This is a genomic window from Micromonospora sp. BL4 (genome assembly GCF_003667505.1).
GTDB lineage: Bacteria > Actinomycetota > Actinomycetes > Mycobacteriales > Micromonosporaceae > Micromonospora.
This window is the reverse complement of the sequence record NZ_RCVJ01000153.1, coordinates 1-57,671: the sequence shown is the minus strand read 5'-3', so window position 1 is coordinate 57,671 and position 57,671 is coordinate 1. Positions and strand designations below refer to the sequence as shown.

Annotated in this window: 47 protein-coding genes (1 of these 47 running past the window's edge); 28 read left to right on the top strand and 19 right to left on the bottom strand. The window is 72.3% G+C overall.

The window, feature by feature from the left end; genetic code table 11:
* Together EAD89_RS20130 and EAD89_RS20125 are read left to right on the top strand one after the other, a co-directional pair.
* Positions 1–404, top strand: partial view of a PP2C family protein-serine/threonine phosphatase gene (locus EAD89_RS20130; protein WP_233578849.1) — the end only. It extends 805 nt beyond the left edge of the window; 404 of the gene's 1,209 nt are visible here — the last part of the coding sequence; the start codon falls outside the window, past its left edge; the stop codon is at positions 402–404.
* 127 nt (positions 405–531) lie between these two features.
* Positions 532–1,473, top strand: coding sequence for a sensor histidine kinase (locus EAD89_RS20125; RefSeq protein WP_121676813.1), 942 nt, complete (start codon positions 532–534; stop codon positions 1,471–1,473).
* A 20-nt stretch (positions 1,474–1,493) separates the two neighbouring features.
* On the opposite strand, the gene EAD89_RS20120 is transcribed toward EAD89_RS20125, so the two are convergent.
* Positions 1,494–2,456: an AraC family transcriptional regulator gene (locus EAD89_RS20120; protein WP_121676812.1), complete on the bottom strand. Its 963-nt coding sequence runs from the start codon at positions 2,454–2,456 to the stop codon at positions 1,494–1,496.
* A 235-nt stretch (positions 2,457–2,691) separates the two neighbouring features.
* Between EAD89_RS20120 and EAD89_RS20115 the strand changes: the two genes are divergently transcribed.
* From EAD89_RS20115 to EAD89_RS20100, 4 genes are all read left to right on the top strand, one after another.
* Complete coding sequence (locus EAD89_RS20115) at positions 2,692–4,227, top strand: NAD(P)/FAD-dependent oxidoreductase (protein ID WP_121676811.1); 1,536 nt, start codon at positions 2,692–2,694, stop codon at positions 4,225–4,227.
* A 189-nt stretch (positions 4,228–4,416) separates the two neighbouring features.
* A complete protein-coding gene (locus EAD89_RS20110) occupies positions 4,417–5,613 on the top strand; it encodes a low temperature requirement protein A (protein ID WP_158609849.1) in 1,197 nt (398 codons plus the stop codon).
* 208 nt (positions 5,614–5,821) lie between these two features.
* On the top strand, positions 5,822–6,769 hold the full coding sequence (locus EAD89_RS20105; protein WP_233578847.1) for an acetyltransferase: 948 nt from the start codon (positions 5,822–5,824) through the stop codon (positions 6,767–6,769).
* Between the two features lie 56 nt (positions 6,770–6,825).
* Entirely contained in the window at positions 6,826–7,842 is a 1,017-nt protein-coding gene (locus EAD89_RS20100; RefSeq protein WP_121676809.1) for a carboxylesterase, read from the top strand.
* A 79-nt stretch (positions 7,843–7,921) separates the two neighbouring features.
* Here the strand turns inward: EAD89_RS20100 and EAD89_RS20095 are convergent, their stop codons facing one another.
* Complete coding sequence (locus EAD89_RS20095) at positions 7,922–9,025, bottom strand: aldo/keto reductase (RefSeq protein WP_121676808.1); 1,104 nt, start codon at positions 9,023–9,025, stop codon at positions 7,922–7,924.
* Positions 9,026–9,166: 141 nt separating this feature from the next.
* On the opposite strand from EAD89_RS20095, the gene EAD89_RS20090 reads away from it, so the two are divergent.
* From EAD89_RS20090 to EAD89_RS20035, 13 genes are all read left to right on the top strand, one after another.
* Positions 9,167–9,772, top strand: a complete 606-nt coding sequence (locus EAD89_RS20090) for a TetR/AcrR family transcriptional regulator (RefSeq protein WP_121657012.1) — start codon at positions 9,167–9,169, stop codon at positions 9,770–9,772.
* Between the two features lie 60 nt (positions 9,773–9,832).
* Entirely contained in the window at positions 9,833–10,012 is a 180-nt protein-coding gene (locus EAD89_RS30275; RefSeq protein WP_147458840.1) for a hypothetical protein, read from the top strand.
* 208 nt (positions 10,013–10,220) lie between these two features.
* Complete coding sequence (locus EAD89_RS20085; protein ID WP_121676807.1) at positions 10,221–11,834, top strand: ABC-F family ATP-binding cassette domain-containing protein; 1,614 nt, start codon at positions 10,221–10,223, stop codon at positions 11,832–11,834.
* A gap of 208 nt (positions 11,835–12,042) precedes the next feature.
* Positions 12,043–13,149 carry a LacI family DNA-binding transcriptional regulator gene (locus tag EAD89_RS20080; RefSeq protein ID WP_233578846.1) on the top strand — a complete coding sequence of 369 codons (1,107 nt, stop codon included), beginning with the start codon at positions 12,043–12,045 and terminating at the stop codon, positions 13,147–13,149.
* The gene (locus EAD89_RS20075; protein ID WP_121676805.1) at positions 13,146–14,081 is read left to right on the top strand and encodes a carbohydrate ABC transporter permease; all 936 of its coding nucleotides are present in this window, start codon (positions 13,146–13,148) and stop codon (positions 14,079–14,081) included. Before EAD89_RS20080 ends, EAD89_RS20075 begins: the two co-directional genes overlap by 4 nt.
* A gap of 1 nt (position 14,082) precedes the next feature.
* Positions 14,083–14,922: a carbohydrate ABC transporter permease gene (locus EAD89_RS20070; RefSeq protein ID WP_121656541.1), complete on the top strand. Its 840-nt coding sequence runs from the start codon at positions 14,083–14,085 to the stop codon at positions 14,920–14,922.
* Positions 14,923–14,959: 37 nt separating this feature from the next.
* Positions 14,960–16,252, top strand: a complete 1,293-nt coding sequence (locus EAD89_RS20065; RefSeq protein WP_121676804.1) for an ABC transporter substrate-binding protein — start codon at positions 14,960–14,962, stop codon at positions 16,250–16,252.
* A gap of 2 nt (positions 16,253–16,254) precedes the next feature.
* A complete protein-coding gene (locus tag EAD89_RS20060; RefSeq protein ID WP_121676803.1) occupies positions 16,255–17,439 on the top strand; it encodes an ADP-ribosylglycohydrolase family protein in 1,185 nt (394 codons plus the stop codon).
* The gene (locus EAD89_RS20055) at positions 17,436–18,788 is read left to right on the top strand and encodes an ADP-ribosylglycohydrolase family protein (RefSeq protein WP_121676802.1); all 1,353 of its coding nucleotides are present in this window, start codon (positions 17,436–17,438) and stop codon (positions 18,786–18,788) included. The genes EAD89_RS20060 and EAD89_RS20055 overlap by 4 nt, the downstream gene beginning before the upstream one ends.
* Positions 18,789–18,819: 31 nt before the next feature.
* Positions 18,820–19,758: a ribokinase gene (locus EAD89_RS20050; protein ID WP_121676801.1), complete on the top strand. Its 939-nt coding sequence runs from the start codon at positions 18,820–18,822 to the stop codon at positions 19,756–19,758.
* On the top strand, positions 19,755–21,713 hold the full coding sequence (locus tag EAD89_RS31100; protein ID WP_121676800.1) for an SUMF1/EgtB/PvdO family nonheme iron enzyme: 1,959 nt from the start codon (positions 19,755–19,757) through the stop codon (positions 21,711–21,713). Before EAD89_RS20050 ends, EAD89_RS31100 begins: the two co-directional genes overlap by 4 nt.
* A complete protein-coding gene (locus tag EAD89_RS20040) occupies positions 21,710–22,897 on the top strand; it encodes a CaiB/BaiF CoA-transferase family protein (RefSeq protein WP_121676799.1) in 1,188 nt (395 codons plus the stop codon). Before EAD89_RS31100 ends, EAD89_RS20040 begins: the two co-directional genes overlap by 4 nt.
* Positions 22,897–23,718, top strand: a complete 822-nt coding sequence (locus EAD89_RS20035) for a CoA ester lyase (protein ID WP_121676798.1) — start codon at positions 22,897–22,899, stop codon at positions 23,716–23,718. Before EAD89_RS20040 ends, EAD89_RS20035 begins: the two co-directional genes overlap by 1 nt.
* Here EAD89_RS20035 and EAD89_RS20030 read toward each other — a convergent pair.
* From EAD89_RS20030 to EAD89_RS20005, 6 genes are all read right to left on the bottom strand, one after another.
* Complete coding sequence (locus EAD89_RS20030; RefSeq protein ID WP_121676797.1) at positions 23,706–24,344, bottom strand: DUF305 domain-containing protein; 639 nt, start codon at positions 24,342–24,344, stop codon at positions 23,706–23,708. The genes EAD89_RS20035 and EAD89_RS20030 overlap by 13 nt on opposite strands.
* A gap of 71 nt (positions 24,345–24,415) precedes the next feature.
* The gene (locus EAD89_RS20025) at positions 24,416–25,309 is read right to left on the bottom strand and encodes a DUF1996 domain-containing protein (protein ID WP_121656532.1); all 894 of its coding nucleotides are present in this window, start codon (positions 25,307–25,309) and stop codon (positions 24,416–24,418) included.
* Between the two features lie 246 nt (positions 25,310–25,555).
* Positions 25,556–26,215 (bottom strand): C39 family peptidase, encoded by a 660-nt coding sequence (locus EAD89_RS20020; protein ID WP_121676796.1) that lies wholly within the window; start codon positions 26,213–26,215, stop codon positions 25,556–25,558.
* Between the two features lie 741 nt (positions 26,216–26,956).
* The gene (locus EAD89_RS20015) at positions 26,957–28,147 is read right to left on the bottom strand and encodes a hypothetical protein (RefSeq protein WP_147458839.1); all 1,191 of its coding nucleotides are present in this window, start codon (positions 28,145–28,147) and stop codon (positions 26,957–26,959) included.
* Complete coding sequence (locus EAD89_RS20010; protein WP_233578845.1) at positions 28,147–28,641, bottom strand: SigE family RNA polymerase sigma factor; 495 nt, start codon at positions 28,639–28,641, stop codon at positions 28,147–28,149. Before EAD89_RS20010 ends, EAD89_RS20015 begins: the two co-directional genes overlap by 1 nt.
* A gap of 248 nt (positions 28,642–28,889) precedes the next feature.
* Entirely contained in the window at positions 28,890–29,078 is a 189-nt protein-coding gene (locus EAD89_RS20005; RefSeq protein ID WP_121654968.1) for a hypothetical protein, read from the bottom strand.
* A gap of 19 nt (positions 29,079–29,097) precedes the next feature.
* Between EAD89_RS20005 and EAD89_RS20000 the strand changes: the two genes are divergently transcribed.
* The 5 genes from EAD89_RS20000 (at position 29,098) to pulA (ending at position 37,482) form a co-directional block, all read left to right on the top strand.
* Positions 29,098–29,781: a hypothetical protein gene (locus tag EAD89_RS20000; RefSeq protein ID WP_121654969.1), complete on the top strand. Its 684-nt coding sequence runs from the start codon at positions 29,098–29,100 to the stop codon at positions 29,779–29,781.
* A 37-nt stretch (positions 29,782–29,818) separates the two neighbouring features.
* Positions 29,819–30,208, top strand: a complete 390-nt coding sequence (locus EAD89_RS19995; protein ID WP_121654974.1) for a hypothetical protein — start codon at positions 29,819–29,821, stop codon at positions 30,206–30,208.
* A gap of 127 nt (positions 30,209–30,335) precedes the next feature.
* Positions 30,336–31,055 carry a hypothetical protein gene (locus EAD89_RS19990; RefSeq protein ID WP_121676794.1) on the top strand — a complete coding sequence of 240 codons (720 nt, stop codon included), beginning with the start codon at positions 30,336–30,338 and terminating at the stop codon, positions 31,053–31,055.
* A gap of 91 nt (positions 31,056–31,146) precedes the next feature.
* Positions 31,147–31,842: a cellulose binding domain-containing protein gene (locus EAD89_RS19985; RefSeq protein WP_233578844.1), complete on the top strand. Its 696-nt coding sequence runs from the start codon at positions 31,147–31,149 to the stop codon at positions 31,840–31,842.
* A 144-nt stretch (positions 31,843–31,986) separates the two neighbouring features.
* On the top strand, positions 31,987–37,482 hold the full coding sequence (gene pulA, locus EAD89_RS19980) for a pullulanase-type alpha-1,6-glucosidase (RefSeq protein ID WP_121676793.1): 5,496 nt from the start codon (positions 31,987–31,989) through the stop codon (positions 37,480–37,482).
* A 107-nt stretch (positions 37,483–37,589) separates the two neighbouring features.
* Here the strand turns inward: pulA and EAD89_RS19975 are convergent, their stop codons facing one another.
* From EAD89_RS19975 to EAD89_RS19965, 3 genes are all read right to left on the bottom strand, one after another.
* Positions 37,590–39,242: a hypothetical protein gene (locus EAD89_RS19975; protein ID WP_121676792.1), complete on the bottom strand. Its 1,653-nt coding sequence runs from the start codon at positions 39,240–39,242 to the stop codon at positions 37,590–37,592.
* Positions 39,243–39,541: 299 nt separating this feature from the next.
* The gene (locus EAD89_RS19970; protein WP_121676791.1) at positions 39,542–41,446 is read right to left on the bottom strand and encodes a hypothetical protein; all 1,905 of its coding nucleotides are present in this window, start codon (positions 41,444–41,446) and stop codon (positions 39,542–39,544) included.
* A gap of 299 nt (positions 41,447–41,745) precedes the next feature.
* Positions 41,746–43,227, bottom strand: coding sequence for an aminopeptidase P family protein (locus EAD89_RS19965; RefSeq protein WP_121676790.1), 1,482 nt, complete (start codon positions 43,225–43,227; stop codon positions 41,746–41,748).
* Positions 43,228–43,360: 133 nt separating this feature from the next.
* On the opposite strand from EAD89_RS19965, the gene asnB reads away from it, so the two are divergent.
* Positions 43,361–45,322 (top strand): asparagine synthase (glutamine-hydrolyzing), encoded by a 1,962-nt coding sequence (asnB, locus tag EAD89_RS19960; protein WP_121676827.1) that lies wholly within the window; start codon positions 43,361–43,363, stop codon positions 45,320–45,322.
* A gap of 99 nt (positions 45,323–45,421) precedes the next feature.
* Here the strand turns inward: asnB and EAD89_RS19955 are convergent, their stop codons facing one another.
* The 4 genes from EAD89_RS19955 to EAD89_RS19940 form a co-directional block, all read right to left on the bottom strand.
* Positions 45,422–46,540 carry a lytic polysaccharide monooxygenase gene (locus EAD89_RS19955; protein WP_121676789.1) on the bottom strand — a complete coding sequence of 373 codons (1,119 nt, stop codon included), beginning with the start codon at positions 46,538–46,540 and terminating at the stop codon, positions 45,422–45,424.
* A 294-nt stretch (positions 46,541–46,834) separates the two neighbouring features.
* Positions 46,835–49,066 (bottom strand): xanthine dehydrogenase family protein molybdopterin-binding subunit, encoded by a 2,232-nt coding sequence (locus EAD89_RS19950; protein ID WP_121676788.1) that lies wholly within the window; start codon positions 49,064–49,066, stop codon positions 46,835–46,837.
* Complete coding sequence (locus tag EAD89_RS19945; RefSeq protein WP_121656092.1) at positions 49,063–50,058, bottom strand: xanthine dehydrogenase family protein subunit M; 996 nt, start codon at positions 50,056–50,058, stop codon at positions 49,063–49,065. Before EAD89_RS19945 ends, EAD89_RS19950 begins: the two co-directional genes overlap by 4 nt.
* Positions 50,045–50,509: a (2Fe-2S)-binding protein gene (locus EAD89_RS19940; protein WP_199723506.1), complete on the bottom strand. Its 465-nt coding sequence runs from the start codon at positions 50,507–50,509 to the stop codon at positions 50,045–50,047. Before EAD89_RS19940 ends, EAD89_RS19945 begins: the two co-directional genes overlap by 14 nt.
* A 234-nt stretch (positions 50,510–50,743) precedes the next feature.
* Here EAD89_RS19940 and EAD89_RS19935 point away from each other — a divergent pair, with 234 nt between their 5' ends.
* Both EAD89_RS19935 and EAD89_RS19930 read left to right on the top strand, forming a co-directional pair.
* Complete coding sequence (locus EAD89_RS19935; protein ID WP_121676787.1) at positions 50,744–51,895, top strand: XdhC family protein; 1,152 nt, start codon at positions 50,744–50,746, stop codon at positions 51,893–51,895.
* A gap of 138 nt (positions 51,896–52,033) precedes the next feature.
* Positions 52,034–52,969, top strand: coding sequence for a carbohydrate kinase (locus tag EAD89_RS19930; RefSeq protein WP_121676786.1), 936 nt, complete (start codon positions 52,034–52,036; stop codon positions 52,967–52,969).
* On the opposite strand, the gene EAD89_RS19925 is transcribed toward EAD89_RS19930, so the two are convergent.
* Entirely contained in the window at positions 52,966–53,802 is an 837-nt protein-coding gene (locus EAD89_RS19925; RefSeq protein WP_121656088.1) for an MBL fold metallo-hydrolase, read from the bottom strand. The two genes, EAD89_RS19930 and EAD89_RS19925, sit on opposite strands and share 4 nt — an antisense overlap.
* Positions 53,799–54,203, bottom strand: a complete 405-nt coding sequence (locus tag EAD89_RS19920) for a thioesterase family protein (protein WP_121656087.1) — start codon at positions 54,201–54,203, stop codon at positions 53,799–53,801. Before EAD89_RS19920 ends, EAD89_RS19925 begins: the two co-directional genes overlap by 4 nt.
* Before the next feature lie 150 nt (positions 54,204–54,353).
* Between EAD89_RS19920 and EAD89_RS19915 the strand changes: the two genes are divergently transcribed.
* Positions 54,354–55,472 carry a phosphatase PAP2 family protein gene (locus tag EAD89_RS19915; RefSeq protein ID WP_233578843.1) on the top strand — a complete coding sequence of 373 codons (1,119 nt, stop codon included), beginning with the start codon at positions 54,354–54,356 and terminating at the stop codon, positions 55,470–55,472.
* Between the two features lie 24 nt (positions 55,473–55,496).
* Here the strand turns inward: EAD89_RS19915 and EAD89_RS19910 are convergent, their stop codons facing one another.
* Together EAD89_RS19910 and EAD89_RS19905 are read right to left on the bottom strand one after the other, a co-directional pair.
* The gene (locus tag EAD89_RS19910) at positions 55,497–56,993 is read right to left on the bottom strand and encodes a PH domain-containing protein (protein WP_233578842.1); all 1,497 of its coding nucleotides are present in this window, start codon (positions 56,991–56,993) and stop codon (positions 55,497–55,499) included.
* Between the two features lie 43 nt (positions 56,994–57,036).
* Complete coding sequence (locus EAD89_RS19905; protein ID WP_121653642.1) at positions 57,037–57,549, bottom strand: PH domain-containing protein; 513 nt, start codon at positions 57,547–57,549, stop codon at positions 57,037–57,039.
* Positions 57,550–57,671: the final 122 nt, after the last annotated feature.

The window sequence follows — 57,671 nt, the reverse complement described above, 5'->3', positions numbered from 1 at the left end:
GCAACCTCGCCACGGTCCTCTACGCCATGATCTCCCCGGATCGCGCGACCATCCGGGTCTCCCTCGCCGGGCACCTGCAACCCGTCCTGGCCGCGCCAGGACACCCGGCCGACACGCTGAGCATTCCTGTTGATCTTCCACTGGGTATCGGTCCGCGTCAGCCGGTGCGTCGGTGCACCGAGGTCGCGTTCCCTTCCGACGCGGTGCTGATCTGCTACACCGACGGGCTCGTCGAACGCCGCGGCGAGATCATCGACATCGGCATCGATCGACTCCGCGAGGCGATCGAGCCAGGTCCCGCGGAGGAGGTCTGCGCCCGCGTCATGACCATGCTCGCCCGCGAGCAGGCCACCGACGACATCGCCCTGCTGGCCATCCACTCAGCCGGCGGACGTATCCAGTGAACGACTCTGACCGGCTGTTCCCGAGCTGTCGCCCGTACACTGCACCTGACCGGCGCCACGCAGGTCCCCGGCCTGATCCTGTCGGGGCCGACGAGGCGGTCGGATCACGCACCTCGGAGGCCACCGCTTGAGTATCTCCGTCGCCACCAGGATCGACAGCTTCGTGCATCCCGCTCTCTTCTACGCGGACCAGGAGGAATACCTGGCCGGCACGCTGCCGTTCATCCGGGCCGGTCTCGCCGCCGACGAGCCGGTCATGGTCGCCGTCCCGGGGGAGAGCCTCGACCACATCCGGGCCGCGCTCGGCGCCGACGCGGTCCGGGTGCAGCTGCACGACATGAGCGTGGCCGGGCGCAACCCCGGGCGGATCATTCCGGGCGTCCTGCTCGCCTTCGCCGCCGCGCACGCCGGCAAGCGGGTGCGCATCATCGGTGAACCGATCTGGGCCGGGCGTACCGCGACCGAATATCCCGCCTGTGCCCAGCACGAGGCACTGATCAACGCCGCGTTCGCCGGCCGGCAGGCCACCATCCTCTGCCCCTACCACACCGGTCACCTGGACCGACGCTGGCTCGACGACGCCCGCCGCACCCATCCCGTCGTGCAGATGGGTAGCGCGGTGCGGGTGAGCCCGCACTACGCGGACCCGATCGCGGTGGCCGCGGGGTTCAATCTGCCGCTGGAGGACCCGCCCGCCCAGGCGATCACCGTCGCCATCGACCTGCAAGCCCTCTCGGTCATCCGCCGGGTGGTGGCCGCCGAGGCCCTCGCGGCCGGCCTGTCCCCCGACCGGGTCTCCGACCTCACCCTGGCGGTCAGCGAACTGGCCGCGAACACGATCAAGCACACCGCCGCCGGCGGCACCCTCGCGATCTGGACCGACGACACCCGGCTGATCTGCCAACTCACCGATACCGGGCACATCGCCAATCCGCTCGCCGGCCGGCTCCCCGTGCCGCCGCAGCAGCCCGGCAGCCGAGGCCTCCTCCTGGTCAACCAACTCTGCGATCTCGTGCGCATCCACACCGTGCCCGGCGCCACCACGATCCGCCTGCACATGCACCGCTGACGTACGAGGGGCGGAGACCGTCAGCCCCGCAGGGTCGTCGACGGCGACTCGCCGAAGCGCACCCGGTAGTCGTTGGCGAAGCGGCCAAGATGGACGAACCCGTGTTGCACGGCGATGCCCGTCACGGACGTACCGGGACCGGCCGCGCGCAGCGCACGGTGGACCGCCTCGAGGCGGCATCCCCGCAGGTACGCCGTCGGCGTGGTCCGCAACTCGCGGCGGAAGCAGTCCTGCAGCGTTCGTACGCTGACCCGGAGCGCCTCCGCCACATCCCCGACGGTCAGTGCCTCGTCGTGGTGGTCCGCGATCAGGGCGCAGGCCCGGCGCACGAGACGCCCGGGGGACGCGTGGCGCGCCGGCTCGGCGAGCTGGTCGGTGTAGGTGTGCCGGTGGGCCAGCAACAACTTGCCGATGAGTCCCTGCTCGAACCGGGCGGCGACCTGAGGGTGGTCGAGCAGGGAAGCGTCCATCGGCTGCGAGAGTTCGTCGGCGAGGAAGTCCACACCGCGCGTCCACGCCTTCGCGGCGGCCGTGGTCATGGTCATGCCGATGTCGAACCGGACCGGGCCGTCCACCGGACGACCCAGCAGACGGCCGAGCTCCCGGTCGACGGTGCGCCGGTCGGCGTAGAAGATCCGGTGCGGCGAACCGGCGGACCAGTGCATGTCCGACGCCTCGTAGGGGGAGAGGACGGAGGCGACGTCGGGCGTCGAGGTCACGCTGTCGCCGGCGTGCCGGACCATCGTGCTGCCGTCGAGTGGAATCTGCACGAGGTAGAAGGTCTCCAGCGGGCCGGGTTGGATCCGCACCGCCTGGCCGTAGTCGAGGTCGATGACGCCCACGCCGTCCAGGCGGCGTGCCGCCATCCGCAGCCGAACGTCGCGGACTCCCGCCTGTGGTGTGAGCCGGTGCGGGCAGAAGACGCGACCCACCTCGGCACGCGCGTGCTCGACGTCGTCCGTCCGGACCGTCACAGCATCCATCCGACACCTCCCGCGGCGCCCTGTTGCGCTGACCCTAGGACGCGACCCGGCCGGGCCGTACAGGAAAGCCGCCGACCCGACAAGGAACAGCTCGGCTGCCGACTGCGCACAGCGGACACAGCCCGCGCGCAGCGGATAGCGGACCCTCCGCCGCCCCCGTTAGCGTGCTGACACCGTCGGCGCCCCTGCTGCCGTCGTACCTCGCCAGCGGGTCACACACTCACCGGAGGCTGCCATGAGGATTGCCGTCGTCGGCGCTGGATTCGCCGGCCTGAGCGCAGCGAAGGTGCTGCGGCAGAGTGGCTTCGACGTCACCGTGTTCGACAAGGCGCCCGACGTCGGCGGGGTCTGGAGCCGTACCCGTCGGTACCCCGGCCTTCGCACCCAGAACGACAAGGGCACCTACCACCTCTCCGACCTTCCGATGCCCGCGCACTACCCGCAGTGGCCGACGGGGGAGCAGGTCCAGCAGTACCTGGAGAGCTATGTGGAGATGTTCGGGCTCGGCGCCGTCCTGCGTCTCTCCACCGAGGTCGTCTCCGCGGCGCTTCTGGACGACGAGACCGGGTGGCTGCTCACGTCCCGCCCGGCGGGGGCGGACCCGGTGACCGTCGAGCGGTACGACCACCTCATCGTCGCCAACGGCATCTTCTCCGATCCGCTGGTCCCGTCCTTCGACGGCCGCGAGGACTTCACCGCCGCCGGGGGACGCGTCCTGGCGGCGGGCGACTTCCGTGACCTCGCGGAGGCCCGGGGAAAGAACGTCCTGGTCGTCGGCTACGGCAAGTCCTCCTGTGACGTGACGGTCCCGCTGAGCGATGTCGCCGCACAGACCCACCTGGTGGCCCGCGAGCTGCTCTGGAAGATGCCCCGGAAGCTCGGCGGCGCGCTCAACTACAAGTACCTCCTGCTCACCCGGATGGGTGAGGCGCTGTTCCGCTACCTCAGCCTCAAGGGCGTCGAGCGGTTCCTGCACGGTCCGGGAGACGGTCTGCGCCGTACGCTGCTCGACAGCGTCGGGTCGGTAGCGACCAGGCAGCTCAAGCTGCGCGAGTTGGGCCTCGTGCCGAACGGCACCTTCCAGGACATCGCCCGCAGCACCGTCAGCCTCGCGACCGAGGGCTTCTTCGAGCGTGTCGCCGACGGCCGCATCACCGTTCACCGGGACCAGACGATCAGGGAGCTTGTGGTCGACGGCGGTCGACCGGCCGCCCGCCTCGGCGACGGTACGGTGCTCGCCGCGGACCTGGTGATCTGTGGCACCGGCTTCCGGCAGCACGTTCCGTTCTTCGATGACGCGCTGCACGCCCGGCTCCAGGACGCCGCCGGCAACTTCATGCTCTACCGCCAGATCCTGCCGATCGACGTTCCGCACCTGACCTTCGCCGGCTACAACTCGTCGTTCTTCAGCCCGCTGAGCGCGGAGATGGCGGCGGTCTGGACCGCCGCCCACCTGCGCGGCGGGGTCACCCTGCCGCCCCCGGATCGGATGCGCGAGGAGGTTCGCGAGCGGGTGGCATGGATGGCGGCGCGGACCAACGGACGGCACGCCCGGGGTACGAACGTCATCCCGTTCTCGATGCACAACATCGACGAGGTGCTCGATGAGCTCGGGCTCAACCTCGGTCGGCTGACACGGGCCCGGCAGTGGTTGCTGCCCGTCGACCCGCGCTCCTACCGCAGGGTGACGCCCCGCATGATCCGGCGTACCGCCGGTGGCGGCGCGACGGAGCGCGTCGAACCGGCCGGGGCCCGTCCCGTGGCGCGGTGATCCGGCCGCCCGGATTCGGACGTGCGGAACCGGCCAAAGGGATAAAATACCTCATCATGGATGAGTTGGACTGCCGGCGAGGAGGCGCGGGGACGATGGAGCGAATCACCCAGCATCGCTGCCCGGCTTGGCGACCGGACGCCCCGGTGCCCGTGCCGGCGGCCTCGGCCGGTAGCTGAACCCTCCGTGGTGACGGGCGCAGCGGTTCGAGGGCTCGGCGACAGCAGGAGCCCGCCCCGGGCGACAGTCCTGGAGCTGCTCTTCGACATCGTCTATGTCTTCGCGCTCGCCCGCCTCGCCGGACGGGTCGCCGACGACCTGACCATCGTCCGGCACTCGCTGCTGTCGGAGGCGGGTCAGACCCTGCTGTTCTTCGCGGCGATGTGGATGATCTGGTCGCTCAACTCCCTGATGGCGAGCACCTACGACCCGCGTCGCACCGACATTCAGATCGTGCTGCTGGCGACGATGTTCGGCACGCTGGTCCTGGCGGTCACGCTGCCGCAGGCGTTCGGTCAGCGCGGTGTGATCTTCGCCTGCGCGTACGTCCTGATCCAGGTCGGCCGCCCGCTGTACCTGACGTGGGCCCTGCGGGGTCACCCGATGCGGGAGGTCTCGGTCCGGGTGCTGAGCTGGCACGCGGTGTCCGGCGTGCTGTGGATCGGCGGCGGCATCAGCGGAGGGCTGGGCCGCGGCGTCTTCTGGACCATCGCCCTCGTCATCGAGGTCATCGGGGCGGCCGCCAACTGGCCCGCCCTCGGGTTCGCCAGGGCACGCCGCGACGCCCTGTCCGAGGTCTCCTCCATGCACCTCGCCGAGCGGTACAACCAGTTCTTCATGATCGCGCTCGCCGAGGTGGTGCTCGAAGCCGGCCTCACCATCAGTTTCCCGGGCTTCTCGACCCTGCGGACCGTCACCCTTGTCGCCTCGTTCGTGGCGGTGGTGGCGTTCTGGCGGATCTACTTCTACCACGCGGGCCCGGATCGGGACACGACCGCCAGCTCGGCCGGCGAGGGGATGCAACTGTCCCGGTGGGCGAGCTTCAGCCTGCTGCTCATCGTCGGCGGCATCATCTGCCTCGCGGTCGGCTTCGGACAGATCATGGAAAATCCGGACCCGCCGATCGACTGGGCCCTGGTGGTCGTCGTCTTCGGCGGCCCGGTGCTGTTCCTGATCGGGCGGACCTATCTGGAGCAGTTGACCTCCACCGGGTCGCGCTGCCGGATACTGCTGCTCGGCGCGCTGGCGCTGACCGTGACAGCGCCGCCCATGGTGGTCCTTCCCCCGATCGCGGCGGTCGTCACCGCCAGTTCGATCCTGGCCGTGATCGCCATTCTCGACGGGCACGCCCATCGGCGTGAATCGGACACCAATCCGCAGCTGTAGCCGGCGCTCGGGCTGCCAGTGCCCGACTCCGGCTGACACGGCAACCCGAATGCGGCCTTGCGGGGCGGCGAGCACCTCAGCTAGGTTTTCGGGCACGCCGTCGAGCCGGGAGGAGGTCAGAACAATGTCCGATGTTCTGCGCCCCCTCCGCGCTCCGGCGTCCACGCGGATCTGACCCGGGGCGCTCGCTCTCCCGGAGGATCACCCTATGACCGACCTGGTCATCCGTCCGCTCGTCGCGGGCGAGGAACACCTGTTCGACTCCATGCCCGACCCGCTGCCCCAACTGCGCCAGGTCGGCTACGCCGACGGGATCGCCGGCGGCGGCTACCGACCTGAGAACACCTGGATCGCCCTGCGAGCCGGCCGGGTGGTCGGCAGGGCGGCCTGGCTCCTTCCGCCGGGTGCCGTCGGCGCACCCTGGTTGGAGCGGTTCGACCTGGACGCCGAGCCGGAGGTGGGCGCCACGCTGCTGCGCGCCGCCCACGAGGCACTGGGCGGTCCCGGGCTGTACTTCGCCGCCATGCCGGCCCACTGGCGGCGTCGGCCGGAGGTGCTTTCCGTGGTGGAGGCGCCGATGGCGGCGGCCCGGCTCGCCGGCCTGGTCGAGCGCGGGGAGCGGGTGAGGTGCTCCTGGACGGGCACGCCCCTGCCGGCCACGTCCGGACGGTACGCCTTCCGCCCGGCGGCCGACCCGGCGGAGATCAACGCACTGATCGCCCGGATCGTCGAGCCGGACGTGCTGACCGGCGTGGAGATAGCGCGGGCGGTCGGCGGCGTCGACCTGGCCACCGACCCGCTGGCCTGGCTGCGGGGTCCGGCGGGAGACTGGCGGATCGCGCTGGCCGACGGGGAACCGGTCGGTCTGGTCGGACCAGCGGGGGACGCCTGCTACCCGCTCATCGCGTACCTCGGTCTGCTCGACGAGGCCGTCCGGAGTGAGCTGCTGGTCGAGGCCGTCCGGGCGCTGGCAGCCGGCGGGGCCCGGGAGGTGATCGCGGACGTGGACGCCCACCGGGTGGCGGTGCTGGCGGAGTTGGAACGGACCGGGTTCCGACAGCTCCGGTCGCGGGTCGTCTTCGCGCCGGCAGTCGCCCAAGCGGCGCCACCAGGGCGTACGGCGTCCCCGGCGCCGCATCGATCGAATCGCCGGTGAGAGGATCTGGCGGTGCCGAAGATCGTTGCCAGCACCCACCACCAGGGCCGACGTCGATGGACCTGATCGGTGACCAGCAGAGCTTCCTCGACTACTGCCTGGCCCTCGTCGGAGCCGGGCTGACGCTGCTCGTGTCGGCGGTCGTCGGGCTCTACCTCTGGCCGCTACGCCGCCGTCAACCTCATCGGGCAGCCGGGCACCCGCTCGACTTCGCCGCCGCCACCCGCGTCGCCGAGACCATCATGGCGGCCGAGGCCGCGGATCCGCTCCTCCGGCCGGAGTCGCGCAGCCGGTTGCTGAGCCACGGCTCGCGTACCGACCGGGTCGTGCTGCTGCTGCACGGATACACCCACGCGCCGGAGCAGTACGACGAGCTGGCCGAGGAGTTCTTCGCCCGCGGCTACAACGTCTGGCTTCCGCGCGCCCCCCGGCACGGCACCGTCGACCGGCGGGCTCATCACCAGGTCGAGGCCGATGAGCTGACCGCGTACGCCGCCCGGGCGTTGACCGTCGCGGCGGGTCTCGGGGACGAGGTCGGCGTCGTGGGGATCTCCGGCGGGGCGGTCCTGGCCGCCTGGCTGGCCCAGGTCCGTGGCGACGTCGTGCGGCGCCTCCTGCTGCTGTCGCCGTTCTTCGGCCCGGACCCGCGGCAGGCGCCGGCGTTCGCCGTCAAGCCGCTCATCGTGCTGTACGGCCGCCGCATCCTGCCCGACCGCGTCACGTCGCGCGGTTACTCGCTGTCCGCGGTCACGCAGTACCTGGCGATCGCGCGCGGCCTCCCGGGTCCACCGCGCCGGAGCGGTCTGGTGACGGCGGCGGTCGCGATCAGCCCGCTCGACGGCGTGGTGGACCGTCGGGCGGCGGTGGCGGTGCCGGCGAGGATCGCCGAGGCGAACGGGATCACGCTCCGCGTCCACGAGCTGCCGGAGTCGTTGGGTCTCCGCCACGACGTGCTCGACCTCGCCGCGCTCGGCCCGGACGAATCCGACCTGCGCCGGCGGTACGTCGCGCTGTACGAGGGAGAGCCCGAGCCGACGTCCGGGCTCGCCGGCACGACCAGCGGAGGCGGCTAGCCGTCGGAGCACGGGGTGGCGGGGGCGTGCGTCCCCGCCACCACCCTGCTGTCCGAAGGCCCTGCCGCGTCGTGCTCCCTCAGCCGGTGGGCCGGGTGGCGCCGTTGAACACCGGCGGGGCGTATCCGGCCGGCTTGTCGCCGATGCCGAGGCCGGGGCTCACCACCCAGGACTGGTACTGCGGGGTGAACATCCCGTACGGCATCCCGAGCTGTGGTGCGCTGGCCTCGTCGAGCCGGCGACGGGCGTCCGCCGGGATCTCGAAGTCGAGCGCGCCGAGGTTGCTGTCCAACTGCTCGGGGTTGCTCGCCCCGATGACCACGGACGCGACCGCCGGCTGGGTGGCCACCCAGTTGATCGCGACCTGGGCCATGCTGCGGCCCAGGTCCGCGGCCACGCCCTCCAGCACCTCGATGACCCGCCAGTCCCTGGGGTTGATCTCCCGACCCGGGGCGTCGGGACTGGTCAACCGCCCGGTCCCGCTCATGCCCTCGCCGGTCCGCCGGTACTTGCCGCTGAGCAGGCCGCCGCCGATCGGGCTCCACGCGGTGAGGCCCATGCCGAGGGTCTGGGCCATCGACACGTACTCCGCCTCGATGTCGCGTGTGACCAGGGAGTACGGCAGCTGCACGGTGATCATCGGGGCCAGCCCGTGTGCCTCGGCGTAGCTCTGCGCCCGTGCCGCGTACCAGGCTGGTACGTCGGAGAGGCCGGCGTACCGGATCTTGCCGGCGCGTACCAGGTCGTCGAGGGTGTGCACGACCTCCTCGACCGGGGTGATCCGGTCCCAGGTGTGCAGCAGGTGCAGGTCGAGGTAGTCGGTGCCGAGCCGGCGCAGCGACGCCTCCACCGCCCGCACGATGTGCTTGCGCCCGTTGCCGCTGGCGTTCGGGTCGGTCGGGTCGGTGGTGTTGGTGGCCTTGCTGGTCAGCACGAGCCGATCCCGGGCACCGGCCCGGTCGATCAGTCGGCCGAGGATGCGTTCGCTCTCACCGGCGGTGTAGAAGTCCGCCGTGTCGATGAGGTTTCCGCCCGCCTCCAGGTAGCGGCGGAAGATCGGCTCCGCCTCCTCCTCGGTCCTGCCGTACGCGGCGTGGAACCCGTCGACGCCGAAGTTCATCGTGCCCAGCGCCAGTCGGCTCACCCGCAGACCGGACCGCCCGAGCAGGTAGTACTGGTTCATCGTTGCGCCCTCCCGATCGCTCGCCGGCCCGGAGCGGACCGCGTGTCCAGACCTTTGCTCGCCAAAAATGGACCTGCAAGTCCAAAAGCCGAGCTAGGGTCGGACTTCCAGGTCCGTACGAGGAACGGTGACGGAGGCCTCATGACACGCGCGCTGACCCGCAAGGGAGAGGCGACCCGAGCCCGGATCGTCGCCGGCGCCGCCGCCGAGATCCGTGAGCGCGGCGTCGACGAGACACGCCTCGAGGACGTGATGGCGCGCACCGGCACCAGCAAGGGCCAGCTGTTCCACTACTTCCCGGGGGGCAAGGAGGAGTTGCTGCTCGCCGTGGCCCAGCACGAGGCCGACCAGGTGCTCAGCGACCAGGAGCCGATGCTCAGCAACCTGACGTCCTGGCCGGCCTGGCTGGCGTGGCGCGACCGGCTGATCGAGCGCTACCTCGCCCAGGGCGTGACGTGCCCGCTCAACAGCCTGCTCGGCCAGGCGAGCCGGCGTGGTCCTGGCGCCCAGGCGGTGGTGACCGGGCTCATGCGGCGCTGGCAGAACGCGATCGCCGAGGGCATCCGGCACATGCAGTCGACCGGAGACATCGCACCCGAGGTGGACGCCGACCGCGCCGCCGCAGCGCTGCTGGCCGGCATCCAGGGTGGCGTGCTGCTGTTGCTCTCCACCGGACAGATCGATCATCTCGAGGCCGCCCTGGACCTGACCATCGACTCGCTCCGGGTGGGTGCCCGAACGGCCTGATCGTGTCAGGATCGGCCGATCCGGCCGTACCGGTCGCGGGTTGGAAAGGGGCGGTCGAGCATGTCGGTTGGAGTGATCGCGGCGTTGCTGGGCGGGTCGATCCTGCTCTTCGCGGTGCTGCTGCTGTCCATCATCGTCGTGCTCGGGCGTCGTGCGCGGGCCGGGCGGCTGGCCGGTCGATACACGTCGCGGCCGGGAAACTCGTCGGACAACAGCTCGTCGAGCATGGGCGGCGGATGACGCCGGGGCCGCCGACGGTGAGTTAATCTTTGACGCGAGTTGCCGGAGATCGGAGCAGGCGTGGCAGGTGACGACGACATCTCCGGGTGAGAACCCGGACTGGCCGCAGACGGGCGCGTGACCGCGCCGTCGCCGCGGCCCCTGTCGTCATGCCCTGCTCCCGCCGGGCCGCCCGTGTGCGCCCGGGTCTCCGTTTCCCGAGGTCCCCTTGTCTGTTCGACCCGCGCTGATCGCCCATGACCTGCTACGTATCCGAGGCGACCGTCGAGTGCTCGACGGTGTCTCCCTGACCGCCGCGCCCGGCCACCGGATCGGCCTGATCGGCGAGAACGGCACCGGCAAGACAACCCTGTTGCGGGTCCTCGCCGGCGTCGACGAACCCGACTCCGGCACCGTCGTCCGCCCACCGGATCTCGGCTTCCTGCACCAGGAGATGCCGTACGCCCCGTCCGCGACCGTCGCCGCGGTCCTCGACGACGCGCTGCGTGCGGCCAGAGCGGACCTGGCCGAGCTGGACCGGCTCGGCAACGCGCTGGCCGACTCTCCCGAGGACACGGAGCGGCACGCCCAGCTGCTGGCCGCGTACGGCGAGACCCTGGAGCGGGCGCAGGACCGCGACGCCTGGGACGCCGACCGGCGCGCGCTGACGGTGCTCGCCGGCCTCGGCCTCGCCGGGACGCCGCACGAGCGGAGGCTGGCCGAACTGTCCGGCGGGCAACGTGGACGCCTCGCGCTGGCCGCGATGCTGATCCGTCGACCGGCCGCGCTGCTGCTCGACGAACCCACCAACCACCTCGACGACGCCGCGGCGACGTTCGTCGAGGAGCAGCTCCGGGCGATGCCCGGAGTGGTCGTGGTGGCCAGTCACGACCGCGCGTTCCTGGACGCGGTGTGCACCGACGTCGTCGACCTGGACCCGGCGGTGCAGGGGCCGGTGCGCTACGGCGGCGGCTACACCGCGTACCTGGAGGCGAAGCGCGCCGAGGCCGATCGTTGGCGTCGGCGCTACGACGACGAGCAGGTGCAGCTCGCCGAGCTGCGCCGGGCCGCCGCCGTGACCGGGCATCAGGTCGCCCATGGCCGCGGCCCCCGCGACAGCGAGAAGATGGGGTACGGGCACACCGCCGGCCGGGTGCAGAACCAGATCTCCCGCCGGGTACGCGACGCCGCGCGCCGGTTGGAGGCGCTGGAGCGCCTTCAGGTCGCCGCGCCGCCGGAGCCGTTGCGCTTCCACGCACCCGTTCTCGCCATCGGAGCCGGCGACGACGCCATCGTCACGATGCGCCACGTGGAGGTCCCCGGCCGGCTACGGGTGGAGCAGCTCGAGGTCACGGCCAGCGACCGGCTGTTGGTGAGCGGGCCGAACGGTGCGGGCAAGTCCACTCTGCTCGCCGTCCTCGCCGGACACGTCAACGGCACCGGAGCGGTCTGGCGGCGGTCGGACCTGCGCGTCGGACTGCTGACCCAGGACACCGTTCTCGCTGATCCGCACCGGACCGCCCGGGAGACCTTCGCGACGGCCGTCGGTGCGGAGCGGGCCGAGACGGTGCCGCTGTCGTCGCTCGGGCTGCTCGCGCCCGCGGATCTCGACCGACCGGTTGGCGAGTTGTCGGTCGGCCAGCGCCGACGGCTGGCCCTCGCGGTGCTCGTCGCCGATCCGCCGGACCTGCTCCTGCTGGACGAGCCGACCAACCATCTCTCCCCGCGACTCTGCGACGAACTGGAGGACGCCCTGGCCACCGGTCCAGGCGCCATCATCATCGCCAGCCACGACCGCCGCCTCCGCTCAAGCTGGCCCAACCGCGAAATCACCCTCACGTAGCCCGCCCCCGCCCCGCCCCCCAACTCGTTGATCAAGAGGTTTGCGTCAGGAGACGCCGAACGGATGACGCAAACCTCTTGATCACGAGGGCAGGGCTGGATCACCAGGGCAGGGGCGGGGCTTCGGGTGTTGGAAACGTTTTCGTAACGGGCTCTTGACCTCTCCGCCATGCGCGGAGCAGACTCCCGGAAACGTTTACAGCTATCGGGTGGAGGTGCAGAACGTGGGTCGTAAACGTTTACAGGAACCGGCTGACGGCCGGCCCACGGTGCACACGGTCGCCGCCCGCGCCGGTGTCTCCATCGCGTCCGCCTCGCGGGTCCTCAACGGGATCGGCGGCAGTCCGGAGACGATCCGCAAGGTACGCGCCGCGGCCGCCGAGGTGGGCTACGTGCCGAACGCCATCGCCCGGTCGTTGCAGTCCCAGCGCACCGGCCTCGTCGCGCTCGCCGTCGAGGACATCGGCAACCCGGTCTACGTCGAGATGATGCGCGCCATCGAGGCCGTGGTCGCCTCCTCCGGGCGGCAGCTGCTGGTGCACGCCACCGGCGGACGGATCGACAACGAGACCGCCCTGCTGCGCCGGCTGGCCAACCGATACGTGGACGGGATGATCGTCTCGCCGATCCGGGTCACCGACGACCACCTGACCGCGTTGGTGGACAGCCCGGTGCCGGTGGTGGTGGTCGGACAGCTCGGCGCGGACGCGGCCGTCGACAACGTGCGTACCGACTCCCGGCACGGCGTCGCGCTGGCCGTCGACCACCTCGTCGCCACCGGCCGCCGTCGGATCGGCTTCGTCAACGGCCCGCTCGACACCGTTCCGGGAACCGCGCGCGACGCCGGCTTCCGGGCAGCGCTGACACGGCACGACATCCGGTGCGACGAGGACCTGATCGAGGTCGGCGACTTCCAGTACGCCGCCGGCCGGACCGCCACCGAGCGGCTGCTCGCCCGCGCCGACCCGGACGCCCTGGTCTGCGCCAACGACCTGATCGCGGTCGGGGCGCTGCACGCACTGCTCGCCGCCGGGCGTCAGGTGCCGCAGGACGTCGCCGTCGTCGGCATGGACGACACCGAGCTCGCCCGGATGATGTTTCCCCAGCTCTCCAGCGTCTCGCTCGGCTCGACCGAGCGTGGTCGCCGAGCCGCCGAGCTGCTCCTGCAACGGATCGCCGATCCGACCCTGCCGCCGCGCCGCGAGCAGGTGCCACCCAGCCTCGCCATCCGCGCCTCCAGTGGCACGCCGCTGCCGGCGCCCCGGCCGGGCGGCCCGCCGACCACCCACCCGACCAGCGAAGGGGTGACCTCATGACCACGCTGGCCGAGCGGCCGGACGTCGAACGGCCCGGACCGGCCCGCCGGCCGAACCGGTTCCGCTCCGACCGGACCGCCATCTACCTGCTGCTCCTGCCGTCGCTGCTGCCGATCCTGGTGCTGTCGGTGTTTCCGCTGCTGCGGGGCATCTACCTCGGCTTCACCGATGCGCGGGCCGGGCGCAACGTCGAGGTGTCCTTCACCGGCCTGGCGAACTACCGCGAACTCCTCGGCGACGAGCTGTTCTGGAACTCGTTCAAGATCGGGTTGCTCTGGGCGGTCGGGGTGACGGTGCTCCAGTTCCTGCTCGCCCTCGGGCTGGCCCTGCTGCTCAACCAGCAGCTGCGGTTCCGGGGCGTGGCCCGGGTGCTGGCCGTGGTGCCGTGGGCGATGCCGCCGGTCGTGGTCGGCATCCTCTGGAAGCTCGTCTACCACCCGGACGCCGGCCTGCTCAACGAGTTCTTCCACCGGATCGGCGCCGACGGGCTGCGGACCAACTGGCTCGGCGACTTCAGCACGGCCCTGCCCGCCGTGATCCTGGTCGGGGTCTGGGCCGGCATGCCGCAGACCACCGTCGTCCTGCTCGCCGGCCTCCAGGGGGTTGGCCGCGAGCTGCACGAGGCGGCCGCCGTGGACGGGGCCAGCACGTGGCACCGGTTCCGGCACGTCACACTGCCCGCCCTGGCCCCGGTGATCGTGGCGATCACGTCGCTGGACTTCATCTGGAACTTCAACTCGTTCGGCCTGGTCTACGTGCTCACCGCGGGCGGGCCGGGCGGCAAGACCATGCTGCCGATGCTCTTCGCCTACGAGGAGGCGTTCCGCTACGGCAACTACGGCTACGCCGCCGCGCTCGGCAACGTGATGGTCGTGCTCATCGTCGCGCTGCTCGCCGTCTATCTCCGGCGCCGGCTGAGGGAGGCGAACTGACATGTTCGGAAAGCCCAGCCGTACCGGGCGGGTGCTGCAGTATCTGGCGCTCGCCGGCTACCTGATCTTCCTCGGGTTCCCGCTGATCTGGCTGCTCTCGACGGCGTTCAAGCCGCCGCGTGAGCTGGTGCGGCTGCACCCCACGCTGATCCCGAGCGACCCGACCGTGCAGAACTTCGTCCAGGCCTTCACCGAGCAGGAGCTGGGCCGGGCGGCGCTGAACAGCCTCCAGGTCTCGCTCGCCTCGGCGGTGCTGACCGTGCTGGTCGCCATGCCGGCCTCGTACGCGCTGGCCCGGTTCCGGTCCAAGCTCGGCACCGCGGCGCTGGGCTGGGTGCTGCTGTCCCAGCTCTTCCCGTTCGTGCTGCTGATCATCCCGATCTTCCTGGTGCTGCGGCAGGTCGGCCTGGCCAACACGCACGCCGGACTGGTGCTGATCTACGTGGTCTGGGCGCTGCCGTTCGCGCTGTGGATGCTCCAGGGCTTCGTCCGCAACATCCCCCGCGAGCTGGAGGAGGCCGCGTCGGTGGATGGGGCGAGCCGGGTGCAGGTCCTGCGCCGGGTGGTCTTCCCGCTGCTCGCCCCGGGCCTGGTCGCGACCGCGCTCTTCTCCTTCATCTCGGCCTGGAACGAGTTCTTCTTCGCGCTCGTGCTGATCAAGACGCCGGAGCTGGCCACCCTGCCGGTGGCGCTGGCCCGGTTCGTCGGCATCGAGGGCACCGCCCGACTCGGACCCCTCGCGGCCGGCTCGCTGCTGGCCACGCTTCCCAGCCTGATCTTCTTCGCGTTCATGCAACGCCGGCTCTCGTCCGGGTCGCTCGCCGGCGCGGTCAAGGGCTGAACCGTCCCCCCACCCACCACCAAGGAGGTAACCCCCCATGCTCCGTACCCGATTCCGTCGACTGGCCGCGGCCACCGCGGTCGCGGTCGTCGGCCTCGGCGCGCTCGCCGCGTGCGGTGACGGCGGCGGCGACGAGGCCACATCCGGCCCGGTCAAACTGCGTTTCCTCAGCCTCGCGTGGCAGAAGGAGTCGCTCCAGGTCAACAAGGACCTCGTCGCCAAGTGGAACGCCGAACACCCCGACATCCAGGTCGAGTACGTCCAGGGTGACTGGAACTCGGTGCACGACCAGCTGCTGACCTCCTTCGAGGGCGGCGACGCGCCGGACATCGTGCACTACGAGGCGTCCTCGATCGGCGAGTTCAGCAAGCAGGGCTACCTGGCTGACCTCTCCGGGCTCGTCTCCGGCGACCTGAAGGGCCAGATCGACCAGGGTGTCTGGGACACCGCGACCTTCGACGGCAAGGTCGCCGGCGTGCCGTTCCTGCTGGAGTCGCAGGTCGTCATCGCCAACAAGAAGCTGCTCGACGCCGCCGGCGTCGCGGTGCCACCCGCCGACGGCGGCTGGACCTGGGACGAGTTCCAGAGCAACGCGCAGAAGCTCACCACGCCCGGCCAGTACGGCGTGGCCTGGGCGTTGAAGTCGCCGACCAACCGGGTGCTCAACCTGGCGCTCAACTACGACGGGAAGTTCTTCTACACCGACGGCGGCAGGACCGAGGTCAAGGTCGGTGACGCGGAGAAGGAGATCCCGAAGCGGATCCACGACATGATCTACACCGCGAAGTCCGCGTCCCCGGAGGCGCTGGGCATGAGCGGCGCGGACACCCTGCCCGGCTTCTTCGGTGGCAAGTACGCCATGCTGCCCGGTTCGGTGTCGCTGCGTCAGCAGATGGTCGAGCAGGCGCCGGCCGGCTTCGAGTGGGTCACCCTGCCGCCGGTCAAGGGGCTCTCCGCCAAGCAGGCTGCGAACCCGCAGACGCTCTCGGTCTCCGAGGACTCCAAGCACAAGAAGCAGGCCGCGCAGTTCCTCGAGTACTTCCTGAACCCGACGAACATGGCCGCGCTGGCCAAGGGTGACTGGCTGGTCCCGACCGGCAAGCAGGCCAACGAGGAGCTGGTCAAGCTCACCGCCGGAAAGCAGGGCTGGGACGTCGCCGCGGCCAGCGCCGCCGACCTGACCGTCGCCCCGTTCCAGCAGGCCGACGGCTACCCGGAGTGGAAGACCAAGTACGCCACCCCGGCTCTCCAGCAGTACTTCGCCAACAAGATCACCCTTGATCAGCTCGGTACGCAGCTGGTCGACGGTGGCAAGCAGGTTCTGAGGTAGACATGTCACTCTTGCTCGACACATCGGTCGGCTGCCTGGTCGGCGCCGCGGTCGGAGACGCCCTCGGTGGCGCCACCGAAACGGCACTGCCGGAGCAGATCCGCGCACGGTTCGGCGGTTGGGTCGAGGGCATCGTGCCCCCGTACCACGCCGACTGGGCCACCGCGCGACCGCTCGCGCCGTACCACAAGGGCGACGGGCACATCACCGACGACACGTTGATGACCCACGCCCTGGTCCGCGCCTACGCGGCCAAACGCGACCACCTCGACGCGTACGACGTGGTGGAGCTGCTGGTCCCCGACCTGATCGAGCGGGTGGTCTACATCCCCGACCTGGAGCGGGAGGGGGTGACCTTCCACCGGCTCGCGGCCGCCGAGCGGTGGCTGGTCACCCGCCTGCACCACGCCCACGCGGATCCGCGCGAGGCCGGGGTCGGCAACATCGTCAACTGTGGTGCGGCCATGTACATGGCTCCGGTCGGCATCGTCAACGCGGGCGATCCGGCCGGGGCGTACGCCGAGGCGGTGGAGATCGCCGGGGCGCACCAGCACAGCTACGGGAGGGAGGCCGCCGCCGTCTTCGCGGCGGCGGTCGCCGCGGCGGCGACCCCCGGCGCGGGTGTCGAGGATGTCGTCGCCGCGGCGCTGGACCTGGCCCGCGACGGCACCCGGGCGGCCATCGACGCGGTGGTCAAGGAGGCCCGCGGCCACCACGACTGGAAGCAGGCCATCCCGGCGCTGCGCGCGGCGGTCGCCCCCTTCGACACGGTGGGGGAGGAGTACCGGAGCCCGGGGCTCGGGGCGCGGCGGCCCAGCCGGCTGCACGCCATCGAGGAGCTGCCGGTGGCCATCGGCATGCTCGTCGTGGCCGGCGGCGAGTTCCGCCCGGCGGTGCTCGGCGCGGTCAACTACGGCCGGGACGCCGACTCGACCGCGACCATGGCCGCGGCCATCGCCGGGGCGCTCGGCGGCGCCGCCGCGGTGCCCGCGGAGTGGTCCGAGGTGGTCGCCACCGCCTCCAGGACCGACCTGGTGGAGCCTGCCCGGGTCCTCGCGGCGGTGGCCGGCGAGGTCTTCGAGCGGGACCAGGCCCGGTTCACCCGGCGCGCGGAGCGCTTCGCCGGCCTGGCCGGCGGCGCCGACCGGGGCGTGCCGCACACGTCGCACGGGGAGTCGGTCCAGTGAGGATCACCTGGGTCCAGCCGGAGGACCTGCTGCCGCACGAGTTGGCGGCCAGCCGGGACGAGGGCCGCGACGTGGCGGCCCTCGCCCGGCGGTGGACGGAGGCCGGCGGGGACCTGACTCCACCGGTCAGCGGAGCGTCGCCGACCCCGGCCTCGCCGGCGCTGCGGGCGCTCGCTGCGGAGCTGCTGGACGCCGCCGACGCGCTGCCCGCCGTCGCCACCGACGACGAGCCGGACGGCCTGGCCGGGCTGCGGGCCGGATGGCCGGCGACCTGGTCGCTGCCGACCGAGGTGACGTACGACCGGCTGCACGGCGCGTGGCTCGGCCGGGCGGTCGGCTGCCTGCTCGGCAAGCCGGTGGAGAAGATCCCCCGGGAGGGGATCCGCGAGATCCTCACCGCCACCGGCCGGTGGCCGTTGCGTGACTGGTTCACCGCGAAGGATCTGCCGGCCGACGTGGCCGCCCGCTGGCCGTGGAACAAGCGCAGCGCGCCGACCAGCCTCGCCGAGAACATCCACGGCATGCCCGAGGACGACGACCTGAACTACGCGCTGCTGGCCCTGCGGGTGCTGGAGGCGCACGGTCGCGACTTCACCAGCGCCGACGTGGCGCAGGCGTGGCTGGACTGGCTGCCCGGTGGGCGGGTCTTCACCGCCGAGCGGGTGGCGTACCGGAACCTGCTGCTCGGGCTCGCGCCACCGCAGAGCGCCCGCCGGCACAACCCGTTCCGGGAATGGATCGGCGCGCAGATCCGCACCGACGTGTACGGCTGGGTCAACCCCGGCCGGCCGGACCGGGCCGCCGAGCTGGCCGTCCGGGACGCCGCCGTCAGTCACGTCCGGGGCGGGGTGCACGGCGCGGTGTGGGCCGCCGCCCTGGCCGCCGCCGCGCCGGTCGCCGACAGCGTCGACGAGGTGCTGGACGCGGCCGAAGCGGTGCTGCCGCCGCGCAGCCGGTTCGCCGCCACGGTCCGCGAAGCGCGGGCCCTCGGTGCGGGCGCCGACGACTGGGAACGCGTGGTCGACGAGCTGTACGCCCGGCACGGTCACCTGCACTGGGTGCACGTGCGCAACAACGCCGCGCTGGTGGCCGCCGCGCTCGCGTACGGCCGTGGCGACCTGGAGCGGTCGATCACCGCGGTGGTCAGCGGCGGCTGGGACACCGACTCGACCGGTGCGACGGTCGGCGCGGTGACCGGGGCGCTCACCGGGGCGTCCGGGCTGCCGACGCGGTGGGTCGCCCCGCTGCGCAACCGGCTGGCCAGCAGCATCGCCGGTTTCGACGGCATCGGCTTCGACGAGCTGGCCGAGCGGACCCGGGCCCTGGCCCACGCGGGGAGCGGGTCATGACGCGGCACGGACGGACGGGAAGGAGCACGGCATGAGCGCGCGCGTGGCGGTGGTGGGCAGCAGCAACCTGGACCTGGTGGTGACGGCGTCGCGGCTGCCCCGCCCCGGCGAGACGGTGCTGGGCGACAACTTCCGGACCGTGCCCGGCGGCAAGGGCGCCAACCAGGCGGTCGCCGCCGCCCGCGCCGGTGCCGCCTGCGACTTCGTGGGCGCGGTCGGCGACGACGAGTTCGGTACGCAGATGCGGTCGAGCCTGGCCGGCGCGGGGGTGGACGTTCGCGGCCTGCGCACCGTCGCCGGTCCCTCCGGCATCGCGCTGATCGCCGTCGACCGGGACGCGGAGAACTTCATCGTCGTCGCGCCCGGCGCCAACGGCACGTTGACCGAGCTGGCCGCCGACGACCGGGCGACGATCGCCGCGGCCGACGTGCTGCTGCTCCAGCTGGAGGTGCCCCTGGCCGCCGTGGTCCGGGCGGCCGACTGGGCTCGGGCGGACGGCACGACCGTCGTGTTGAACGCCGCACCGGCCGCGGTCCTGCCGACGGAGCTGCTCGACCTGGTCGACGTGCTGGTGGTCAACGAACACGAGGCGGCGGTCGTGGCCGGGGTCTTCTCCGACGATCCGCTGGTGCTGCTCGACGCCCTGTTGGAGCTGGTGCCCCGGGTGGTGCTGACCCTCGGGGCGCGCGGCGCCGCGTACGCCGACCGGCGCGGTCTGCGCCTGTCGGTCCCGGCCCCGAGCATCGACGCGGTGGACACCACCGCCGCGGGCGACGCCTTCACCGGTGCGCTGGCCGTGGGCTGGGCCGAGCGTGGCGGCGCCACCACCGAAGACACCGTGCTGGCGAGCCTGCGCTGGGCGTGCGCCGCCGGAGCGGCCTGCGCCCAGCGGCCCGGTGCCTCCACCGCCCTGCCCGAGCGGTCCGCCATCGACGCCCTCTACGACGCGACCTACCGAGGTACCCCGTGAGCTTCAACCCGTACGTCCCGCGCCCCATCGACCGGCCGACCGAGGTGCCGCTCGGCGCACACGCCGATCTGACCACCCTGGACGAGGCGAAGATCTTCGCCGCACCGGCGGACCCCGCCGACTGGCCGGCCTGGCGGGAGCAGCTCACCCACTGGCGGGCCGACGCCCGCGAGCGCATCGGCTACACCGGCGCCCACTACGACGAAATCGCCGGCGACTGCTTCAGCGTCTGCCTGGCGTGGCTCTGGGACGAGGCGCTCTACGACCACGAGCGCGGCGTCTTCACCGTCGACGAGTTCCTCGCCGCGGCCGGGCGGGACTTCGGCGGCTTCGACGGGGTGGTGCTCTGGCACGCGTACCCGGTGATCGGCCTGGACGACCGTAACCAGTTCGACTGGTACCGGGACGTGCCGGAGCTGCCCGAGGTGGTGCGGGCGTTCCAGGAGCGGGGGGTGCGGGTCTTCATCGACTACAACCCCTGGGACACCGGCACCCGCCGGGAACCGGGCAGCGACGCGGAGGAGGTCGCGGCCCTGGCCGGCAAGCTCGGGGTCGACGGCGTCTTCCTGGACACCCTGAAGGAGGGCGCCGGCGAGCTGCGCGCCGCGCTGGACGCTGTCCGCCCCGGCATGGTCCTGGAAGGCGAGAGCCGCGTACCGCTGGCCCGGATCGCCGACCACGCGATGTCCTGGGCGCAGTGGTTCGCCGACTCCGAGGTGCCCGGCGTGCTGCGGGCGAAGTGGTTCGAGCGGCGGCACGTGCTGCACCACACCCGCCGCTGGCACCGCGACCACCTCGACGAGTTGCACTCCGCCTGGCTCAACGGCGTCGGCGTGCTGGTGTGGGAGAGCGTCTTCGGGGTCTGGGTCGGCTGGAACGACCGGGATCGGGCGGTGCTGCGGGCGATGCGCCGGGTGCAGACCAGCCACGCCGCGTGGTTGCGCGCCGAAGACTGGGTCCCGCTCGCCGACCACCCCGGCGAGGGTCAGGTGTACGCGTCCCGCTGGACGCACGACGACGAGCCACTGTGGATGGTGGTGAACCGGGGCGCGGACCACGACGGGCCGTGGCTGGTCACCGACGCCCGGGCCGGCCGACGCTTCGTCGACCTGGTCACCGGTGGCGAGCTGCGCGTCACCGAGACCGCCGACGGTCGGCTGGCGGTGGGCGGCCCGCTGCCGGCCGGCTCCATCGCCGCCGTGGCGGTGACCGACGCCGCCGTGCCCGCGCACGAGCCACCAACCGGCGACCCGTCCTTCCCGGCCCGCGCCGCGGTGCGCGCCCGGACCCCGTGGGCGCCCCGGTCCGAGGTGCCCAGGGGCATGGCGGCCGTCGAGGCCGGCCGGCGGGAACTGGTCGTCCGGCACCGGGTGCGTGAGACCGGGCTGTACGGCGAGGCGCCCTACGTCGACGAGTGGAAGCCGCTGCCGCCGCGGCTGCACCACACCGGCACGCTGCGCCGCAGCGTCCGGCTCGGTCGGTACGCCATCGCCACCCACGAGGTGACCCACGGCGACTACGCCGAGTTCCTGCGCGCCACCGGCTACCGGCCGGTGCGCCCCGAACGGTTCACCGCCGGGCAGGGGCCGGCCGAGGCCCCCGTGACCGGGGTGGAGCTGGCCGACGCGCGGGCGTACGCCACGTGGGCCGGGCTGCGACTGCCCACCGAGGACGAGTGGCAGGTGGCCGCCGAGGCGGGGCTGGTCGTCCGTCGGGAACCGCTGGTGTGGAACCTGACCGAGAGCGAACACTCCGACGGGCGCACCCGGTTCGTCATCCTCAAGGGCGGCGCGGACCACCGGGCGGACGGCTCCGACTGGTACCTCGACGGCGGACCGCAGCCGGCGGACGTCTCGGTGAAGCTGCTGTTGACCGGCGCCGGGCTCACCCGCTCCGACCAGGTGGGCTTCCGCTGCGCCGCCGACCTGGTGGGCGACCCGGAGGTGACCCGATGACCGCCCCGCTGGACGGGATCAAGGTCGTCGACCTGGCCACCCTCTTCGCCGGGCCGCTCGCCGCGGCGTTCCTCGGCGACTTCGGCGCCGACGTGATCAAGGTGGAGCACCCGGCCAAGCCGGACCCGTCGCGGGGGCACGGCCCGGCCCGCGACGGCGTCGGCCTCTGGTGGAAGGTGCTCGGCCGCAACAAGCGGACGGTCACCCTCAACCTGTCCGACCCGGACGGCGCCGCGCTGCTGCGCCGGCTGCTCGCCGACGCCGACGTGCTGGTGGAGAACTTCCGCCCGGGCACGCTGGAGCGGTGGGGGCTCGGCCCGGCCGAGCTGCACGCGGTCAACCCCCGGCTGGTCGTCACCCGGATCAGCGGGTTCGGGCAGGTCGGCCCGTACGCCCGCCGGCCCGGCTTCGGCACCCTCGCCGAGGCGATGAGCGGCTTCGCCGCAGCCACCGGGGAACCGGACGGCCCACCGACCCTGCCCCCGTTCGGGCTGGCCGACTCGGTGACCGCGCTCGCCGCCGCGTACGCGGTGATGCTGGCCCTGCGGGCGCGGGACGCCACCGGCACCGGGCAGGTGGTGGACCTCGCCATCATCGAGCCGATCATGGCGATGCTCGGCCCGCAGATCACCTGGTACGACCAGCTCGGCTACCTCCAGCCCCGGCTGGGCAACCGGTCCAACAACAACGCCCCGCGCAACACGTACCGGTGCGCGGACGGGCGCTGGGTGGCCGTCTCCACCAGCGCGCAGAGCATCGCCGAACGGGTGCTGCGGCTGGTCGGCCGACCCGAGCTGATCGACGAGCCGTGGTTCGCCACCGGCAGCGGCCGGGCCGCGCACGCCGACGAGTTGGACGCCGCCGTGAGCGCCTGGGTGGCGAAGCGGGACCGCGACGAGGTGGTGGCCGCGTTCGAGGAGGCGCAGGCGGCGGTCGCGCCGGTCTACGACGTGCGCGACATCCTCGCCGACCCGCAGTACGCGGCGCTGGGCACCGTGCGCACCGTCCCGGACGAGGAGTTGGGCGAGGTACGGATGCAGAACGTGCCGTTCCGGCTCGCCGACACCCCGGGGGAGATCCGGCACGCCGGCCGGCGGCACGGCCAGGACACCGACGCGGTCTTCGGCGCGCTCGGCCTGAGCGCTGACGAGCTGGCCGCGCTGCGCGAGCGGGGAGTGCTCTGATGCTGCTCAGCTGGCTCTACGTGCCCGGCGACCGCCCGGACCGGTTCGCCAAGGCGGTCGCCTCGGGCGCCGACGCCGTCATCCTCGACCTGGAGGACGCCGTCGTCGCCGGGCGCAAGGCGTACGCCCGGGAGGCGGTCGCCGAGTTCCTCGCCGAGACGCACCCCGTGCCGGTACAGGTCCGGGTCAACGAGCTGACCGGCCCGGACGTCGACGCCGACCTGACCGCGGTGGCCGGTCGACCCGGGCTGGCCGGGCTACGGCTGCCGAAGGTGGAGTCGGCCGCGACGGTGGCGGCGTTCGCCGAGCGGGTCGACGTACCGCTGCACCCGCTGGTCGAGTCGGCGCTCGGGCTGGAGGCCGCGTACCCGATCGCATCCGCCCATCCCGCGGTGGCCTCGATCGGCCTCGGCGAGGCCGACCTCCGCTCGGACCTCGGGGTGAGCGACGACGACGGCCTGCTCTGGGCTCGCGGCCGGGTGGTGGTCGCGGCCCGCGCCGCCGGCCTGCTCCCGCCGGCGATGTCGGTGTACGCCGACGTCACCGACGTCGCCGGTCTGGCCGCCTCCTGCGCCGTCGGTCGGCGGCTCGGCTTCCTCGGCCGTGCGGCGATCCACCCGCGCCAGCTGCCCGTGATCGTCGAGGCGTTCCGGCCGGCCGAGCGGGAGGTGGCCCGCGCCGCGGAGCTGCTGGCCGCGATCGCCGAGGCGCAGCGACGGGATTCGGGAACCGTGGTGCTGCCCGACGGCCGTTTCGCCGACCGGGCGATGGTCGCCGCCGCCCGGCGCACCGTGGACCTGGCCGCCCGCTACGCCGCCTGACCGGCGCCTCGCCCGTCTGGGACCGCAGGGTCGAGCCGCGCGAGGTCGGTGGTGCCGCGCCGGACCACCGCCGCGGCCAACGCGGTGGTCTCCGGGTGAACGCCACCCCGCTGCTCCGCGGCGGCGATCCGGACCGCTTGCGTCAGGTGCGCACGCAGGTGCCCGGCGAACAACCGTTGGAACGCCTTCCCGGTGGACGACCGCAGCGCGGCCAGTTCGTCGGCGCCGATCATGCCCGGCATGTCATGACCCTCGTGCGGATTGGTCGCCGGTGCACCGGAGTCACCCAACAGCCGGCGGGACACGGTCAGGTTGGCGCGCTCGGTGGTCTCGATCTGGGCGGCCAGGCGCCGCCAGGTCGGATCGGTGGTCCGGGCCGGCACCAGGTCGAGCACCGGCAGCACCCGTTCGGCCATCGCCACCGTCAGCTGGAGCCAGGCGATGTCGGTCGGGCTGAACGGTCCTGCCGTACCCGTGGCTCGTGCCGTGCTCGGTGCTGCGACAGCCGTCGGCGCGGCGACGGACGGTGCGGTGGTGCCGGCGGCGTCCGGCGGTCCGGCGGCACAGCCGGCGGCGAGCAGAGCCGCGATGAGCAGCGTGGACGGCGCCGCGACGAGCGCACGCATCCGGCCTCCTCTCCACCCGGGACGACGGGCCCGGCGTGACCGGGCCCGCCCTCGGGTGCGAACGTCTCGGCTCAGATCGGTCGGCCGTCGTGCCCGCACTTGATCACCGGACGGATGCAGTCCTGGACGCGACGTGCCATCTCCGCCACCGGCCAGGCGTTGAAGAAGTCACCGTGCATCGTGTAACCCGGACCGGAGGCCAGCCGGAACTGCGCCGGGTTGCCGTTGACCGGGTACCGCAGCACCTGCCGCAGCTTGGGCACGTGCACCGGGTGCGTTGACGGGCAGGCCTGATTCACCGGGTACGCCATGTGGCTCTTGTGGTCGGGCGAGTCCAGGTCGCGGCCGTTCCAGCACTGCGGGAAGTCCAGGTACGACTCCATCATCGTCCCGGCCGGGCAGGTGACGAAGTTCTTCGACGGTGGCACCTGCCCGGCGTGCAGGCAGGACCAGCGGGCGATGCTCTCGTTCGGCCCGGCCGCCTTGGCGTTGCCCGCCACGATCCGCAGCCCCTGCGGGAGGGGCTGGGTGGCCGCGACGACATCGGCGCGCACGCCCTCACCCAGGTAATAGAACGTGACGATGGTCGGCTCGACCGGCACGTTGTTGTTGTACAGGGTGGGCACCCAGTACGACGAGACGTCCGTCCGCGGGTTGCACGTGGTCGGAGAGTTGACCAGGTCGCGCAGCGTGGTGTGGGCGTTCGTCACCGTGCTGCCGAAGAAGCTGTGCATGTGCGAGGCCCCGGGCAGCCCGGGGAAGATGATCGGGTCGTCCGGCAGCCGGTGGCTGTACGTGCAGTCGGCGGGGAACTCCGCGACCCGGATGGCGTTCGCGCCCGGGGCGGCGTCGGCCCGAGCCGTGGTGGAGACCATGTACGTGCCGAGTAGCGCCAGCAGGGCGCCGATCGCCGTGGCGAGGCGCAGCCGGCGGGGGATGCCGGAGAGGGGTGCGGCCCTGTCCATCTCGTGACTCCTGTCGGGGGGACGGGTCAGGGACAGCTCCGGCGCCGCCGCCGAAGACATCGGAGTTTCCCCTGGCCAGACTGGTGGCGGTCTGTTGAGCCGGGATGAGAGAGAGCGCTCTCACGGATCCAGCGTCACCCTCAAGTCGACGCTTGTCAATACGTGCCGCACCTGGTGGAAATGACGACGCGAAAGGGCCGGACCCCTGTTGGGGGTCCGGCCCTTGTCGATCGTGCTGTTTGTGGGTCAGCTGGTGGCGTAGCCGCGGGTGGCGATCCAGTCGGCGAGGTGCTCGACGGTGACCTCGTAGGAGGCGGTGTTCGGATCGGCCGAGTCGGCGATCTTCACCACGTTCCCGCCGTCGCGGTACCCGACCACGCTGATGTAGTGCCCGCCCTCGAAGGAGTGCACCCCACCGTCGGTGTCGACGCTGGTGCCGGCGATGTTCGCGACCACAGCCCGACCGTCGTCCACGGTCTTGACGATGTCGGCGCGCAGCGTGTCGGTCTGCTTGCCGTCAGCGCTGGGGCTGGAGATCTCGACGCTGTGGTAGGCGTCGTTCTTGCCGGTCTCCTTGTTCAGCACGGGGGTGATGTCGTTGATGCTGTTGGTGCCGGCCTCGGTGGTGCCCATCTCCTTGGCCATGGCGTCGACGCTGATGTCCTTGCCCTGCACACTCAGGGCGTTACGCGTGGCGGCGGGGCCGCAGTAGTAGAAGTTCGGCTGCGCCTCGTACCGCACGCCGAGCTGACGCTCACCCGACGGCTTGCGGTCGGTCTGGGTCTGGGTGGCCGGCTTGGCGTCGGACGCGGCGTAGGCGGCGGTGATGGGTCCGGCGATGGCGCCGCCGGTGAACGCGAGGCCAGCGGCGGTCAGAGCGGTCTTGCGGATCAGATCGGTACGCATGATGGCGTGCTCCTCTGCATCGGGGGATACGCGCGACACACAGAAGGGGTGTGCGTCGCACGTGAAAACGGGGGGAAAGTTCAAGGGGGAGACCCGGCGATCGGGGGACCTGCTCGGGTGTCCGGGGGATGTAACCGGGGCGGCCTGGCGGGTGTTCCCGACGGCTGCCGCATGGTCGCCGGCTACGGGGGATGTAACCGCGGCGGCCTGGCGGGTGTTCCCGACGGCTGCCGCATGGTCGCCGGCTACGGGGGATGTAACCGCGGCGGCCCGGCGGGTGTTCCCGGAGCCTGCCGCGCCGGGCCCGGGGGCCGCGGTGATCTGCCAGGTATAACGAACCCGGCCGGCCCTGGATTCCACCCACGGGTGCCCGGCCACGGTACATCCGCCTCTCAAACCGGACAAAGAGGCCAGTCGCGCCCATCGTGAACCGGACATCAAGCCCTCGGAAGTCCCACCCCCCCCCGCAGCCACGATTCGCGGCGTTCGAGCGGGCCCGGGTAGTAGGCAGTCGAGCCGTATACCTGTGAGGCATATTTATGACTCTGAGGTATCACGCTCTCCGGTGCGGATGCCGCCCCGCGACCAAACCGTCCCGCGACCGGGCCGTCCCGCGACCGGGCCGTCCCGCGACCGGGCCGTCCCGCGACCGGGCCGCCCCACGACAGGGCCGCCCCACGACAGGGCCGGTCTCCCGTCACGGGAGACCGGCCGTCGATCGTGCGGTTACCGTCCGGACGATTACTGGATTCGCAGCCACCAGAGGACGTGATTGTTCGACTCGTCCGGGTCGGGCGTGTTGCTGCGGATGTCGGTCGTGAAGCCCCACTCGTTCACGCACGCGTCGGTCGTGAACGTGTAGGTGAGCTGCACGCTCTCTCCGCGCTTCAGGCCGCGGTAGCCACTGTCCTCCGCCGGGTCTCCCGGGGTGTCCAGCCAGTAGGGCGAGTCGTATGTGCCGTTCGGCAGGAACATGCCGCCGCGCCACTCCAGGTGGAAGCGCCCCGAGGTCTGGGTGCTGTGGTTGGTGACGGTGAAGGTCACTGACACCTTCCGGTACTTCCCCTCGCAGGGCCCGGACACTGGTGCCGCCACCGGGGTGGCCACGGTCAGGCCCAGATCAGCCGCACGCACCCGGGGCGGGAACGCCGTCGGCCCACCCACGTGCGCGAACCACGAGCCGTTCCAGGCGAACGACCGCTCCTGGCGCCGCTGGTCGTCCGAGGCCCGGGTGTCGGCGACGGTGACCGTCACGCCACCCCGCGACCGCGCCGTCGCCTTCACGATGGCCGGCGTCGACTGGTCGGTCGCGGCGACCCGGCCAAGGGTGATGATCGTTCCGTGGTCGTCCCGGTCGAATGCCACCACCTGCTCCGCCCCGTATCCGCAGCGCAGCAGGGCGGCGGTCTCCGCCTCCGGGTCGTCGTCCAGGTTGGTCCGGACCAGGTCGACGACGCCGACTCGGGCTCCGCTCACGTCGGCCGTGGGTCGTAGCGTGACCCGTCCGCTGGCGCAGGTGACCTCGGCCGAGCCGCTCCACGGCCACTTCGGAACGCCGACCGGCCCGGCGGTCAGCTGAGCGAGGCTGATGGAACGGTCGGGGGGCGCCGAGGTCCTCGGCGCGGCGCTCGGGGTCAGCGTCGGGGTCGGCGACGGGCTCGCGGTCGGCGTGCTCGGTCCTTCGGTCCCGCTGGCGGTGGCGTTCGCGCTCGCCCCGGTCGCGTCGGGCTGCCCGCGTCCGGTCCCCATGAACATCCCGAGCGGCAGAACGGTCGCGAGTCCCGCGGTGACGAGCATCGTCGTGACCCGCATTCTGCGTCGTTGGCTCACCGTGTCCCGCACCCCGCCCGGCGCCTGAACAACGGCACCCGGGTCCGACGTGAAGCTCGCGAACGCCCGGTCGACGAGCTGCTCATCGTCGTACTCGTTCATCACAGGTCTCCTCTCAGTTGCGCGGCCAGCGCCGCACGTCCGCGGCTCAGCCATGACTTGACGGTTCCTTCGGCCACGCCCTCCTGGACGGCGATCTCGCCGACGGACAGCTGGGCCATGTGGTGCAGCACCACCGCTCGGCGATGCCGGGGCGGCAGGGTGGCGAGAGCCCGGACCAGCGCGACCCGGTCGGGGTCCGGTCCGGGCACGACCGTCTGGCGCTGTCCGTGGAGGAAGGCGCGGGCGCTCCGCCGCACCCGGAACCGGCTGTTCGCCAGGTTCCACGCCACCCGGCGCACCCAGCTGGTGGGGTCGTCGTAGGTGCCGATCTTCTTCCACCGGACGAAGGCACGGCAGAAGGCTTCCTGTACCAGGTCCTGCGCCTCAGCCAGATCACCGATGTAGGCGTACAGCTGGAGGGTGAGGCCCTGGAACCTGGCGCGGTAGAACTCGTCGAAATCGGACGGTTGGGTGCCGTCCGGTGTCAGGACCATCTGTGGGGCCACCATGACATCACGCGCCTCTCTTCCCCGTGTGCGGCTCTGCGCGGCCGTTGCACCACACACGCCCGGGTATCGAGGTCGGTTGCACACGTCGTCGGCGGACGTCAGGTAACGGACAGCCGCGGGTCTCGCGCGCGCGAAACCCGCGCGCGGAAAGACAGAACGCCTTCCCGACGCAGTGGCGTCCGGAAGGCGTTCGGGAGGTTTCGGTTTTCGCCGGAAGGTGTCGAGGCGGGTGGTCAGGCCGGGTCGGCTGGTTTCTCGGCGTCGCTCGCCTGGGCGTGCCGTTCGAGCAGCCGCTGCCGGATCTCCTCCGGCGTGTACGCGCGCCGACGTCGTTCGGCCCGGGCGATGACCACACCGGTGGCCGCGACGCCGGCGAGGCCGGCCAACCCGAGGACCTTCCACCACCGCATTCGTTGCCGCATCGGCCTAGGCTAGACCCTCATGAGCATCAGCCTGGACGAGGCCGTCGAGTTGACCCGCACCGGCGACGTGTGGGTGTTCCGGGGTCGCAGCGTGCCGGACCGGGCGATCCAGATCACCACCAACAGTCCGGTCAACCATGTGGGCATGGCGGTGGTGCTGGACGACATGCCGCCGCTGATGTGGCACGCGGAGCTGGGCAGGTCGTTGCCGGATCTGTGGTCCGGCACCCACCAGCGCGGTGTGCAGCTGCACGACCTGCGGGACGCGGTCTGCGTCTGGGCCAACCGGTACGGCCAGCGGGCCTGGCTGCGGCAGCTCGATCCACCGGCGGACGGGGAGATGGAACGGGCGGTGCTGCGGACGATCGCTCGGCTGGACGGCACGCCGTTCCCGTCCACCGCGCAGTTGGCCTGGCGGTGGGTGCGCGGTCGGGTGCCGTCGTTGCCGCGACCCGGCCGGTCGGCGCCGCGGTCGACTCCGGCCCCGTCGACGGGCGGGTCGGCGGCGACCCGGGACCGGGCGTTGGAAACGGCGTACTGCGCCGAGGTGGTGGCGGTGACCTACGAGGCGATGGGGCTGCTGCCCGCCGGCCGGCGACCGAACTGGTATGACCCGGGGCGGTTCTGGAGTGGGGACGACCTGGGGCTGGCCGCCGACGCCCGGCTGGGCGCGGAGATCGAGGTCCAGGTTCCGCCGCGCTGAGGTTTGACCGGCCCGGTGACCGGCAATTTCCTGGGCCGTGAACGCCTCCACGGATCTCGACGCGCTGACCGACTTCTTCGACCGGTACGGCGTGGCGTTGACCTCCGGCGACCTGCCGGCCATCGCCAGCTGCTACGCACTGCCCGGGTTGGTGGTGGCCGACACCTACAGCTTCTCGTTCAACTCGCCGGCGGCGGTGGCGCTGTCCTTCGTGGGCGCCGCACCCGACTACCAGGACCGGGAACTGGTGGCGGCGCACGCGCGGATCGAGGACGTTCGGCCGATGTCCGCGCTGCTGACGATGGTGGCGGTGGAGTGGGAATTCCTGGACAGTCAGGGGCACGCGGTGCCGGGGGAGCGGTACAGCTACCTGCTGCGGACCACCAGTGAGGGGCCGGTCATCTCCACGGTCGTCCGGACGGCCTGACCAACCGGCTCGATCGAGCCGTTTTCCGCTGCGGGTTGGCTGGTCGGTCCGATCCGTACCCACCCGGTTTCCGGTCTGGTCGGTGCTGGCTACGCTGGCGCGTCGGTGGGGGACGAGGGGAGACCTGATGGCGGTGCGGCCGGACGGTGCGGAGGGTGCGCGGGCGGCTCGGGTGCTGGCGTCGGTGCCGTGGATCGTGGTGCTGCTCGGCGTCTGCGTGCTGGTGGTGTTGTTGGTGGTCGCGCTCCTGTCGTTCCGTACCCGGGAGCGGGAGGCCACGTCGCAGGCCGCGCCGCCGGTGTTCCTGCCGACCGTGCCGGCCGCCGCCTCGGCCACGGCCACGGCCAGGGCGACTCCGACTCCGACTCCGACGCGGACCGCGGGGGAGCGGCGCACGGCGTCGCCGCAGCCGTCGCGCAGCAGTCGGACGCCGTCGCCGCGGGTCAGCAGCAGCTCGCCGGCTCCGAGCCGGACGAGCGCCCCGGCGGCCCCGGCGGCGCCGGCGGCGCCGTTGGGCCCGGCGGACGGGACGGTCACCGCCCGGTACCAGGTCGGAACGGATGGCTGGGACGGGGACGAGGCGGTGCTGTCGGTCACGAACGAGTCGGGTGGAACGCTGGACTGGCGGGTGGAGCTGGCATTCGACGACGACGTGCGGGGGCTGCGGGTCAGCGGGGACTCCGACGTCTCGGTGTCGGCGCGCGGCGACGGCGATTTCGTGCTGCGCGGTACGGGTGCGCTGGCCCCGGGTGACACCCGGACGCTGCGGCTGCGGCTCGGCTGGGACGACTCGGGGGAGCGGCCGCACCGGTGCACGGTCAACGGGGTCGACTGCCAGCTCGCTTGACCTGGCGCCCCGTTCGGTGGGCCGTCGCGGGAGCCTTCCGGGTCGGGCCGTCGGTGGCTACGCTGCCCGGACGGCCCGCTGAGGGAGGTACATGTCCGGCATGCGTCGCGCCCCGCGACCGTCCCGTGGTCCGGCCGCTGTCGCGTCGTCGCCCTGGATCGTGGTGTTCGCCGGCGTCGTGGTGATGGTGGTCCTGCTCTTCGTGGCCCTGGGCGCGTATCGGGGACGTAGCCCGGCGCCGGACGACGTGTCGGCGCCGCCGCCGGCGCTGCCACTGCCGCAGGGCACGGTTCCGCCCATCGTCGCGACGCCGACGCCTGCGAAATCGTCGGCGTCGCCGTTGCGGCCCGGGTTGTCCCCGCGCGCGAGTGGGCCGTCACCGAGCGCGGCGGCCGGGTCGCGGCAGCCGACGGCCGGCCGGACGGCCGGGCCGACGTCGAGCGGGCCGCCGACCCGGCAACCGCAGGTCGCGCCCGGGGTGAGTGGCCGGTACCGGGTCGTGCAGAGCTTCGACGGGGGTTTCATCGGCGAGGTGCTGATCGTCAACGCGGCCGGCGCGGACCGCGGCTGGACGGTGCGGTTGGACTTCACCGGCGGGCGGCTGGTGACCGCCTGGGTGGAGGGCGTGCCACAGGGGACGGTGCGGCAGACCGACGGCGGCTTCACGTACGTCAGTGGGGTGGACGTGCCGGCGGGCGGGTCGGCGACGTTGCGGTTCCACCTGGAGCGGGCGTCGACCACGCCGCGCGCGTGCACGGTCGACGGGGTGCGCTGCACCGGGTTCTGACCTGGGCCGTCGTGGATGGACGCACGGTTGGTGTGCCGCGCTTCCGCAAGCTGGCTGCTCTGTTACGACTTTGTTTGCAAGGTATTGCAGATTGTTTCGGCAAGGGTTAGCGTGCGGCCAATCACGACCAGAGGAAGGCCGTCGATGAAACCCCCGCCGACACCGCGCACCGCCCTGCTCGCCCTCGTCTCCCTGCTCACCCTCACCCTCGTCGGCAGTCCGGTCGCGGTGCGTCCCGCCGCCGCGGACCCCCGCCCGTCCGACACCGACGCCCTCGCTGTCACCGGCGCCGTCCAGTGGCGCGACGAGCCCACCGCCGAGGCGCTGCTGAAGGCGGGCAGCGACACCGCCCGCGCCGAGCAGTTCTACTTCGTCCTGCCGGACCGGTTCGCCAACGGCGATCCCCGCAACGATCGGGGTGGCCTGCCCGGTGACCGGCTGCGTACCGGCCTCGACCCGACCGACAAGGGCTTCTACCACGGCGGTGACCTGAAGGGCGTCATCGACAAGCTGGACTACATCCAGGGGATGGGCACCACGGCCATCTGGCTCGCACCGATCTTCAAGAATCGGCCCGTGCAGGGCTCCGGCGACGACATCTCGGCCGGCTACCACGGCTACTGGATCACCGACTTCACCCAGGTGGACCCGCACTTCGGCACCAACGAGGAGATGAAGCGGCTGGTCAAGCTCGCCCACCAGCGTGGCATCAAGATCTACCTCGACGTGATCGTCAACCACACCGCCGACGTCATCAAGTACGCCGAGGACAAGTACGCCTACGTGGACAAGGCGACCTCGCCGTACACCGACGCGCAGGGGCGGGCGTTCGAGGACCGCAACTACGCCGACGGCACGCGCGCCTTCCCACCGGTGAACCAGACGTCGTTCCCGTACACCCCGACGTTCGCCGAGCCGAAGGACGCCACGGTCAAGGTCCCGGCCTGGTTGAACGACGCCACCATGTACCACAACCGGGGCGACTCCACCTTCGCCGGCGAGAACAGCGAGTACGGCGACTTCTTCGGCCTCGACGACCTGTGGACCGAGCGCCCCGAGGTGGTGCGGGGGCTGACCAAGGCGTACGGGGACTGGATCGGCGCGACCGGCGTCGACGGCTTCCGGCTGGACACCGTCAAGCACGTCAACATGGACTTCTGGCCGCAGTTCAGCCAGGGCATCGAACGGGCCGCCGAGAAGGCCGGCAAGAAGGACTTCTTCATGTTCGGCGAGGTGTACAGCGCCGACCCGGAGATCAGCTCCAGCTACGTCCGGCAGGGTGGCCTGCCCGCTACCCTCGACTTCGCGTTCCAGGAGGCCGCGCGGGGCTACACCGCCGCCGCCGGCTCGGCGAAGGCGCTCGCCGACGTGTACGCCCGCGACGACCTCTACGCCGCCCGGGACACCGACGCGGGCCGGCTCACCACCTTCCTCGGCAACCACGACATGGGCCGGATCGGCTCGTTCATCGCCGGCGGAGGCACCGACCCGGCCAGCCACCTGCGCCGGGACCAGCTCGCGCACCAGTTGATGTTCCTCACCCGGGGCCAGCCGGTGATCTACTCCGGCGACGAGCAGGGCTTCACCGGCCCCGGCGGCGACAAGGACGCCCGGCAGGACATGTTCGCCTCGAAGGTTCCCGACTACCTCGACGACGATTTGCTCGGCACGGACCGCACCCATGCCAGTGACCAGTTCGACCCCACCCACCCGCTGTACCGGACCATCGCGGAGCTGGGCCGGCTGCGCCAGGCGCACCCCGCGCTGCGCGACGGCGTGCAGGTCACCCGGTACGCCGCCGACGGCCCGGGCGTCTTCGCCGCCTCCCGGATCGCCCCGGCCGACCGCATCGAGTACGTGGTGGCGGTGAACAACGCCGACACCGCGCAGACTGTCACCGTGGACACCTGGTCGGCCGGCGCCACCTTCACCGGCATCTACGGCGGCGGCTCCACCGGACAGGCTGGGGCCGACGGCAAGCTGACCCTGACCGTGCCGCCGCTGTCGGCGGTGGTGCAGCGGGCCGGCACACCCGTGGCGCGGCCCGCCGGCGAACCGACCATCACCATCACCTCTCCCGCACCGGGCGCGCCGCTGGCCACCCGGGCGGCGGTCACTGCCCAGGTGACCGGGGACCCGCTGGCCACCGTCACCGTGGCGGCCCGGGTCGCCGGCGGCCGGTGGACGCTGCTGGGCAGCGCCGACCACGCGCCGTACACCGTGCAGCACGACCTGACCGGGCTGGCCGGCGGGACGCCGGTGGAGTACAAGGCGGTGGTCCGCGACGGGCGGGGCCGCACCGCGACCGCCCGGTCCGCCGCCATCGTGGGCACGCCGGCCCAGGGCGCGTCGCGGGAGTGGGCGGTGGTGCACTACCAGCGTCCCGCCGGCGGGTACGACGACTGGGGGCTGTACGCCTGGGGTGACATCGACCCGGCGTACGTCACCGAGTGGCCGAAGGGCCAGCCGTTCTCCGGGGAGGACTCGTACGGCCGGTTCGCCTGGGTGAAGCTCAAGCCGGGCGCGAAGTCGGTGAGCTTCCTGGTGGTCGACAAGAACGGCACGAAGGACGTCGACGCGGACCGCAGCATCGACGTCACCCGGACCGGGGAGGTCTGGCTCAAGCAGGGCGACCCGGCGATCCACCCGACCCGGCAGGCGGCCACCGGTGAACCGGATCCGCCGGTCGAGGACGGCACCGCGGTGATCCACTACCGGAGGGCCGACGGCAACTACGACGGGTGGGGCCTGCACCTGTGGGACGGCGCCGCCAACCCGACCGAGTGGTCCGCACCGTTCGAGCCGACCTCCGTCGACGCGTTCGGAGCGGTGTTCCGGGTGCCGCTGGCGGCCGGGGCGACCGGGCTGAACTACATCCTGCACCGGGGCGACACCAAGGATCTGCCCGACGACCAGCGGCTCGACTTCGCCAGCGCGGGCCGGGAGGTGTGGTTGCTCGCCGCCACCCCGGGCCGGCTGCTGCCCTCGACCGCGACCGGCGCCGGCCGGGACACCGACATCAGCAAACAGAAGGCGCACTGGATCGACCGGTCCACCGTGGCCTGGCAGGCAGGCCCGACCGATGGTCGGACGTACGCGCTGGTCACCGCGCCCACCGGCGGGGTCGGGGTGGTCGACGGGGAGCTGACCGGGACGTACACCACGCTGCCGCTGCGGGCGCAGCGCAACGGCCTCACCGAGGCCCAGCGCACCGCGTTCCCGCACCTGTGGTCGTACCGCGGCTTCACGCTGGACCGACGCGACCTGGCCAAGGTGCCGGCGGCGCTGCGCGGGCAGGTGCTCGTCACCGAACGCGACGCCGAGGGCGGCCTGCTCGCCGCCACCGGCGTGCAGATTCCCGGCGTGCTCGACGACGTCTACTCCCGGGCCACCGACGCCACCCTCGGGCCGACCTTTGACGGCCGCACGCCGAGCCTGGCGCTCTGGGCGCCGACCGCCCGGACGGTGGCGCTGCAACTGTTCGACTCGCCCACCGCGCAGCCGACGACGGTGCCGATGCGCCGCGACGACCGCACCGGCGTCTGGTCGGTACGCGGCAGCCGCGCCTGGACCGGGAAGTACTACCGGTACCAGGTGCGGGCGTGGCAGCCGGCGGCGCAGCGGATGGTCACCGCATCGGTGACCGACCCGTACTCGGTGGCCCTGGCGGCGGACTCCACGCACAGCCAGCTGGTCGACCTGAACGACCCGGCGCTGGCCCCGGCGGGCTGGCGGACGCTGCGCAAACCGGCCCCGGTGCCGGCGGCGAAGGCGCAGATCTCCGAACTGTCGGTGCGGGACTTCTCCATCGCCGACGACACCGTGCCGGCTGAGCGGCGGGGGACGTTCCTCGCCTTCACCGACCCGAAGACCGCCGGCATGACCCACCTGAGGGCGCTCGGCGACGCCGGGGTCACCCACCTGCACCTCCTGCCGGCGTTCGACTTCGCGACGATCCCGGAGAAGCGGGCCGATCAGCGTCAGCCGGCCTGTGACCTGGCGGCGCTGCCGCCGGATTCGGAGGAGCAGCAGAAGTGCGTGGCGGCGGTCGCCGAGGCCGACGGCTACAACTGGGGCTACGACCCGCTGCACTACACCGTGCCGGAGGGCGGCTACGCGGTCGACCCGGTCGGCGCGGCGCGGACCACCGAGTTCCGGCGGATGGTCGCCGGGGTGAACGACGCCGGCCTGCGGGTGGTCATGGACGTGGTCTACAACCACACTTCGGCCGCGGGCGTCGACGAGAAGTCGGTGCTGGACCAGATCGTGCCGGGCTACTACCAGCGGCTGCTGGAGGACGGCACGGTGGCCAACTCCACCTGCTGCGCCAACACGGCGCCGGAGCACGCCATGATGGGCAAGCTGGTCGTCGACTCGCTGGTCACCTGGGCCCGGCACTACAAGGTGGACGGTTTCCGGTTCGACCTGATGGGCCACCACCCGAAGGCGAACATCCTGGCCGTGCGCAAGGCGCTGGACCGGCTGACCGTGGCCGGCGACGGGGTGGACGGCAGGTCGATCCTGCTCTACGGCGAGGGTTGGAACTTCGGCGAGGTCGCCAACGACGCCCGGTTCGTGCAGGCCACCCAGGCCAACATGGCCGGCACCGGTATCGGCACCTTCAACGACCGGCTGCGCGACGCGGTGCGCGGCGGCGGGCCGTTCGACGCGAACCCTCGGGCGCAGGGCTTCGCCTCCGGGCTCTACACCGACCCCAACGGTGACCCGGTCAACGGGTCACCGGCGGAGCAGAAGGCGCGGCTGCTGCACGCCCACGACCTGATCAAGGTGGGGCTCACCGGCAACCTGCGCGGGTACCGGTTCACCGACTCCGCCGGGCGGCAGGTCACCGGCGCGCAGGTGGACTACAACGGCTCGCCGGCCGGCTACACCGCCGCGCCCGGCGAGGCGGTCACCTACGTCGACGCGCACGACAACGAGATCCTGTACGACGCGCTGGCGTACAAGCTGCCGCAGGCCACCGCTGCCGTGGACCGCGCCCGGATGCAGGTGCTGGCGCTGGGCACGGTGGTGCTGGGTCAGGGCAGCGGGTTCGTCACCGCCGGCACCGAGCGGCTGCGGTCGAAGTCGCTGGACCGCAACTCGTACAACTCCGGTGACTGGTTCAACCAGATCCGTTGGGGCTGCGCGGACGGCAACGGGTTCGGCGCCGGCCTGCCGCCGGTGCAGGACAACGAGGACAAGTGGCCGTACGCGAAGCCGCTGCTGGCCGACCCGGCGCTGGTGCCGGACTGCACGGCGGTCAACACCGCCGACGCCCGGTACGCCGAGCTGCTGCGCATCCGGGCGTCCTCGCCGGTGTTCGGGCTGAGCACCGCCGAGCAGGTGCAGAAGCGGGTGGCGTTCCCGCTGTCCGGGGCGCAGGAGACACCGGGCGTGCTGACGATGACCCTGGACGCCCGGGGGCTGGGCGGGACGTGGAAGTCGGTCACCGTCGTCTTCAACAGCACGCCGGAAGTGGCGAAGCAGACGCTGACCGGACTGCGCGGCGCGGACGTGGCACTGCACCCGGTGCTGGTGAACTCGGCCGACCAGCTGCTGCGGACGGCCTCGTTCGACCGGGCGGCCGGCACGTTCACCGTGCCGGCGCGCAGCGTGGCGGTCTTCGTGCAGAGGTAGCCGGTCACGACGTGAACCGGCCCCCTTCCGCGTCGTGCGGAAGGGGGCCGGTCCCTGTCTGCTGGCCGTCGTGCCGCCGTCACCGGCCGCACGTCACCCGAGGGTGATCAGGCGAAGCAGTTCTCGATGGTGCCGCCCGGGATGGCCAGGCAGTTCGTCGGACGGTTCGCGGTGATGGCGGACTTGTTGTCCACGTTCACCTCGCCGAAGAAGCTGAACACACCGCCCGGAGCGAAGGTGGAGAAGTTGTGGGCGACCTTCGTCTTCGACAGGTTGACCTCGCCGAAGATGTTGAAGATGCCGCCGCCGACCCCGATCGGCCCGATGGCCCGGTTGCCGACGACCTCACTGTCGCGCAGCGTGAGGACGCTGTCCGCGTTGAAGACGCCGCCGCCGAAGAAGCCGGCGGTGTTGTCCTTGATGGAGCTCTTCTCGACGGTGACCGCGCTGTCGAAGGCGATGGCCAGACCACCACCGACACCGGCGGTGCTGTTCTTCTCCACCGTGACGTCGTGCAGGTTCATCTGGCTCTCGGCCGCGGCGATGCCGCCACCGGCGAGGACCGCGGTGTTCGAGACGAACTTGGTCCCGTACGCGGTGGTGTTGCCCTCGATGTCGAGGAGGCCACCGCCGAAGCCCAGCGTCTCGTTGTCGCTGATCTCGCTCTTCTTCAGCTCGACGGTCCCGCCGTCGACGTCATCGGTGAAGATCTCCGCGGCGCCGTTCGAGATGCCGCCACCGCCGATGATGGCGGTGTTGTCCTTGATCTTCGACTCCTCGACCTTGAGCAGGCCGGCGTTGAAGACGCCGCCACCGAAGAAGAAGGCGGTGTTGCGGGCGATGGTGCTGTGCCAGATCTTCGTGGTGCCGAAGTTGGCCACGCCACCTCCGTTGCCGCCCGCCTGGTTGAGGACGACCTCGGACTCCAGGATCTCGGCGGTGCCGCCCGGCTGGACCAGGATGCCGGCGCCGTCGTTCGCGTCCGGCTCCTCGACGAGCGGCGTGACGACGCCGTTCTGAGCGGCCGGGGCGGCCTTGGGCGTGACCTTCGGCGCCGCCTTCAGGCCCGCCTTCGGGTTGGCCTGGCGGGTGGCGAGCGCCTGGTTCAGCGGAACGCCCGCCTTCACCTGCGCGGCGATCGCCTCGGAGTCCGAGTAGGACGCCCAGACGTCTGCCGGCTGGACGCTGTTGAACAGTTCGAGCGTCTGGCCGCCCTTGATGGTCAGGCCCTTGATCGTGAGGTGCCCACCGCTGCCGACGTTGAGGATCCGGAAGTAGTCGGCCGTGGCCTCCCGTGCGATCGTCGTGTGCTCGCCCTTGAGGGTGATCCGCTCGGTGATGATCGGCAGGCCGTTGCCCTCGTAGTCGTTGCGGGTCAGGTTGTAGGTGCAGCCCTTGGCCAGCTCCAGCACACCGCCGTGCTTGCTGTTGGCGAAGACGATCGCCTGAATCAGCTTGTCGGTGTCGCAGGGCACCTCCTTCCCGCGCTCGTGGTCCTTGTCCTTGTCCCGGTCCTTGTCGTCCCGGTTCTTGTCCTTGTCCCACTCGCGACCCTCGTCACCGCGCTGGTCGCCGTCCTTGCTGACCTGTGCGGTGTTCCAGTTCAGGCCGCCGACCGCGCCGGCGCTGCCCGCGACGCCCACCGCCGCGAGACTGATCACGCCCGTCAATCCGGCTACGCCACTGGCGAGCCAGAGCTTGCGGCGGCGCTTGGCCGACGCCTGCCCGGAGGCTTCGTTGTTCGTTAGGTAGTTGGACATCGGAGCTCTCTGCCCTCTCCTCGTACCAGACAGGGTCGCCGCCCTCAGGCGGGCGTCCCCTGCTACAAATCGGTTGTAGCTCCCAAAAACACCGTATGAGAAGGATCCTCGCCTCGCGGGCTTATCCGAAAGAAGCCCACATTCGGTTCGTGTTCGTCCTCGACGGGCCGGACGCCCCGCCCGGGCACAGGCCCACCCAAGGCGCTCGTCGCCCCCCGTGACCTGCCCAAACAGGTACGCCCCTCCGCGCCGTCACCGGCTCGGAGGGGCGCACCCTCTATGTGGATCAGCCCCACCGATCAGGCGAAGCAGTCCGGAACGTTGAAGCAGTTGGTGGGACGGTTGGCGGTGACCGCGGACTTGTCGTCCAGGGTCACGGTGCTGCCGAGGTTGTTGAAGATGCCCCCGGGCGGGAGAGTGGCGAAGTTGTGCGCCACCTTCGTCCGGTGGAGCGTGACCTCGCCCCGGTTGGTGTTGAAGATGCCGCCGCCGCGGGCCAGCGGACCGACTGCCCGGTTGCCCACGACCTCGCTGTCGCGCAGGGTGGTGACGCTGTCCTCGTTGAAGAGGCCGGCGCCGAAGAACCCGGCCGTGTTGTCCTTGATCCAGCTGTTCTCCACGGTCGCGGTGCTGTCGAAGGCCACCGCCAGGCCGCCACCCACGCCGGCGGTGCTGTTCCCGGCCACCGTGGCGTGCTTGAGGGTGAGCTGGCTGTCGGCCACCGCGACGCCACCACCGGCGAGCAGCGCGGTGTTGTTGCTGACCTTCGTCTCGTGCAGGGTCGTGGTGCCCTCGACGTCCAGGACGCCGCCGCCGAAGCCGAGCGTCCGGTTGTCGGAGACCTCGCTCTTGTAGACCCAGACCGAGCCGCCGTCGACGTCGTCGGTGAAGATCTCCGCAGCGCCGTTGGCGATGCCGCCACCGCCGATGATCGCGTTGTTGTCCTTGACCTTCGACTCGTTGACCTCGAGTACGCCGGCGTTGAAGATGCCGCCGCCGAAGAAGAAGGCGGTGTTGTGCGCCACGGTGGTCTTGATGAGCCGGGCGGTGCCGAAGTTCGCCAGCCCGCCGCCGTTGCCGCCGGACTGGTTGTACAGCAGCTCGCTGTCCAGGATGTCCGCCCGGCCACCGGGCTGCACCAGCACCCCGGCGCCGTCGTTGAACCCGGGCTCCTCCACCAGCGGCACCGCCGCGGGCCCGGCCGTCGCCGGCTTGGCTACCGCACCGGCCGCCGGCTTGGCGGTCGCCGCCGCGGGCTTGGCCGCCGCCGACTGCGCCGGCTTGGCCGCCTTGGCTGCGGGCTTGGCTGCCGCCGCTGCCGGCTTGGCCGCTGCCGCTGCCGGCTTGGCTGCCGCCGCTGCGGGCTTGGCTGCCGCTGCTGCGGGCTTGGCCGCTGCCGCTGCGGGCTTGGCTGCCGCCGCTGCGGGCTTGGCCGCCGGGGCTGCCGGCTTGGCCGCCGCGCCCGGCTTCGGTGCCGCCGTCGCGGTCGCCGCGGTCGCCCGGACCGAGGGCGAGTACGGCGCCCAGACCGTCGCCGGATCCATGGTCATCGCCCGTTCGAGGGTCTGGCCGCCCTTGATGCTCAGGCCCTTGAGGGTGAGGTGCCCGCCGGGGCCGACGTTCAGGATCCGGAAGTAGTCGGCGGTGGCGTCGCGGCCGATGGTGGTGTGCTCGCCCTTGAGGGTGATCCGCTCGGTGATCACCGGCAGGCCGTTGCCCTCGTAGTCGTTGCGGGTCAGGTTGTAGGTGCAGCCCTTGGCCAGCTCCAGCACACCGCCGTCCTTGCTGTTGGCGAAGACGATCGCCTGGATCAGCTTGTCGGTGTCACAGGGGACCTGCTTGTTGCGGTCCTTGTCGTCGCGCTTGTCGTCGTCCTTGCCGTCCTTGCCGTCGTTGCCCTGGTCGTCGAAGCCGCTCCAGTCGCCGCCGCTCCACTCGTCACCCGGGTCCTGGCCGCTGTTCTCCTTGGCGTCGTCGGCGTTCTCGCCACCGGCGTCGCTGACGTTCTGCCGGTTGGTCGGCGCCTGCGCGTCGGACACGCGGGCGGGGTCGGGCTTGTCGTCCCGGGCGGCCAGGCCGCCGAGGGCTGCTAGGCCGACCACGCCGGTCAGCCCGGCCACGCCGGCGACCCAGAGCGCCCGCCGTCGTCGTGTCGGCGGAGCCGTCGAGGCCCCGCCGTCGGTACTCGTTACGTCGTTGGACATCAGAGCCTTCCGCCCTTTCCTGGTACCAGACGGGATCGCACCGCCCAAGGCGCGCGACCAGCTACAAATAGGTTGCAGCCTCTGATCCCCACCGTATGAGAACCATCCTCGCGATGCGGACTTATCCGAGAAAAGCCCGCATTCACCTCAGGTCAGGGCAGGAGCCGGTGAACGGGCCCGGGTCGACAGGAAGGTGCGTGAGCAGCCCAAACGCCGACGGACCCCGCCGCCGGGCGCGCGGACGTCGAAACGTCGCTGCCCGGCGGCGGGGTCCGCCGTGGTCGTGCAGGTGGTGGGGGTCAGCCCGGCAGGCGCGGCCCTGCCTCGCGCTGCTCGGCCAGCCAGGTCTCCACCTCGTCGGCGGTACGCGGCAGGCCGGCCGACAGGTTCACCGCGCCGGTGGCGGTGACCAGCACGTCGTCCTCGATCCGCACGCCGACCCCACGCAGCTCGGCCGGAACCAGCTCATCCTCGGGCTGGAAGTACAGACCTGGCTCGACGGTGAGCACGTAGCCCTCGCCCAGCGTGCCGTCGCGGTACGTCTCCTTGCGGGCGTTCGAGCAGTCGTGCACGTCGATGCCGAGCATGTGGCCGAAGCCGTGCAGCGTCCACCGCCGGTAGATCGAGGACTTCTCGTCCATCGCCTCGTCCACGCTCACCGGCAGCAGACCCAGCTCCGCCAGACCCTCAGCGAGCACCCGCATGCAGGTCAGGTGGACGTCCTTGAACTTCACCCCGGGCCGGATGGCCTCGATACCGGCCTGCTGCGAGGCGTACACGATGTCGTAGACCTGGCGTTGCAGGGCGGTGAACCGGCCGCTGACCGGCAGCACCCGGGTCACGTCCGCGGTGTAGAGGTTGCGGCCCTCGACACCCATGTCCATGAGCAGCAGGTCACCGGGCCGGGTGGCGCCGTGGTTGTGCACCCAGTGCAGGATCGTGGCGTGCTCGCCGGCGCCGACGATCGAGCCGTACCCGACGTCGTTGCCGTCGTGCCGGGCGCGCAGCGCGAAGATCCCCTCCAGCAGTCGCTCCGAGACGGCGCGGTCCGCCGGCAGGATCCGGGCCACGTCCTCGAAGCCGCGCACCGTGGCGTCGATCGCGTCCTGGAGCTGGCCGATCTCCCACTCGTCCTTGACGAGCTTCTGCTCCGAGATGGCGATCGCCAGCTCCCGGTCGCGGGGCGGCTGCCCCTCGGCGCGGACCCCGTCGTACGGCCGGACCGCCGCGTCCACCTGGGCGTCGAAGCCGCGCAGCACCCGGGTCCGCCCCGGCGGCAGGTCGGCGAGCGTCGCCTCCAGGCCGGTCAGGTCGGCGGTGGGCAGGCCCAGCTCGGTGGACTTCTCGCCGAGCGTGTGCCGCCGGCCCACCCACAGCTCGCCGTGCCGGCTGCGGAAGAACTCGTCGGTCTCCCGCGACGAGCGGGGCCGCATGTACAGCGTGGCGTCGTGCCCGGAGCCGTTCGGGCGAAGTACCAGCACGCTGTCCGGGTCGCGGTCGCCGGTCAGGTAGGCGAAATCACTGCCCGGCCGGAACGGGTAGGCGGTGTCGTTGGCCCGGACCTTCTCGGAGCCGGTCGGGATCACCAGCGTCTCGCCCGGGAAGGCCGCCGAGAGCGTGGCCCGCCGCTTGGCGTAGTTCGGGGCCTCCGGCCGGGGCGCGACCGGAAGCGCGCTGTCCCGCCAGCCCTTCCGCATGAAGGACAGGAACGCCTCCGGGAAGTCCGGATCGTGCGATTCCGTACCGTCCGTCGGCGTACCGTCGGTGCGTCCCTCGGTCATTGCGCCGCTCCCTCCGTGTCATTGCTGGTCCCGACGGTACCGCGCGCCCGGTTCGCGCCGGCGCCGCCCGGGAGCGCTCCGGATCGACGGACGGCTGCGACGGGCCTCCGGCGCGCGTGGGAAGATGACCACCATGTGCGGACTCCTGGCCTTCTTCAGCGCGAACGGCAACGCCGCCGCGCACCGCGACCACATCGCCGGAGCGTTGGAATGCCTGCACCACCGCGGCCCCGACGAGACAGGGGTCGAGGTGGTCGGCGACGCCTCCGGCCGGTACGCGGACGGAGTGTTCGCCCACAAGCGGCTCGCCATCATCGACGTCGCGTCGAGTCACGAGCCGCTGCCCTACGCGAACGGCCGTTACCTGCTGACCTTCAACGGTGAGATCTACAACTACATCGAGCTGCGCGACGAGCTGGTCCGGGACTTCGGCGCCCAGTTCGCCACCGCCGGTGACGGCGAGGTGATTGTCGCCGGCTACCACTTCTGGGGCGAGCAGGTGCTCACCCGGTTGCGCGGCATGTTCGCCTTCGTCATCTGGGACCGGCAGGAGCGGCGCGCGTTCGGCGCCCGCGACTACTTCGGCATCAAGCCGATGCACTACCTGGAGACCGCCGACGGGCTCTACCTGGCCTCGGAGAAGAAGGCGCTGCTGCCGTTCGCGCACAGCAGCTACCAGGGTGACGCGGGCGTCGACGCGGCCAACCTCAGCCACTACCTGACCCTGCAGTACGTCCCCGAGCCCGGCACCCTGCACAAGGGCATCAACCGGATCGGCTCCGGGGAGTACCTGACCTGGACCCCGGGCGGGCGGATCGACGTCCGCCGGTGGTACCGGCCGGTGTTCCGGCCGGCGCCGGTCGACGACGAGCAGAAGCTGTACCACGAGATCCGGGAGACGCTGCGGGAGAGCGTGCGCATGCACATGCGCTCCGACGTGCCGGTCGGCTCGTTCCTGTCCAGCGGCATCGACTCCACCGCGGTGGTCGCGCTGGCCCGGGAGTTCAACCCGAACATCCTGACCTTCACCGTCGGCTACGACGTGCCGGGCTATTCGGAGATCGACGTCGCGCAGGACTCGGCCCGGCACCTGGACGTCACCACCATCCCCACCAAGATCGGTCCGCAGGACATGATCGACGCGCTGCCGAAGATCGTCTGGCATCTGGACGACCCGGTGGCCGACCCGGCGCTGGTGCCGCTCTACTTCGTGGCGAAGAAGGCCGCCGAGCACGTCACGGTGGTGCTCTCCGGCGAGGGGGCCGACGAGTTCTTCGGCGGCTACACGATCTACCGCGAGCCGCTGTCGCTGGGCACCGTCAACGGTCTGCCGGGCGGGGTGCAGAAGGGGCTGCGCGCCGTCTCCAAGGCGATCCCGCAGGGGGTCAAGGGCAAGAGCTTCCTGGAGCGCGGCACCACCCCGATCGAGGAGCGGTACTACGGCAACGCGCGGATGTTCACCGAGGAGGAGAAGCAGCAGCTCCTGCGCCGCTACGACCCCTCGGTGCGCTACACCGACGTGACCGCCCCGATCTACGCGGAGTGCACCGAGCTGGACGACGTCACCAAGATGCAGTACGTCGACCTCTACACCTGGCTGCGCGGGGACATCCTGGTCAAGGCCGACCGGATCTCGATGTCCCACTCGCTGGAGGTGCGGGTGCCGTTCCTCGACCGCGCGGTGTTCGACGTCGCGGCGAAGATCCCGGTGGACCTGAAGCTGCCGCCGCGCTCGGACGCCACGAAGTACGCGATGCGTCAGGCGTTGCAGGGCGTCGTTCCGCCGGCCATCGTCAACCGCAAGAAGCTGGGCTTCCCGACCCCGACCCGGGTGTGGCTGCGCGGCGAGATGTACGAGTGGGCCCGGCACGTGCTGAGCACCTCGGGCGCGGGCGACCTGCTCGACCTGTCGTACGCGCTGCGGCTGCTCGACGAGCACAAGCGGGAGGAGGCCGACCACTCCCGCAAGGTGTGGACCGTGTTGATCTTCTGCATCTGGCACGCCATCTTCGTGGCCAAGACCCTCGACCCGGGCATCCAGCGCAACCAGTCCGCCCTGCTGACGAAGCCGGTGGTCGGCTCCATGGTCCGCTGACCTCCCGACCCCACCCCTGTTGATCAAGAGGTTTGCGTCATCCGGAGTCGTTCCGGTGACGCAAACCTCTTGATCATTTCCAGTGCGGGTGGGAGTGGGTCAGCGGCGGGCGCAGGTGACTGTGGGGAGGGTGTTGGTGCCTGTGGTGCTTGCCAGGAAGCCGAAGGTTGTGGTGCCTTCGGGTGCGACCGTGCCGTTGTGCGCGACGTTGGTGGCCGTCACCGAGGAGCCGGACGAGCTCTGGGTGGCGTTCCAGATCTGAGTGATCGACTGCCCGCTGGGCCAGGTCCAGCTCGCGGTCCAGCCGGCGAACGGCGTACTGCCGTGATTCATGATCATGACTTCGCCCTGGAAGCCGCCCTGCCACGCGCTGACGACCTTGTAGACCGCCATGCAGTCACCGCCGTGCGGCGGCGGGGTGGTCGGGTTCGGCGGCGGAGTGGTCGGGTTGGGCGGCGGAGTCGTCGGGTTGGGCGGCGGAGTCGTCGGGTTCGGCGGCGGGGTGCCGCCCGGACCCACGCCGGTCACCTGGCCGTTGCCGCCGTCGAAGGTCACGTCGGAGCAGCCGAAGAAGTTCTCCTGCGAGTCCGAACGCACCCAGCGGGAGTAGATGATGTGCCGGCCGCTCTTGCCCGACGGCAGGTTGCCGCTGAAGTAGTAGTGCCCCTCGTTGGTGCCGGCCCCGCCACGCTGCGGCGGGTTGGTCACCGTCAGGAACGGCTGCTCCTCCAGGTCGCCCCAGGCGAGCGCCCGGGTCGGGCTCCAGCTGTTCTTGGTCACGTAGAAGTAGAAGGTGCCCGGGTGGTGCGCCCAGTTGCTGTACCGGAAGTCCAGCCGCGCGCCGGCGGTCAGGTGGGTCAGCGGCCAGTCGGTACGGGGCAGGTCGTAGCCCCGGTAGCCGGGGTTGCCGCCGCTGCACAGCTGCCCGTCCGGGATGAAGCCGACCGTCCGGCCGCCGGCGTCGGAGCGCAGCACGCTGAACCAGTTGTAGAGCGAGTTCGCGCCACTCTGCGCCACGGCGGCGGAGCACGCAGGGTTGTTCGGCCGGATCTCGCCGGTCTGGCTCAGGCCGTCCTGCCAGCACAGGAAGGTGCGGCTGCCGGGGGTCATGGCCGCGCCGTGCGCGGCGGCCGGCTCCGGACTGGACGCCAGGGCGACGGCGCCCAGGCTGAGGGCCACGGCTGCGGTGAGCAACGCGGCCGTACGGGAACGGTTCACGGGTTCTCCTGACTCGCGAGGCGCGCCGCCCGAGCCGCCCCGCCGCAATCGGGTGGGGATGTGGCCTGATCGCCCCGCTGCAAGGAACGGAAGCGACGATCACGGTGCGTGCCCCGGCAGGGGACCGGCCGGTGGACACGCGCCGTCAACGGTCCCTGTCGTGGACCGGCGCCCTCGCGTCGAACGAACCCGGCAACCGGCGGCGCGGCAGCCCTCGCACCGCCCGGTACGCGTCATCCCACCATGCCGCCCGGCCGCAACGCAATAGTCCGTTCTCGATGTGTCAGGCCGTCGTCAGAGCAGCTTCTCCAGGGTGATCGGCAGCTCGTACTGCCGACGGCCGGTGGCGTGGTGCACGGCGTTGGCGATCGCGGCGGCCGCACCCACCACGCCGATCTCCCCGACGCCCTTCATTCCGAGCGGGTTCACGACCTCGTCGTGCACCTCGATGGTGTCCACCACCACGTCCGGCGCGTCCGCGTTGACCGCCACCAGGTAGTCGCCGAGGCTGGCGTTGGTCCAACGACCCGACCGGGGATCCATCCGGGTGGCCTCCAGCAGCGCCTGGCCGAGCCCCCACAGCATGCCGCCCATCAATTGGCTGTGCGCGGTCTTGCGGTTGAGCACCCGGCCGGGCGCGAACACCCCGACCATCCGGCGCACCCGGACCACGCCGAGGTCGGCGTCGACCGCCACCTCGGCCATCTGGGCGCCGAAGGTGTGCACCCCGTACCCGGCGTCCTGCGGTGGCGGCGTCCAGGTGCCGAGCACCTCCACGTCCGGAGTCAGGGTGCGCTGCATCAGATCGGCGTACGTCTCGCCGACGTCGGGCCGGTCGCGCCGTGCCATCCGGCCGTCCTGCACGACCACCCCGGCGGGGTCCGCGCCGTGCAGGGGCGAGTGGTCGTCGGCGACCGCGCGCCCGATCAGCTCGTCGCGAAGCTGGGTCACCGCCAGGTGTACGGCGGAACCGACCGCGCTGGTGCCGGCGGAGCCGACGGCGGCGGTGACGTTCGGCAGGTCACTGCTCCCGCCGACGAACCGCACCCGCTCCACCGGCAGGCCGAGCGCGTCCGCCGCGACCTGGGTCATCGCGGTGTAGACGCCGGTGCCGAACTCCGACACGCCGGCCTCGACGACCGCGGTCCCGTCGTTGTAGAGCCGGGCCCGGGCGCGCTGCGGGTTCACCGGTTGGGTCACCGGGTAGAGCGCGCTGGCCATGCCACTGCCGATCAGCCACTGGCCCTCGCGCCGGGGCCGGGAGTCGCGGTCGGCCCAGCCGAACAGCTCGGACGCCCGCTGGTAGCACTCCTTCAGCCCGCTGCTGGACCAGGGGTGCCCGCTCTCCGGATCGGTGTCGGAGCAGTTGCGCAGCCGCAGCTCCACCGGGTCGATCCCGACCCGCTCGGCCAGCTCGTCCATCGCGCATTCGAGGGCGAACATGCCGGTCGCCTCACCGGGGGCGCGCATGAAGGTCGGGGTGATCGTGTTGCCCCGGATCAGGTGGTAGACCCCCTCGTAGTGGGGGCTCGTGTACGCCACGGCCGGACTCTGCAACGACGGCTCGGCCCAGTCGTCGAACTGGGAGGTGAGGGACAGTTTGTGGTGGCGCAGCGCGGTGATCCGACCGTCCGCGTGGGCCCCGAGGGTGATCCGCTGCTCCTGCTCCTCGCGGTGCCCGCAGGAGGTGAACATCTGCTCCCGGGTCAGCGCCAGCCGCACCGGCCGGCCGACCTGCCGGGCGGCGAGCGCGGCCAGCGCCGGGTGGTGCCAGATCATCGCCTTGGAGCCGAAACTGCCGCCGACGGCGTGGCTCACCACCCGGATCGAGATCGGCGGCAGGCCGAGCAGCGCCGCGACGGTGAACTGGGTGGCGTTCGGCCCCTGGGTCGAGTCGTAGACGGTCAACCGGTCGATGTCCTCCCACACGGCCGTGCTGGCGGACGCCTCGATCGGGTTGTGGTGGTTGGGTGCGAACCGGTACGTCGCGTCCACGCGCACCTCCGCCTCGGCCAGCGCCTTCGCCACGTCACCGCGGGACCCGTGCCCGGGCAGCAGCCCGCCGAAGATCCGCTCGGGCACGTACGCCTGGTCCCGGGCCTGGTCGATCAGGGTGATGGCGGGCGTGGCGGCGTACTCGACGCGGATCAGGGTGCCCGCGTGCTCGGCACGTTCGATGGTGTCGGCGACCACGAGGGCGATGGGCTGACCGGCGTAGTGGATCGTCTCGTCCTGCATCGGAAAGAAGGTCTGGCCCGGCGCGGCCAGCCCGGCCAGCGACGGGAGCAGCTTCGGCACGGTGGCGACCCGGTCCAGATCGCGATGGGTGAACACGGCCAGCACCCCGTCGGCCCGCTCGGCCTCGACGGTGTCGATCGCGGTGATCCGGCCGCTGGCCACCGTGGCGCCGACCAGCACGCCGTGGACCAGGCCGGTCACCGGGACCTCCGCGGAGTAGCGCGCCTCGCCGCGTACCTTGGCGCGCCCGTCCACCCGGTTGAGCGTCGCGCCGATCGCCGGGCTCATGCCGCCACCTCCCGCTGCGTCAGCTGCTCCAGGGCCCGGACGATCGTCCGCCGGGCCAGCTCGATCTTGAAGGCGTTCATCCCGTGCGACACCGCCGGCGCCAGCTCGGCCGCCGCCGCCCGGCGGAACGACTCGGTGGTCGCCGGAGCGCCGACGAGCACCTGCTCGGCCGCGCGGGCCCGCCACGGTTTGGTGGCCACCCCGCCCAGGGCCAGCCGTACCTCCGTGATCTGGCCGCCGCTCATCGCGATGGCCGCCGCGACCGAGGCGAGCGCGAACTCGTACGACTCGCGATCACGGATCTTGATGTACCGGGACGTGGCCGCGACCGGTGCCGGCGGCAGGTCGATCCCGGTGACCAGCTCGCCGTGGGCCAGCGGATGTTCCCGCTCCGGGGTCTCGCCGGGAAGCAGGAAGAAGTCGTCGATCGGGATGCTCCGCGGGCCGCCCGGTCCCTCGGTCTGCACCACGGCGTCCAGCGCGACCAGCGCGACGGCCAGGTCGGACGGATGGGTGGCGATGCAGCGCTCGCTGGTGCCGAGCACGGCGTGCCCCCGGTTGATCCCCTCGATCGCGCTGCACCCGCTGCCGGGGACGCGTTTGTTGCAGGCCGCCGCGGTGTCGCGGAAGTAGCCGCACCGCACCCGCTGCAACAGGTTGCCGCCGAGGGTGGCCATGTTGCGCAGCTGCGGGGAGGCGCCGAGCAGCAGCGCCTCGGCGACCATCGGGTAACGGCGAACCAGCTCGGGCTCCTCGGCCACGTCGCTCATCCGGGCCAGTCCGCCGAGCCGCAGCCCTCCGCCGGGCAGCTCCTCGACGCGGTTCAGCGGCAGGTCGTTGATGTCGACGAGGCGGCGCGGCTGCTCGACGTAGATGCGCAGCAGGTCGATCTGGGTGGTGCCACCGGCCAGGAAGGTGCTCTCCGGGTCGGCGCTCACCGCGCCGATCGCGCTGCCGACGTCGGTGGCGCGCGAGTAGCTAACGGGCCGCATCGGCGGTGCCTCCCTGGTCGCGGACCTGGCGGACGGCAGCACGGATGTGCGGGTACGCGGCGCAGCGGCAGATGTTGCCGCTCATCCACTCCCGGATCTCCATGTCGTCGCCGGCGTGCCCCTCGGCCAGCAGCGCCACCACGGACATGATCTGCCCGGATGTGCAGTAGCCGCACTGGAAGGCGTCGCAGTCCAGGAACGCCTGCTGCACCGGGTGCAGGGTGTCGCCGTCGGACAGTCCCTCGATCGTGGTCACCTCGCGGTTCTCGCAGGTGATCGCCAGGGTGAGGCAGGACAGCACGCGGCGTCCGTCCACCCACACCGTGCAGGCGCCGCAGGCGCCCTGGTTGCAGCCCTTCTTGGTCCCCGTCAGTTCGAGCCGGTCGCGCAGGGCGTCGAGCAGGCTGACCCGTGGCTCGACGGTCGTCGTCCGGGATTCCCCGTTCACCATGAGGTGGACCTCGACGGCGCCGGGACCGCGGACCACCGCGTGGTCGGGGCTCGGCGCGGTACGCAGCGCCTGGTAGGACTTCACCAACTCGCACCTCCTCCAGTTGAAACCGACCATATCCTTCGCATAAGGACTGTTTGCCGCTTTCATGGCGATGTCGCCGGACCGACGGGCCTGGCCGGCACGGGCCGGCCGACGCGGCGGCGAGACGGAGAGACGGAGAGGCGGCGGAGCGTGCCGGACGTGTTCGACGAGGCGCACCGCCGCTGCCGCGCCGGCGAGGCGGTCGCCCTGGCCACCGTCGTGGCCACCTGGCGGTCCGCGCCGCAGCCGCCCGGCGCCAGCATGCTGGTCGCGGCCGACGGCGCGGTCACCGGCAGCGTCTCCGGCGGCTGCGTCGAGGCCGACCTCTACGAACGGGCCCGCCGCGTGCTCGACACCGGCGCCCCCGAACTGACCCGCTACGGCGTCAGCGACGACACCGCGTACACCGCGGGCCTGACCTGCGGCGGGGAGCTCGACGTGTTCGTGGAGCGGATCGACGCCGGCCGTCTCGTGGAGCTGGACGCGGTCGACTCGGCACGCCGCGCCGGCCGACCCGTGGCGGTGGTCACCTGCGTCGCGGCCGACGCCGGCGACCCACCGGGCGCGGCGCCCGCCGACCCGGCGGGGCGACTGGGACGCCGCCTGGTGCTGACCGGGCAGCGGGTGACCGGCTCGCTCGGCGACGACCGGCTGGACGCCGCCGCCACCGCCGACGCCCTCGGGCTGCTCGCCGCCGGGCACAGCGGGGTGCTCCGGTACGGCTACCACGGGCAGCGTCGAGGCGCCGGCCTGAGCCTCTTCGTGACCGCCTACGCCACCCCGCCCCGGATGATCGTCTTCGGGGCGATCGACTTCGCCGCCGCGGTGGCCCGGATCGGCACGTTCCTCGGCTACCGGGTGACCGTCTGCGACGCCCGTCCGGTCTTCGCCACCCCTCGGCGTTTCCCCGAGGCGGACGAGGTCGTGGTGCAGTGGCCGCACCGCTACCTGGGGACCGAGTTGGACGCCGGCCGGGTCGACGGGCGGACGGTGGTCTGCGTGCTGACCCACGACCCGAAGTTCGACATTCCGCTGCTGGCGCTGGCGCTGCGGCACCAGCTGGCGTACGTCGGCGCGATGGGTTCGCGGCGCACCCACGACGAGCGGCACAAGCTGCTGCGCGAGGCGGGGCTGAGCCCGGAGCAGCTCGCTCGGCTCGCCTCGCCGATCGGGCTGGACCTCGGTGGGCGTACCCCGGAGGAGACCGCGGTGAGCGTGGCCGCGCAGATCGTCGCGAGCCGTTGGGGTGGGAGCGGCCGTCCTCTGACCGCGTCCGGCGGGCCGATCCACCGGGCGGGATAGCACGGGCCGCTGCGGCGGTGCCCCGGTCGGGCCGGACCGCGCCTTCCGGACCCGCCGGGCCACACGCTGTGCCAGCCTGGTGCCACGCCGATCGCCGAGGCGGGCGGTGGGGCGGCTGGCGACGACGAAGGGACCGGCATGGGATACGCGGTGGTGCTCGGCGAGGCGCTCGTCGATCTGCTCGACACCGAGCGGGACGGCGAGCGGGTCTACCGGCAGGCGATCGGCGGCGCGCCGCTCAACGTCGCCGTCGGGGTGGCCCGGCTCGGTGGCGCGGCGCAGTTCGTCGGTTCACTCGGCGACGACGTGCTGGCCGGCCGGATCCGCGCGTTCCTGACCGCGGCCGATGTCGAGCTGGCCGGCGCGGTCACGGTGCCGGCGCCGACCACCCTCGCGGTGGTCACCTTCGCCGGCCCGGAACCCGACTTCCGCTTCTACGGGGAGCCGCCCTCCTACGGCCTGCTCGCTCCCGAGGATCTCGACCTGGCGCTGCTGGAGGGCGCGGACGTGCTCTACTGCGGCTCCGTCGTGCTGCTGCGACCCGACACGCTGGCGGCCGCCCGGCGTGCCTGGGGGCTCGCCACCGGCCTGCGGGTCTTCGACCCGAACGTGCGCCCCCGGCTCCTGAACGGGCCGGACGCGCTGGCGGGATTGCGCGAGGTGGTGGCCGAGTTCGCCGCCGGCGCGCATTTGGTCAAGCTGAGCACCGCCGACGCCGAGCTGCTCTACCCGGGTGAGCCGGTCGAGGGGGTGGCCGCGTACCTGCGCGAGCTGGGCGCCGCGACGGTCGTGGTGACGCTCGGCGCGGCCGGCGCGGTGCTGGCCGCCGCCGATTCCGATCCGGTCCGGGTGCCGGCGCCCCGGGTCGACGCGATCGACGCCACCGGCGCCGGCGATTCGGTGATGGCCGCGTTGATCGCCGATCTGCTCCTCGACGGTGAACCGGCCGACCCGGAGGGCTGGGTCGGGCGGGTGGCGTTCGCGCTGCGGGTGGCCGGCCTGGTCTGCGAGTCACCGGGCGGCGCCACCGCCATGCCCACCCGCGACGACGTCCAGCGCCGCTTCGGAAGCTAGACCTCGACCGCGCCGTCGAGTTCGCGGTAGCCGCGGCGGGCGGCGACGACGGCGGCGCGGGCGCCGAAGGGCGCCTCGGCGGCGACCCGTTCCGGCGGCGCGCCACCGGTGTGCCCGGCCCGGATCAGCCAGGCCAGCTTCGCCAGCTCGGCGTGCTGCGCGCGGACGAACTCCACGTCCACCGGGTCGCCGTGGCCCGGCACCACCACCGTGCCCACGGTGGCCAGCCGGAGCAGGTCGGCGACCGCGTCCGGCCACTGCAGGGGGTACGAGTCCTCGAAGGCGGGCGGCCCGCTCTGCTCCACCAGATCCCCGGCGACCAGCACGTTCGCGTCGGGTACGTGCACCACCAGATCGGCGTCGGTGTGCCCCCGCCCGGGGTGACGCAGCAGCACCCGCCGGCCGCCCAGGTCGAGTGCCGTCTCGGTGTGCACGATGTGCGTCGGGGCGAGCAGCGGTGTGTCGGCCAGCTCGGCGGCGAGTGCGGGGTGCTCCTCGCGCACCTCCTCGTACGCCTCCCGGCGCAGCCGCTCCGGCTGCTCGCGCAGCGCCGTGGCGGCGAGCGCGTGCGCGTAGACCGGGCGGGGCGGGTCGCCGGCCAGGACGGCGTTGCCGAAGCAGTGGTCGTAGTGGTGGTGGGTGTTGACCAGCGTCAGCGGACGGTCGGTGACCGCCCGGACGGCGGCGGCCAGCTCGGTGGCCTGGGCCGCCGAGGAGAGGGTGTCCACCAGCAGCGCCTCGGCGTCGCCGACGACCAGGGTGACGTTGACCCGCAGCAGCGGCTCGCGCAGCACGTGCACCCGGTCGGCGACCTCGACGAATCCGCCGGTCATGATGCCCGCCCGGCACGGTCGACGAAGCGTTGCCGGTCCACCAGGATCCGTTCCACCCGACCCCGGGCCACCGTCTCGTCACCCTCGGTGACGGTCACCTCGAACGACAGCCGGCGACCGTCGACGGCCGCCAGCAGAGCCTGCGCCCGGACCGTCCGGCCGACCACGGTCGGCGCCAGGTGCTCCAGCTCGACCCGGGTCCCCACGGTCGTCGACCCGGACGGCATCGTGGTCGCGGTCGCCGCGACGGTGGCCGCCTCGGCCAGCGCGAGCACCCGGGGTGTGCCGAGCACCGGCACGTCCCCGGAACCGACCGCCTGGGCGGTGTCCGCGTCGGTGACGGTCAACTCGACCTGGGCGGTCAGACCCGGCGCGAAGGCCGGCTCGGGCTGCTCCTGCATGGTCGCCAGCCTAGGTGCTCGCCGAGCCCGCCGAGCACTCGCCCGGCGATCCCGCCGCACCCGTCGGGGCCCGCCGTCGCCCACCTGCGAACGGGTCCTCCGGGTGGTCCCCGTCGGTCGATGCCGCACCCGTCGTTAACCTTGACCGCGATGGCCGTCGTGACTGACCCCCAACCCCCCGCCCGGACCGACCCGCCCGCGTCCCCGGACGGGGGCCGTCGGCGCATCGTCGCCATGACGATCTGGGCGGTCGCCTTCGTGGCCGCCTGGCTGGGCATCGGGCTTCCCACCGACCCCGCGTACGCGTTCGTCTGGATCTGGGCGGGCACCATCGCCTGGAACAGCGACCGGCCGTGGCGAAGTCACCTGCGCTTCGCCCGGGACTGGGTGCCGGTGGTCCTGCTGCTCGCCGCGTACAACCTCTCCCGAGGGTTCGCCGACAACGGCGCCACCCCGCACGCGATGGAGCTGATCGTCGCCGACCGGTTCATGTTCGGCTGGGCCACCGGCGGCGAGGTGCCCACCATCTGGTTGCAGGAGCACCTCTACCACCCGCAGCTGCAGTGGTACGACGTCGCGGCGAGCTGGGTGTACTTCTCGCACTTCGTGGTCGCGCTGGCCGCCGCCGCCGTGCTCTGGCTGCGGGACCGGCACCGCTGGGCGGCGTACATGCGGCGCTGGGGCTTCCTCTGCGCCGCCGGCCTGGCCACCTACTTCCTCTACCCGGCTGCGCCGCCGTGGTGGGCGGCGCAGAACGGCCTGCTCACCGAGGTCGCCCGGATCTCCACCCGGGGGTGGAAGGCGTTCGGCATGCACGGCGCCGGCAACGTGCTCAACGCCGGCCAGATCGCCTCGAACCCGGTCGCCGCGATGCCGTCGCTGCACACCGCGTGGGCGCTGTTCGTGGTGCTCTTCTTCCTGCACACCACCCGCCGCCGCTGGTGGCCGCTGCTGCTCGCGTACCCGCTGGCGATGACCTTCACCCTGGTCTACTCGGGTGAGCACTACGTGATCGACGTGCTGGTCGGCTGGACGTACGTCGGGCTGACCTTCCTGGTGGTCGGCCTGGCCGAGCGCGGGTGGGCGGCGCTGCGGGCCCGACGCGCCGGGTCCGCCCCGGTCGCCGCGGAGCCGCCGCCGGGGGAGATCACCGGCCCGGACGGCACGGCGGACCCGCCGGAAACCACCTCGGAACGGCCGGCCGGCGGACAACCCGCGCGGGTCGCGCCGGGCGCCTCCGACCAGCCCGCGGTACCCGCCGACCGCTGACGCCGTCGGCGCCGGCTGACCGGGTCAGCCGGCGCGGCGGGCGGCGTGCGCGCGGGCGGTCAGCTCGGCCGCCAGGCCCCATGCCTCCGAAAGATCCCGGTCCTGGGCGGCCGCGCCCGACCCGCCCGCGGTGTCCGCGTGGACGGTGGCCAGCCCGAGCCGGCGCTGCGCCGGCCCCTGCACCACCCGCACGCTCTGGATCCGGGCGTACGGCACGATCGCCACCTGCCGGGTGAGCAGCCCGGACCGGGTGGCGAAGACCCGCTCGAACAGGCCGGCGCCGAACGCGCCCCGGCCCAGCGGGTGCAGCCAGCGGGCCCGGGGCGGTGGTGGGCTCAGCGCCAGCGCGTCGAGGCGTACGCCCGGCAGCACCTCGCCGACGATCATCGTCGCGGTCGGCAGGTCACCGACCGGCAGCAGACGGTCCGGTCGGTTGCGGTCGTCGGCCTCCGCGACGGAGTACCCGGCCACCTCCAGCCGCAGCCGCAGCCAGCCCTTCACCCGCCAGAGCAGCGGCCAGGTTGCCCGTACGGTCTGCACCCGGTCCAGCGGCACGGTCTGCGCCCGGGTCTCCAGCAGGCCGTTGTGCACCCGCAGCGTGCCGCCGTCGCGGGCCAGCCGGAAGTTCCAGTCGTCGAGGACCCGGCGGATCGGTTGCAGCAGCACACCGGCCATCGCGGTCAGCGTGCTCGCCACCGCGACGAACGACCACGACCCGGCGGTGAGGAACTGCACCACGACGAAGGCCAGACCGAACGGGAGCAGGAGCGCCTGCGGGGTGAGCAGCTGGCTGACCAGCAGGTTCTGGTTGCGTACCGCGTGCAGCGGGCGGCCCACCGCCGCCGCCGGCGGCGCCGTCCCCGGGGCCGTCGCGGGCGCCGCGAGCCCCGGCTCGGGCGGCTGTGACGTCCGGCCGGCGAGCGCCAGCAGCCGCTCGCGCAGCCGGGCCGCGTCGGCCACCCCGAGGTACGCCAGCGGCGCCTCGGTCTTGCCCCCGCCGACCACTTCCAGCCGCAGCTCGGCCAGGCCGGTGAGCTGGGCGAGCAGCGGCCGGACCACCTCCACGGCCTGCAACCGCTCCAGGGGAATCGCCCGGGTACGCCGCCAGAGCAGCCCCTCGTACACCCGCAGCTCCCGGCCCACCACGTGGTAGCCGGTGTTGTACCAGCTGACCACCGACAGCACGGTCGCGCCGAGCGCCAGCACGACGACCATGGCCGCGAACCAGCCGAAGCCGACGCGGGACAGCGTCGACCAGGACAGCCCGGCGATCACCACGACCAGCGATTTGGCCCCGTGCAGCAGCGGGCTGAGCGGGTGCAGTCGCTGACGCGGCTCGCCGTCGCCACCCGCGGCGGCCGCCGGCCAGGGCTGGGGCACCCCGGGAGGCACAGCCGTGTAGGGCGGCGCGCCGCCGGGCGCGTAGGGCGGCACCGCGCCGCCGGGGGGCGGGCCGGCGGGCGGCGCGCCGCCCGGTGGCCGGGGCGGTCCGGTGCCCGGTTCGGCGGGACGGTCGCTCATCGGGTCGACCTCCGGCGCGGCCGGTGGTCCCCCGGTCGCGCGGTCACAGCCCCTCCGCCCGGTCCTCGCCGAGCGCGGTGAGCCGGTCGCGTAGCCGGGACGCCTCCGCCGGTCGCAGCCCCGGCACCCGGGCGTCGCTCGCCGCCGCAGCCGTGTGCAACTGCACGGTGGCCAGGTTGAAGGCGCGCTCCAGCGGCCCGGCGCTGACGTCGACGAACTGCATCCGGGAGTACGGCACGATGGAGAGCCGCCGGATCAGCAACCCGTGCCGGACCAGCAGGTCGTCCTCCCGTTCCGCGTACCCCCAGGCCTTGACGGCGCGGACGATCGCCACGGCCCGCCACGCACCGAACACCAGGACGGCGGCGAGGGCGAGCCCGAACAGGCCCTGACCGCTCAACGCCCAGCCGATCCCGGTCACCGCCAGCCCGATGGCGAGCACCACGGCCAGCCGGATCAGCTCCACCCAGATCAGGTCGGAGGAGATCCGTTGCCAGCGGACCGTGTCCGGCCAGGGCTCCAGTGGCCCCCGCCCCGCCGACCCGTGGGTCAACAGGGTGCCGGGTGCGCCGGCGGGCGACGGGCCGGGCGGCAGCAGGCCGGGCGCCGGCAGGTCGGGCGGGCGCGGGTCGGCGTCGTACCCGCCGGCCGCCGGTACGGCGCCCGGCGGCAGCGGGG

Excerpts from the sequence above, each read along its gene's own strand:
- EAD89_RS20120 (WP_121676812.1), bottom strand. The coding sequence starts at position 2,456 with ATGGATGCTGTGACGGTCCGGACGGACGACGTCGAGCACGCGCGTGCC.
- EAD89_RS20115 (WP_121676811.1), top strand. The coding sequence starts at position 2,692 with ATGAGGATTGCCGTCGTCGGCGCTGGATTCGCCGGCCTGAGCGCAGCG.
- EAD89_RS20105 (WP_233578847.1), top strand. The coding sequence starts at position 5,822 with ATGACCGACCTGGTCATCCGTCCGCTCGTCGCGGGCGAGGAACACCTG.
- EAD89_RS20100 (WP_121676809.1), top strand. The coding sequence starts at position 6,826 with ATGGACCTGATCGGTGACCAGCAGAGCTTCCTCGACTACTGCCTGGCC.
- EAD89_RS20095 (WP_121676808.1), bottom strand. The coding sequence starts at position 9,025 with ATGAACCAGTACTACCTGCTCGGGCGGTCCGGTCTGCGGGTGAGCCGA.
- EAD89_RS20090 (WP_121657012.1), top strand. The coding sequence starts at position 9,167 with ATGACACGCGCGCTGACCCGCAAGGGAGAGGCGACCCGAGCCCGGATC.
- EAD89_RS30275 (WP_147458840.1), top strand. The coding sequence starts at position 9,833 with ATGTCGGTTGGAGTGATCGCGGCGTTGCTGGGCGGGTCGATCCTGCTC.
- EAD89_RS20075 (WP_121676805.1), top strand. The coding sequence starts at position 13,146 with ATGACCACGCTGGCCGAGCGGCCGGACGTCGAACGGCCCGGACCGGCC.
- EAD89_RS20070 (WP_121656541.1), top strand. The coding sequence starts at position 14,083 with ATGTTCGGAAAGCCCAGCCGTACCGGGCGGGTGCTGCAGTATCTGGCG.
- EAD89_RS20065 (WP_121676804.1), top strand. The coding sequence starts at position 14,960 with ATGCTCCGTACCCGATTCCGTCGACTGGCCGCGGCCACCGCGGTCGCG.
- EAD89_RS20060 (WP_121676803.1), top strand. The coding sequence starts at position 16,255 with ATGTCACTCTTGCTCGACACATCGGTCGGCTGCCTGGTCGGCGCCGCG.
- EAD89_RS20050 (WP_121676801.1), top strand. The coding sequence starts at position 18,820 with ATGAGCGCGCGCGTGGCGGTGGTGGGCAGCAGCAACCTGGACCTGGTG.
- EAD89_RS20040 (WP_121676799.1), top strand. The coding sequence starts at position 21,710 with ATGACCGCCCCGCTGGACGGGATCAAGGTCGTCGACCTGGCCACCCTC.
- EAD89_RS20035 (WP_121676798.1), top strand. The coding sequence starts at position 22,897 with ATGCTGCTCAGCTGGCTCTACGTGCCCGGCGACCGCCCGGACCGGTTC.
- EAD89_RS20030 (WP_121676797.1), bottom strand. The coding sequence starts at position 24,344 with ATGCGTGCGCTCGTCGCGGCGCCGTCCACGCTGCTCATCGCGGCTCTG.
- EAD89_RS20025 (WP_121656532.1), bottom strand. The coding sequence starts at position 25,309 with ATGGACAGGGCCGCACCCCTCTCCGGCATCCCCCGCCGGCTGCGCCTC.
- EAD89_RS20020 (WP_121676796.1), bottom strand. The coding sequence starts at position 26,215 with ATGCGTACCGATCTGATCCGCAAGACCGCTCTGACCGCCGCTGGCCTC.
- EAD89_RS20015 (WP_147458839.1), bottom strand. The coding sequence starts at position 28,147 with ATGAACGAGTACGACGATGAGCAGCTCGTCGACCGGGCGTTCGCGAGC.
- EAD89_RS20010 (WP_233578845.1), bottom strand. The coding sequence starts at position 28,641 with ATGGTCCTGACACCGGACGGCACCCAACCGTCCGATTTCGACGAGTTC.
- EAD89_RS20005 (WP_121654968.1), bottom strand. The coding sequence starts at position 29,078 with ATGCGGCAACGAATGCGGTGGTGGAAGGTCCTCGGGTTGGCCGGCCTC.
- EAD89_RS20000 (WP_121654969.1), top strand. The coding sequence starts at position 29,098 with ATGAGCATCAGCCTGGACGAGGCCGTCGAGTTGACCCGCACCGGCGAC.
- EAD89_RS19990 (WP_121676794.1), top strand. The coding sequence starts at position 30,336 with ATGGCGGTGCGGCCGGACGGTGCGGAGGGTGCGCGGGCGGCTCGGGTG.
- EAD89_RS19985 (WP_233578844.1), top strand. The coding sequence starts at position 31,147 with ATGTCCGGCATGCGTCGCGCCCCGCGACCGTCCCGTGGTCCGGCCGCT.
- pulA (WP_121676793.1), top strand. The coding sequence starts at position 31,987 with ATGAAACCCCCGCCGACACCGCGCACCGCCCTGCTCGCCCTCGTCTCC.
- EAD89_RS19975 (WP_121676792.1), bottom strand. The coding sequence starts at position 39,242 with ATGTCCAACTACCTAACGAACAACGAAGCCTCCGGGCAGGCGTCGGCC.
- EAD89_RS19970 (WP_121676791.1), bottom strand. The coding sequence starts at position 41,446 with ATGTCCAACGACGTAACGAGTACCGACGGCGGGGCCTCGACGGCTCCG.
- EAD89_RS19965 (WP_121676790.1), bottom strand. The coding sequence starts at position 43,227 with ATGACCGAGGGACGCACCGACGGTACGCCGACGGACGGTACGGAATCG.
- asnB (WP_121676827.1), top strand. The coding sequence starts at position 43,361 with ATGTGCGGACTCCTGGCCTTCTTCAGCGCGAACGGCAACGCCGCCGCG.
- EAD89_RS19950 (WP_121676788.1), bottom strand. The coding sequence starts at position 49,066 with ATGAGCCCGGCGATCGGCGCGACGCTCAACCGGGTGGACGGGCGCGCC.
- EAD89_RS19945 (WP_121656092.1), bottom strand. The coding sequence starts at position 50,058 with ATGCGGCCCGTTAGCTACTCGCGCGCCACCGACGTCGGCAGCGCGATC.
- EAD89_RS19940 (WP_199723506.1), bottom strand. The coding sequence starts at position 50,509 with ATGGTGAACGGGGAATCCCGGACGACGACCGTCGAGCCACGGGTCAGC.
- EAD89_RS19930 (WP_121676786.1), top strand. The coding sequence starts at position 52,034 with ATGGGATACGCGGTGGTGCTCGGCGAGGCGCTCGTCGATCTGCTCGAC.
- EAD89_RS19925 (WP_121656088.1), bottom strand. The coding sequence starts at position 53,802 with ATGACCGGCGGATTCGTCGAGGTCGCCGACCGGGTGCACGTGCTGCGC.
- EAD89_RS19920 (WP_121656087.1), bottom strand. The coding sequence starts at position 54,203 with ATGCAGGAGCAGCCCGAGCCGGCCTTCGCGCCGGGTCTGACCGCCCAG.
- EAD89_RS19915 (WP_233578843.1), top strand. The coding sequence starts at position 54,354 with ATGGCCGTCGTGACTGACCCCCAACCCCCCGCCCGGACCGACCCGCCC.
- EAD89_RS19910 (WP_233578842.1), bottom strand. The coding sequence starts at position 56,993 with ATGAGCGACCGTCCCGCCGAACCGGGCACCGGACCGCCCCGGCCACCG.